43 protein-coding genes, 1 pseudogene and 1 CRISPR repeat array are annotated in these 57,671 nt (G+C 68.8%); of the genes and pseudogenes, 21 read left to right on the top strand and 23 right to left on the bottom strand.

The window, feature by feature from the left end; translation table 11 throughout:
• Window positions 1–87 precede the first annotated feature (87 nt).
• The gene (gene lptD / locus OXR08_RS07120) at window positions 88–2,334 is read right to left on the bottom strand and encodes an LPS assembly protein LptD (protein WP_267348993.1); all 2,247 of its coding nucleotides are present in this window, start codon (window positions 2,332–2,334) and stop codon (window positions 88–90) included.
• Window positions 2,335–2,497: 163 nt separating this feature from the next.
• Here lptD and OXR08_RS07115 point away from each other — a divergent pair, with 163 nt between their 5' ends.
• The 4 genes from OXR08_RS07115 to OXR08_RS07100 all read left to right on the top strand — a co-directional run bounded on the left by OXR08_RS07115 (window position 2,498) and on the right by OXR08_RS07100 (window position 5,456).
• Window positions 2,498–3,967, top strand: a complete 1,470-nt coding sequence (locus OXR08_RS07115) for a leucyl aminopeptidase (RefSeq protein WP_267348991.1) — start codon at window positions 2,498–2,500, stop codon at window positions 3,965–3,967.
• A gap of 17 nt (window positions 3,968–3,984) precedes the next feature.
• Window positions 3,985–4,425, top strand: a complete 441-nt coding sequence (locus tag OXR08_RS07110; protein WP_149683435.1) for a DNA polymerase III subunit chi — start codon at window positions 3,985–3,987, stop codon at window positions 4,423–4,425.
• A 90-nt stretch (window positions 4,426–4,515) separates the two neighbouring features.
• Window positions 4,516–4,938, top strand: coding sequence for a nucleoside-diphosphate kinase (gene ndk / locus OXR08_RS07105; RefSeq protein WP_112383601.1), 423 nt, complete (start codon window positions 4,516–4,518; stop codon window positions 4,936–4,938).
• Window positions 4,938–5,456: a GNAT family N-acetyltransferase gene (locus OXR08_RS07100; RefSeq protein WP_267348988.1), complete on the top strand. Its 519-nt coding sequence runs from the start codon at window positions 4,938–4,940 to the stop codon at window positions 5,454–5,456. The genes ndk and OXR08_RS07100 overlap by 1 nt, the downstream gene beginning before the upstream one ends.
• Before the next feature lie 26 nt (window positions 5,457–5,482).
• Here OXR08_RS07100 and OXR08_RS07095 read toward each other — a convergent pair whose 3' ends face one another.
• From OXR08_RS07095 to purM, 4 genes are read right to left on the bottom strand one after another with little or no spacing between them, the layout of a single operon-like run.
• Window positions 5,483–6,127: a hypothetical protein gene (locus OXR08_RS07095; RefSeq protein ID WP_267348986.1), complete on the bottom strand. Its 645-nt coding sequence runs from the start codon at window positions 6,125–6,127 to the stop codon at window positions 5,483–5,485.
• Window positions 6,075–6,332: a hypothetical protein gene (locus OXR08_RS07090; RefSeq protein ID WP_267348984.1), complete on the bottom strand. Its 258-nt coding sequence runs from the start codon at window positions 6,330–6,332 to the stop codon at window positions 6,075–6,077. Before OXR08_RS07090 ends, OXR08_RS07095 begins: the two co-directional genes overlap by 53 nt.
• Entirely contained in the window at window positions 6,329–6,895 is a 567-nt protein-coding gene (gene purN, locus OXR08_RS07085; RefSeq protein ID WP_267348982.1) for a phosphoribosylglycinamide formyltransferase, read from the bottom strand. The genes OXR08_RS07090 and purN overlap by 4 nt, the downstream gene beginning before the upstream one ends.
• Window positions 6,885–7,982 (bottom strand): phosphoribosylformylglycinamidine cyclo-ligase, encoded by a 1,098-nt coding sequence (purM, locus tag OXR08_RS07080; RefSeq protein ID WP_267348980.1) that lies wholly within the window; start codon window positions 7,980–7,982, stop codon window positions 6,885–6,887. Before purM ends, purN begins: the two co-directional genes overlap by 11 nt.
• 59 nt (window positions 7,983–8,041) lie before the next feature.
• Between purM and OXR08_RS07075 the strand changes: the two genes are divergently transcribed.
• Genes OXR08_RS07075 through OXR08_RS07060 form a run of 4 tightly spaced genes read left to right on the top strand, consistent with a single transcriptional unit; the run spans window position 8,042 to window position 13,573 of the window.
• The gene (locus OXR08_RS07075; RefSeq protein WP_267348978.1) at window positions 8,042–9,289 is read left to right on the top strand and encodes a heavy-metal-associated domain-containing protein; all 1,248 of its coding nucleotides are present in this window, start codon (window positions 8,042–8,044) and stop codon (window positions 9,287–9,289) included.
• Complete coding sequence (locus tag OXR08_RS07070) at window positions 9,286–9,894, top strand: chromosomal replication initiator DnaA (protein WP_112383607.1); 609 nt, start codon at window positions 9,286–9,288, stop codon at window positions 9,892–9,894. The genes OXR08_RS07075 and OXR08_RS07070 overlap by 4 nt, the downstream gene beginning before the upstream one ends.
• 18 nt (window positions 9,895–9,912) lie before the next feature.
• Window positions 9,913–12,078: an RNA degradosome polyphosphate kinase gene (locus tag OXR08_RS07065; RefSeq protein ID WP_112383608.1), complete on the top strand. Its 2,166-nt coding sequence runs from the start codon at window positions 9,913–9,915 to the stop codon at window positions 12,076–12,078.
• A gap of 4 nt (window positions 12,079–12,082) precedes the next feature.
• Complete coding sequence (locus tag OXR08_RS07060) at window positions 12,083–13,573, top strand: Ppx/GppA family phosphatase (protein ID WP_267348975.1); 1,491 nt, start codon at window positions 12,083–12,085, stop codon at window positions 13,571–13,573.
• Window positions 13,574–13,583: 10 nt separating this feature from the next.
• Here OXR08_RS07060 and OXR08_RS07055 read toward each other — a convergent pair whose 3' ends face one another.
• Together OXR08_RS07055 and rnd are read right to left on the bottom strand one after the other, a co-directional pair.
• A complete protein-coding gene (locus OXR08_RS07055; RefSeq protein ID WP_267348973.1) occupies window positions 13,584–13,850 on the bottom strand; it encodes an I78 family peptidase inhibitor in 267 nt (88 codons plus the stop codon).
• Window positions 13,847–15,025: a ribonuclease D gene (rnd, locus tag OXR08_RS07050; protein WP_149683426.1), complete on the bottom strand. Its 1,179-nt coding sequence runs from the start codon at window positions 15,023–15,025 to the stop codon at window positions 13,847–13,849. The genes OXR08_RS07055 and rnd overlap by 4 nt, the downstream gene beginning before the upstream one ends.
• A gap of 93 nt (window positions 15,026–15,118) precedes the next feature.
• Here rnd and aspS point away from each other — a divergent pair, with 93 nt between their 5' ends.
• Together aspS and OXR08_RS07040 are read left to right on the top strand one after the other, a co-directional pair.
• Window positions 15,119–16,930, top strand: a complete 1,812-nt coding sequence (gene aspS / locus OXR08_RS07045; protein WP_267348971.1) for an aspartate--tRNA ligase — start codon at window positions 15,119–15,121, stop codon at window positions 16,928–16,930.
• A gap of 16 nt (window positions 16,931–16,946) precedes the next feature.
• Window positions 16,947–18,338, top strand: coding sequence for an APC family permease (locus OXR08_RS07040; RefSeq protein ID WP_267348969.1), 1,392 nt, complete (start codon window positions 16,947–16,949; stop codon window positions 18,336–18,338).
• A gap of 4 nt (window positions 18,339–18,342) precedes the next feature.
• Here the strand turns inward: OXR08_RS07040 and OXR08_RS07035 are convergent, their stop codons facing one another.
• On the bottom strand, window positions 18,343–18,987 hold the full coding sequence (locus OXR08_RS07035) for a carbonic anhydrase (RefSeq protein WP_149683424.1): 645 nt from the start codon (window positions 18,985–18,987) through the stop codon (window positions 18,343–18,345).
• A gap of 118 nt (window positions 18,988–19,105) precedes the next feature.
• Between OXR08_RS07035 and lipA the strand changes: the two genes are divergently transcribed.
• Together lipA and OXR08_RS07025 are read left to right on the top strand one after the other, a co-directional pair.
• Complete coding sequence (gene lipA, locus OXR08_RS07030; RefSeq protein WP_267348965.1) at window positions 19,106–20,047, top strand: lipoyl synthase; 942 nt, start codon at window positions 19,106–19,108, stop codon at window positions 20,045–20,047.
• A 5-nt stretch (window positions 20,048–20,052) separates the two neighbouring features.
• Window positions 20,053–20,511: a type II toxin-antitoxin system RatA family toxin gene (locus OXR08_RS07025; protein ID WP_112383612.1), complete on the top strand. Its 459-nt coding sequence runs from the start codon at window positions 20,053–20,055 to the stop codon at window positions 20,509–20,511.
• Here the strand turns inward: OXR08_RS07025 and OXR08_RS07020 are convergent.
• From OXR08_RS07020 to OXR08_RS07010, 3 genes are read right to left on the bottom strand one after another with little or no spacing between them, the layout of a single operon-like run.
• Window positions 20,472–20,972 (bottom strand): CinA family protein, encoded by a 501-nt coding sequence (locus tag OXR08_RS07020; RefSeq protein WP_267348963.1) that lies wholly within the window; start codon window positions 20,970–20,972, stop codon window positions 20,472–20,474. The two genes, OXR08_RS07025 and OXR08_RS07020, sit on opposite strands and share 40 nt — an antisense overlap.
• Window positions 20,972–21,499 carry a hypothetical protein gene (locus OXR08_RS07015; protein ID WP_267348961.1) on the bottom strand — a complete coding sequence of 176 codons (528 nt, stop codon included), beginning with the start codon at window positions 21,497–21,499 and terminating at the stop codon, window positions 20,972–20,974. Before OXR08_RS07015 ends, OXR08_RS07020 begins: the two co-directional genes overlap by 1 nt.
• Entirely contained in the window at window positions 21,496–22,650 is a 1,155-nt protein-coding gene (locus OXR08_RS07010) for a bifunctional 2-C-methyl-D-erythritol 4-phosphate cytidylyltransferase/2-C-methyl-D-erythritol 2,4-cyclodiphosphate synthase (protein WP_267348959.1), read from the bottom strand. Before OXR08_RS07010 ends, OXR08_RS07015 begins: the two co-directional genes overlap by 4 nt.
• Window positions 22,651–22,741: 91 nt before the next feature.
• Here OXR08_RS07010 and dusB point away from each other — a divergent pair, with 91 nt between their 5' ends.
• From dusB to hflX, 7 genes are all read left to right on the top strand, one after another.
• The gene (gene dusB, locus OXR08_RS07005) at window positions 22,742–23,743 is read left to right on the top strand and encodes a tRNA dihydrouridine synthase DusB (RefSeq protein ID WP_149683422.1); all 1,002 of its coding nucleotides are present in this window, start codon (window positions 22,742–22,744) and stop codon (window positions 23,741–23,743) included.
• Complete coding sequence (locus tag OXR08_RS07000) at window positions 23,727–24,794, top strand: ATP-binding protein (RefSeq protein ID WP_112383616.1); 1,068 nt, start codon at window positions 23,727–23,729, stop codon at window positions 24,792–24,794. Before dusB ends, OXR08_RS07000 begins: the two co-directional genes overlap by 17 nt.
• Window positions 24,791–26,233, top strand: coding sequence for a nitrogen regulation protein NR(I) (gene ntrC / locus OXR08_RS06995; RefSeq protein ID WP_149683420.1), 1,443 nt, complete (start codon window positions 24,791–24,793; stop codon window positions 26,231–26,233). Before OXR08_RS07000 ends, ntrC begins: the two co-directional genes overlap by 4 nt.
• A gap of 84 nt (window positions 26,234–26,317) precedes the next feature.
• The gene (locus tag OXR08_RS06990) at window positions 26,318–28,531 is read left to right on the top strand and encodes an ATP-binding protein (RefSeq protein WP_112383649.1); all 2,214 of its coding nucleotides are present in this window, start codon (window positions 26,318–26,320) and stop codon (window positions 28,529–28,531) included.
• 3 nt (window positions 28,532–28,534) lie between these two features.
• Window positions 28,535–29,911 (top strand): sigma-54 dependent transcriptional regulator, encoded by a 1,377-nt coding sequence (locus tag OXR08_RS06985; protein WP_112383618.1) that lies wholly within the window; start codon window positions 28,535–28,537, stop codon window positions 29,909–29,911.
• 136 nt (window positions 29,912–30,047) lie between these two features.
• On the top strand, window positions 30,048–30,539 hold the full coding sequence (gene hfq / locus OXR08_RS06980; protein WP_267348951.1) for an RNA chaperone Hfq: 492 nt from the start codon (window positions 30,048–30,050) through the stop codon (window positions 30,537–30,539).
• On the top strand, window positions 30,536–31,828 hold the full coding sequence (gene hflX / locus OXR08_RS06975; RefSeq protein ID WP_112383620.1) for a GTPase HflX: 1,293 nt from the start codon (window positions 30,536–30,538) through the stop codon (window positions 31,826–31,828). The genes hfq and hflX overlap by 4 nt, the downstream gene beginning before the upstream one ends.
• Here the strand turns inward: hflX and mazG are convergent.
• Window positions 31,809–32,525: a nucleoside triphosphate pyrophosphohydrolase gene (gene mazG / locus OXR08_RS06970; RefSeq protein WP_267348948.1), complete on the bottom strand. Its 717-nt coding sequence runs from the start codon at window positions 32,523–32,525 to the stop codon at window positions 31,809–31,811. The genes hflX and mazG overlap by 20 nt on opposite strands.
• 280 nt (window positions 32,526–32,805) lie before the next feature.
• Here mazG and OXR08_RS06965 point away from each other — a divergent pair.
• Window positions 32,806–33,099, top strand: a pseudogene (locus OXR08_RS06965) (transposase); the annotation flags it as partial.
• A gap of 10 nt (window positions 33,100–33,109) precedes the next feature.
• A CRISPR array of direct repeats spans window positions 33,110–36,430; the repeat unit is 29 nt; unit sequence GGGTCGATCCCCGCGGGTGCGGGGGAGCC.
• 49 nt (window positions 36,431–36,479) lie between these two features.
• On the opposite strand, the gene cas2e reads toward OXR08_RS06965, so the two are convergent.
• From cas2e to drmD, 11 genes are all read right to left on the bottom strand, one after another.
• Window positions 36,480–36,806 carry a type I-E CRISPR-associated endoribonuclease Cas2e gene (gene cas2e, locus OXR08_RS06960; protein ID WP_267348946.1) on the bottom strand — a complete coding sequence of 109 codons (327 nt, stop codon included), beginning with the start codon at window positions 36,804–36,806 and terminating at the stop codon, window positions 36,480–36,482.
• The gene (gene cas1e / locus OXR08_RS06955) at window positions 36,806–37,741 is read right to left on the bottom strand and encodes a type I-E CRISPR-associated endonuclease Cas1e (RefSeq protein ID WP_267348944.1); all 936 of its coding nucleotides are present in this window, start codon (window positions 37,739–37,741) and stop codon (window positions 36,806–36,808) included. The genes cas2e and cas1e overlap by 1 nt, the downstream gene beginning before the upstream one ends.
• The gene (locus tag OXR08_RS06950; RefSeq protein ID WP_267348942.1) at window positions 37,742–38,512 is read right to left on the bottom strand and encodes a type I-E CRISPR-associated protein Cas6/Cse3/CasE; all 771 of its coding nucleotides are present in this window, start codon (window positions 38,510–38,512) and stop codon (window positions 37,742–37,744) included.
• 34 nt (window positions 38,513–38,546) lie between these two features.
• On the bottom strand, window positions 38,547–39,245 hold the full coding sequence (cas5e, locus tag OXR08_RS06945; protein ID WP_267348941.1) for a type I-E CRISPR-associated protein Cas5/CasD: 699 nt from the start codon (window positions 39,243–39,245) through the stop codon (window positions 38,547–38,549).
• A complete protein-coding gene (gene cas7e, locus OXR08_RS06940) occupies window positions 39,245–40,462 on the bottom strand; it encodes a type I-E CRISPR-associated protein Cas7/Cse4/CasC (RefSeq protein ID WP_267348939.1) in 1,218 nt (405 codons plus the stop codon). The genes cas5e and cas7e overlap by 1 nt, the downstream gene beginning before the upstream one ends.
• Window positions 40,452–41,012 (bottom strand): type I-E CRISPR-associated protein Cse2/CasB, encoded by a 561-nt coding sequence (casB, locus tag OXR08_RS06935; RefSeq protein ID WP_267348937.1) that lies wholly within the window; start codon window positions 41,010–41,012, stop codon window positions 40,452–40,454. Before casB ends, cas7e begins: the two co-directional genes overlap by 11 nt.
• Window positions 41,002–42,360 carry a hypothetical protein gene (locus tag OXR08_RS06930; protein ID WP_267348935.1) on the bottom strand — a complete coding sequence of 453 codons (1,359 nt, stop codon included), beginning with the start codon at window positions 42,358–42,360 and terminating at the stop codon, window positions 41,002–41,004. The genes casB and OXR08_RS06930 overlap by 11 nt, the downstream gene beginning before the upstream one ends.
• 369 nt (window positions 42,361–42,729) lie before the next feature.
• Window positions 42,730–44,595 carry a DUF1998 domain-containing protein gene (locus tag OXR08_RS06925; protein ID WP_267348933.1) on the bottom strand — a complete coding sequence of 622 codons (1,866 nt, stop codon included), beginning with the start codon at window positions 44,593–44,595 and terminating at the stop codon, window positions 42,730–42,732.
• A complete protein-coding gene (drmA, locus tag OXR08_RS06920) occupies window positions 44,592–48,083 on the bottom strand; it encodes a DISARM system helicase DrmA (protein WP_267348931.1) in 3,492 nt (1,163 codons plus the stop codon). Before drmA ends, OXR08_RS06925 begins: the two co-directional genes overlap by 4 nt.
• On the bottom strand, window positions 48,080–51,940 hold the full coding sequence (locus tag OXR08_RS06915; RefSeq protein ID WP_267348929.1) for a DNA methyltransferase: 3,861 nt from the start codon (window positions 51,938–51,940) through the stop codon (window positions 48,080–48,082). The genes drmA and OXR08_RS06915 overlap by 4 nt, the downstream gene beginning before the upstream one ends.
• Window positions 51,937–55,152, bottom strand: coding sequence for a DISARM system SNF2-like helicase DrmD (gene drmD, locus OXR08_RS06910; RefSeq protein WP_267348927.1), 3,216 nt, complete (start codon window positions 55,150–55,152; stop codon window positions 51,937–51,939). The genes OXR08_RS06915 and drmD overlap by 4 nt, the downstream gene beginning before the upstream one ends.
• Before the next feature lie 185 nt (window positions 55,153–55,337).
• On the opposite strand from drmD, the gene cas3 reads away from it, so the two are divergent.
• Window positions 55,338–57,671, top strand: a 2,334-nt coding sequence (cas3, locus tag OXR08_RS06905; RefSeq protein WP_267348925.1) for a CRISPR-associated helicase Cas3', incomplete at its 3' end; no start/stop codon positions are given.

Here is a 57,671-nt window from a genome sequence, read left to right as displayed (position 1 = left end):
ATCCTTATCGCACCCAGGCCGACGCCCTTACCCGCAAGGTACGTCGCAATTGTGGCGCGCTTTGCCTGCATCTTGCTGAATAGCGGCTTAGCGGCCGAGATTGGTGAACGCCAGCGTCAAGGAGTAGCTGTTGCCGCTGCGCGCGTCGCCGGTGTTGTTGTAGAAACGCTGCCACGCAAAGCCGAGCCGGACGCAGTCATCCTCATATTGGAAGCCGACGCGGTGGCGGACGGGATCGAAGCCGCTGGCGGTCGACAGGGGGTCCTCGCGCCGGTTGGTCAGATCGATCACCGCCGAGCCGAAGGCGGACCAGAAGCGGGCGAACTGGACCCGGCCGGCGACACGGGCTTCCTCGCGGTCCTGCAGATCCTCGATGGCGGGGAAGATGTTGCGGTCGAGCCGGAGATAGCCGATCTGGGCATAGGTCGCGCGCGAGCCGACGACCGCGTCGATCTCGTTGCGGCGAACGGCGAAATTGTCCTTGTCCAGCCGGTAGCGGTGGATGACCGAGACCAGATCGCGGAAACGCAGCTCGGTGCGCCCGACAAAGTCCGACCAGCGATCCGACAGGCCGGTGCCGTCGTAGAAGATCGTCGGGCGGCTGTTCAGGCGGTAGCTCTGGCCGATCACCGTGTTGATGGTGAAGCCAGGCAGGGTGAGCGCCCATTCGCCGCCATAGGTGACGCGGGTCGAATCCTCGAACCGGTCATAGCCGGGGAAGCGGTTGAGCGCGAAGAGGTTGGAATCCTCCAGATCGACGGCGCGGGCATCCTCGTTGGGGATTTCGATATTCTTCAGCTTGGGGCTGGCGACCACCTGCACGCGCGGGGTGAAACGCTGCGTGCCGCCGAACAGCTCGCCGATGAACGGCCACTTCACGTCCGCGGCCACCGCGCCGATCGCGCGGCCCTGGAACCCCTCCATGCCGCGATAGATGAGCGGGCTGCTGGCGATGTCCTGCGCATTGTACGCATCGGCGCGGCCATAGGCGGTCAGCGTCACCTCCTGCCCCCAGTTGGTCAGGCGGCGCAGGTCCCAGCGGGCGCTGGCAAAGGCGCGCTGCGTGTCCTGCCCGTCCGACCGGCTGATCGCGAGCGAGTTCAACTGGACCTGCACCTTGCCGCCGACCAGCCCGTCGTCGAAACGGTAGCGCCAGTCGATCTCGGGCAGCGCGATCGGTTGCAGCCCCTGCCGGTCGTTCACCCGCAGCGTCTGCACATACCAGCCGGTCAGCGCGAAATAGCTGTTGGTGCCGATCCGCTGGAGGCTGGCGGTGGTGCGCAGCCGGTCGTCGCGGGAAATGTCGTAGCGGCGCAGGAAGGTACGGTCGCTGGCCAGGCGCAGCGATCCGCTGAGGCTCCATTCCGGCGAGAACTGGTAGCGCCCGGTGCCGTCCAGATACCCGCGAAGTGCCATCGACGTGTCGGTCGGGTTGGCGGTGGTCAGGTCGTCGCTGCGCCGGCTGACGGTGGCGTAGCCGGTGACGCGGAACGCACCCTGCGTGTCGAGCGACTCGTAGGTCGCCTGCATCATCGGCAGCACGTCGCTGAACACGTGCGGCGCGACCATCAAGCCCTTGTTGGGGGCGAGGCGCCAGTAATAAGGGGTCACCACCTCCAGGCCGTTGACCCGGTCGAGGCGGATGTCGGGCGCCAGAAAGCCGCTGTCGCTGCCCTCGCCGATCGGAACCGACAGCTTGGGCAGGGGCACTGCGGGCAGGCCGAACAGGTTCATCCGCGCACCGCTGAAATAGACGCGCTGCCGTTCGGGGCGGTAGGTGACACGCACCGCGGTGATCTTCCACGACGGGTTCTTGGGGCAACCCTCCGAGGTCTGCACCGCGCAGGGCGTATAGGCGGCGCGGTCGAGGTTCAGCGTGCCGTCCTCCTGCCGGGTGCCGCGCACCGCGGCGAGGCGGCCGCCCTGTTCGAGGACGACCAGCATGTTGTCGACCACGCCGCCTTTCAGCGAGTCGGTCAGCTCGATCTGGTCGCCATAGGCGATGTCGCCTTCCGGATTGGTGATTGCGACATCGCCGTCCGCCACGACCTTGCCGGTCTTGCGGTTCCAGGTGACCGTGTCGGCGCGCAGCCGCTGCCCCTGGCGCGCCATGCGCACGTCGCCGGTGGCCGTGACGATGTCGGCCTCGGTGTCATATTCGAGCTGCGCCGCGCTGAACCGCACCTGATCCTCGGGCGTCGGCGCGCCGGGGGCTACCGTGCCCTCGGCCGGTGGGGGAACGGCACGATCCTGCAGATCCTGCCCCGCAGCCGGCACGGCCGCCAAAAGGACGAGTGGGAGGGAGCAGCCAGCCAGGAGGTCGATACGCAACACGATTCAGTCGGTTCCATCTCTTGGCAGCATCGAGACGGAGCCGCCCTGACCGGCCCCGTGGCAAGCGACGCCTATCGCAAACCCGGAGCGCTCCTGCAATCGTGCGCTTGCCGTTAGGCGCAGACGCCCTAGATGGAGGCGCATCTTCAACGAAAGGTCCCCCATGCAGATCGCATTCGCCTCTTCCGTACCGAACGAGGGTGTTCTCGTCCTTCCCGTGGCGAAGGACGGCGTCGCGCAGGTGCGTTCGGATGCGGCGGGCGAGGGGCTGGCGGCGCTGGCCGCGACCGCGGCCGAGGCCGGGCGCTTCAAGGGCGAGGCGGGCACGCTGGTCGAACTGTTCGTGCCGCGGGACGGCGCGGTGCGGCAGGTGATCCTGGCGGGCGTCGGCGCCGGCAGCGAGACGGAATGGGCCAAGGCGGGCAGTGCGCTGTCCGCGCGGCTGCTGACCTCCGGCACCACCGCCCTGACGGTCGATCTGGGCGGCGCGCAGGCGACCCCGGCGGCCGTGGCGGCGTTCGCGACGGGCGCGGTGCAGCGCGGCTGGCGCTACGACGTCTATCGCACTACCCAGAAGGAGACGGCGAAGCCGACGCTGGGCACGGTGACGCTGGTGAATGCGCCGGATGGCGCGGAGGCGGCATGGGAAGTCGGTCTTGCACTCAACGGCGGGCTGGCGCTGACCCGCACGCTCGTCACCGAGCCGCCGAACAAGCTGTACCCGGAAAGCTTCGTGGAGCGCGTGCTGCGCGAGGTGGAGGGGCTGGGCCTCGAAGTCACCGTGCTCGACGAGGACGCGATGCGCGACCTGGGCATGGGCGCGCTTTTGGGCGTGAGCCAGGGCTCGACGCGCGAGGCGCGGCTGCTGGCCCTGAAGTGGAACGGTGCGGGCGAGGGCGATCCGGCGCTGGCGCTGGTCGGCAAGGGCGTGACGTTCGACACCGGCGGCATCTCGATCAAGCCGGCCGCCGGCATGGAAGACATGAAGTGGGACATGGGCGGCGCGGGGGCCGTGGCCGGTGCGATGAAGGCGCTGGCCGGCCGCAAGGCGAAGGTCAACGTCATCGGCGTGATGGGCCTGGTGGAAAACATGCCCGACGGCAACGCCCAGCGCCCCGGTGACGTCGTGACGTCGATGTCCGGGCAGACGATCGAGGTCATCAATACCGACGCCGAAGGGCGTCTGGTGCTGTGCGACGCGCTGACCTGGGTGCAGAAGACGCACCGCCCCAGGACGATCATCGATCTCGCCACGCTGACCGGCGCGATGATCATCAGCCTGGGTCACGAACATGGCGGCCTGTTCTCCAACGACGATGCGCTGGCGGACAAGCTGCTGGCGGCGGGCAAGGCGAGCGGCGACACGCTGTGGCGCTTCCCGCTGGGCGATGCGTACGACAAGCTGATCGAAAGCCACATCGCGGACATGAAGAATGTCGGTCCGCGCGGCGCCGGATCGATCACCGCGGCACAGTTCCTGAAGCGCTATATCGACGAGGGTGTCGCCTGGGCGCATCTGGATATCGCCGGCATGGTGTGGGCCGACAAGCCCGGCACCTATCATGACAAGGGTGCGACCGGATACGGCGTGCGGCTGCTCGACCGGCTGGTCGCCGAGCATTTCGAAGGCTGAATGGGGGAGCGGCGTCGATGCAGGTGGACTTCTACCATCTGACCGCGGCGCCGCTCGATCGCGTGCTGCCGGCGGTCGCCGAAAAGGTGCTGGCCGGCGGCGGGCGATTGCTGGTGGTGTCCGGCGATGCCGAACAACGCGGGGCGCTCGACCGGGTGCTGTGGCTGCATCCGGCCGAAAGCTTCCTGCCGCACGCCCAGGCCGGCGACGGCGACGACCATGCGCAGCCGGTGCTGATCGCGGGTGACGTATCGCCGGCCAATGCCGCCCGGCACGTGGCGCTGGCGGACGGAATCTGGCGTGACGAGGCGCTGGCGTTCGACCGGGTGTTTCACTTTTTCGACGAGGATCGCATCCGCGACGCGCGGGGCGCATGGAAGGCGCTGGCCGAACGCGAGGGGGTGCAGCGCCGCTATTGGAAGCAGAACGAGGCGGGGCGCTGGGAACAGGCGGCCTGAGCCACCCTCAAGCGCGGTTGCCAAGCCGGCGCGGGACGATTAGGGCGGCGCCACTTTTTCCCCGACCATCACAGGAGCAGCGTGACCGCCATGGCCGCGAACCGTACTTTCTCGATCATCAAGCCCGACGCCACCCGCCGCAACCTGACCGGTGCGGTCACCAAGATGCTGGAGGAAGCCGGCCTGCGCGTCGTCGCCTCCAAGCGCATCCAGATGACCAAGGAGCAGGCCGAAGGCTTCTACGCGGTCCACAAGGAGCGTCCGTTCTTTGCCGATCTGGTCAGCTTCATGATCTCCGGCCCGGTCGTCGTGCAGGTGCTGGAAGGCGAGAATGCCGTGCAGCGCAACCGCGACATCATGGGCGCGACCAACCCCGAGAATGCCGAGCCGGGCACGATCCGCAAGGAACTGGCCGAGTCGATCGAGGCGAACTCGGTGCACGGCTCGGACTCGGACGAGAATGCGGCGATCGAGATCGCCTATTTCTTCAAGCCGGAAGAGCTGGTCGGCTGATGCACTGGCGGCTGCGACGGGCGGCGGCGGCGGATGCCGATGCGCTCGCGATGGTCGCAGCCGCCACCTTTCTTGAGACCTTTGCGGGCGTGCTCGCCGGACCGGACATCGTCCGGCATTGTGCGGTGAACAGCGCGCCCGCCAAGTTCGCCACCTGGGCGAACGACCCCGCCAGCGCCGTGACGCTGGCCGAGCATCCCGAGGGTGCCGCGCCCATGGGCTATTCGGTGCTGACCGTGCCCGATCTGCCGATCCCGCCGGAGCCGGGGGATATCGAGCTTCGCCGCATCTATGCCCTGTCGGTTACCCGTGGCACCGGGCTGGGGGCAGCGCTGATGGCATGCGCCATCGCCGATGCGCAGGCGTTGGGCATGAGCCGGATGCTGCTGGGGGTGCTGGGCCGTAACCGGCGCGCGCGGGACTTTTACGAGCGGCAGGGCTTCGCGCTGGTGGGCGAGCGGCGCTTTCTCGTCGGCGAAACCTGGTATGACGATGTCGTCTACGGGCGTGCGATCTAGCGCTTATTCCCTGTAGGGACGTGGCGTTACGGGGCCGGCTTTTCTCGCGCCCAGATCGCGTCGAGTGCCTTCTGGTCACCGCCCTTGCGATGCAGGCGCAGGTCCTCCAGCTTCAGCGTGCGGCCGCGCAGCATGCGACCTTCGGTGCGCCAGATGATGTCGTAGATGCCGGTCAGGCGGTGCGGCTCGTCGCCGGCGAAATATTCGACGGTCAGGAGGATGGGCAGGCGCCCGGTCTTGCGATCGTCGCCGCCATCCGTCGCCTTGAGCAGGGGATCGGCAAACCAGTCGGCCGCGATCGTCGCGCCGGAAATGGCGGTGCGACCCTCGACCCCAAGGTGGGAGGGAAAGGTCACGGCGATATCGCCCAGGCTGTGCGCGTCATCCTCGATCAGGGTCAGGGCGTTGCCGTTTGCTGTGGGTTTGGCCCGAACGACGAAATGCGCCTTGCCCGCCTTCTCGTCGGCCGCCGCCGCTGCGCGGGCGGCCCGATCGGCGCGCTTGTCGGACCAGTTGGTGTAGAGCGTCAGTCCGGCGATCAACAGGCCGATGACGGCAACCGCCTCCGCCAGCGTGATCCAGCGGCGGCGGGTGCGGGCCTGATCGGTGTCTCGCCGCTCACCGGCCGCCGGCCTCCAGCAGGCGGGCAGGGGCGGTGAGTTCCCAGCCACGCGCCACCCGGTCCTCGATCAACGTCGCATCGCCATTTTCCAGGCGGCGCCAGCCATCGTCGGCGCGCACCTCCACCCTCTCGCCATCGCACCGGACGAAGGGCGTGCCATCGACCAGGAAGGCGACCTGGCGGTCATCCGCACCTTCCTCGACCTCGGGCAGCAGCAGCGCGACGGCGCGGACTTTGGCGAGAATGTCGGTCATGAGCGGACGAACTCCGATAATATCCGGGGGTACAGGCGATGTTCCTCGATCAGCACGCGCGCGGCAAGGCTGTCGGCATCGTCGCCGGGATGGATCGGTACCTCGGCCTGCCCCAGCACCGCTCCCGCATCCAACTCCTCGGTCACCACATGCACCGAACAGCCCGCCACCGCATCCCCCGCCGCGATCGCCCGCGCATGCGTATCCAACCCCTTGTATTTGGGGAGGAGTGAGGGATGGATGTTGACGATCCGGCCGCGCCAGTCGCCGACGAAGCGATCGGACAGCAGGCGCATATAGCCGGCGAGCGCGACGACCTCGACCTCCGCATGGCGGAGCATCGCGGTCATCTCCGCTTCGAAGGCAGGTTTGCCGATGCCTTTCGGGGAAAGTGAAAAAGTCGTGATCCCCTGTTCGGCCGCCCAGGCGAGACCGGGCGCGTCGGGCTTGTCGGAGGCGACCAGCACGACCTCATAGGGGCAGTCGGCCCCTTGCGCCGCGCGGACCAGCGCCTGCATGTTCGAGCCGCGGCCCGACAGCAGGATGCCGACCTTAACCCGCATGCGTGCCCGTCCAGTCCGCCTTCGCGCTCCACGTGCCCGCCGATCCGCGCACCGTGCAGCCGCGGGCACCGTGTTCGACATGGCCGATCCGCTCGACCGTCTCGCCGGCAGCGGCCAGTGCCTCGGCCACCGCATCGGCCTGCTCCGCGGCCACCACCACGGCCATGCCGATGCCGCAATTGAAGGTCCGCGCCATCTCCTCCGGCTCGATCCCGCCCTGCGCCTGCAGGAACGCCATCAGGCGCGGCTGTACCCAAGCGTCTGCATCGATCACGGCATGCGCCTCGGCGGGCAGAACACGCGGAATATTTTCCAGCAGTCCACCGCCGGTGATATGCGCTAGACCCTTGATCCGGCGTTCGCGCAGCAGCGGGAGCAACGACTTCACGTAAATGCGCGTGGGCGCCATCAGCGTGTCGATCAGGAGGCGGTTCTGGTCGAAGATGGCGGGGCGGTCGAGCTTCCAGGCTTTGTCCGCGGCGAGTCGGCGCACGAGCGAGTAGCCGTTCGAGTGGACGCCGGAGGAGGCGAGTCCCAGAATGACGTCACCGCGCATAATATCGCGCCCGGTCAGCACATTATCCCGCTCCACCGCGCCGACGCAGAAGCCGGCGAGATCATAGTCGCCGCCCGCGTACATGCCGGGCATTTCCGCGGTTTCGCCGCCGATCAGCGCACAGCCCGCCTGCTTGCACCCTTCCGCGATCGAGGCGACGACACGCTCGGCAACCACATTGTCGAGCTTGCCGGTGGCGTAATAGTCGAGAAAGAACAGCGGCTCGGCACCCTGCACGATCAGGTCGTTGGCGCACATCGCGACCAGATCGATGCCCACGCCCTCGTGTCGGTCGTGTTCGATCGCCAGCTTCAGCTTGGTGCCGACGCCGTCATTGGCCGCGACCAGCAGCGGATCGGTGAAGCCCGCCGCCTTCAGGTCGAAAAAGCCGCCGAATCCGCCGAGATCGGCATCGGCGCCGGGGCGGCGCGTCGCCTTGGCAAGCGGGCCGATGGCGCGAACGAGCGCGTTGCCGGCGGCGATGGAAACGCCGGCATCGGCGTAGGTGTAGCTGGGCGTGCTGTCGGTCATCCGCGCCCGTTAGCCACATCGCGCTTGGATTTCCACGTCTGGTTCGCCAAAAGGCCGCGATGCGCCTGCGTGCCCCCGTTCTTCTCGCCTGCTGCGTGGCCGTCATGGGTCCGGCGGCCGTCCTCGCCCAGATGGAGGGGCAGGACCGCGGCGTCGCGCCCGTCGCCAACACCGGTGACTACGAGGTGAGCGGCGTCAGCGTCGACGTGGCGGGCAAGACCGCCGAGGCTGCGCGGCTGGGTGGCTGGCGCGTGGCGCAGCGCAAGGCGTGGGTCGTGTTGTCGCGCCGGCTGGGCGGCGGCGGTGCGATGGTGTCGGACGGAACGCTCGATTTGATCGTGTCCGGGATCGTCGTGGAGAACGAGCAGATCGGCCCGATGCGCTATGTGGCCAAGTTGGGCGTGACCTTTGACCGGACGCGGGCTGCCTCGATCCTGGGCATCTCCGCCTATGCCGACCGGTCGCTGCCCATGCTGGTGGTGCCGATGCAGATCTCGGGCGGCGTGTCGCAGGTGTTCGAGGGGCGTTCGCCCTGGCAACAGGCCTGGGCACGGTTCCGCACGGGCAACAGCACGATCGACTATGTGCGGCCGGCGGGCACCGGCCCCGACGCACTGCTGCTCAATGCCGGGCAGATCGGCCGTCCGGGTCGCGGCTGGTGGCGGACGATCATCGACCAATATGGCGCGTCGGACATCCTGATCCCCACGGTCCGCCTCTACCGGCAATGGCCGGGCGGGCCGGTGATCGGCGTGTTCCAGGCGCGGCACGGGCCCGACAACCATCTGCTCGGTACCTTTACCTTGCGCGTCGGCTCGTCCGCCGGGCTGGCACAGTTGCTGGATACCGGCGTGCAGCGGCTGGATGCGATGTATCAACGCGCGCTGTCGAGCGGGGCGCTGCACCCCGACGCCAGCCTGAGCCCGCCGCCGGCGCCCGAGCCAGTGATCGACGACGATGCGCTCGTCGACGAGCCGATCGAAGGGCTGGACGCCGCGATCGCCGCGACCACGGGAGCGGGCATCGCGGTGACCGTGCAGTTCGACACGCCGAGCGCCAGTGCGGTCGCCAATACCGAAAGCCTGGTGCGCTCGATCCCCGGCGTGCGGCAGGCGGCGACCTCCAGCCTGGCGCTGGGCGGCGTTTCGTTGATGCGCGTGACCTATGACGGCGACCCCGCCGCGTTGCGGACGGCGCTGGAAAGCCGCGGCTATCAGGTGATCGGCAGCGGCACGACGCTGCGCATCCGCCGGGCCGCACAGATACCGACGCCGGCGGTGCCGGCCGATAACGGAATTACCGGATGAGTCAGATGGCCCTTCCGCTGGCATGGCCGGCGGACCCGCGTTCGGACGCGTTTCTTATCACCCCCTCCAACGCGCATGCCGCGCAGATGCTCGACCGTTGGGAAGGCTGGCCGACGCGCACCGCCGTGCTGACCGGGCCGCGCAAATCGGGACGGTCGCTGCTGGCGCGCATCTTCGCGGCGCGCAGCGGCGGGACGATCATCGACGATGCCGAGCGTCTGCCCGAAGCGCAGATCTTTCACGCCTGGAACCGGGCGCAGGCGGAAGGACGGCCGCTGGTGATCGTCGCGGACGCCGCGCCACCGGTCTGGGCGGTCAAGCTGCCCGATCTCCGCTCGCGTCTCGCCAATTCGACGCTGGCGGAGATCGACGCGCCCGACGACGAACTGATCCCGCTGCTGCTGGACCAGTTGTTCACGCGCCGTGGCCTGTTCGCTGGCCCCGACCTGATCGAATGGCTGGCGACACGGATCGAGCGCAGTCATCTGGCTGTCATACGCACCGTCGATATGCTCGACCAGCAGGCCATGGAACGTCAGAAGCGTTTGTCCATTCCCCTTGCACGAGCCACCCTGACGGAGGCCGGCCTGATCGCCGACCCCTGACCCGACAAGCGAGACCCGATGACCCGCCCCGCGCATATCGCCAAGATGGCCGAACCGGACGACGATCCCTTCGTACCGGAGCCGAGCGGGCGGTACTTCAACCGGGAGCTGTCCTGGCTCGCCTTCAATCGCCGCGTGCTGGAGGAGGCCTGCAACAGCGCGCATCCGCTGCTCGAACGATTGCGCTTCCTGTCGATCTCCGGGTCCAATCTCGACGAGTTCTTCATGGTCCGCGTCGCAGGCCTGAAAGGCCAGCAGTCGCAGGATGTCGGCCAGCGTTCCGTCGACGGGTTGACGCCGGGCCAGCAGTTGAGCGGCATCGTCGCGGAGGCGGATGCCCTGCTCGCCAGCCAGCAGGCGGTGTGGGGCGACCTGCGCCATTTGCTGGATGATGCAGGCATCTTCGTGCTGCGCCGTGACGCGATCGACGGCGAGGCGCATGGCTGGCTGGAGACGCATTTCCGCGAGCAGATCTTTCCCATATTGACGCCACAGGCGCTCGACCCGGCGCATCCCTTTCCCTTCATCCCCAACAAGGGGCTGTCGATCATCTTCGACCTGACGCGCGTGTCGGACGAGGAACCGATCATGGAGCTGGTGATGCTGCCGGCCACCATGCCGCGCTTCGTGCGGTTGCCGGGCGAACCGTCGCGCTACATCTCGATCGAGGCGATCGTGCGGCGTTTCTCGGCGCAGCTTTTCCCCGGCTATGTGGTGAACGGGTCGGCCACCTTCCGGGTGCTGCGCGACAGCGATATCGAGATCGAGGAAGAGGCGGAGGATCTGGTCCGCTACTTCGCCAACGCCATCAAGCGTCGCCGCCGTGGCCGCGTGATCCGACTGGAGATGGAGACGGGCATCCCTGACAGCCTGTCCGCGGTGTTGCGCGACGAACTGGGCGGGTCCGACGCGATCATCACCGAGAGCGGCAATCTGCTGGGTATCGGCGACCTCGACATGCTGGTCGACGAGGATCGGCCTGATTTGAAATTCCCATCCTTCTCGCCGCGTTTTCCTGAGCGTATCCGGGAATTCGCCGGCGATTGTTTCGCCGCGATCCGCGCCAAGGACATTGTCGTCCATCACCCCTACGAGACGTTCGAGGTGGTGATAGCCTTTCTGAAACAGGCCGCGGCCGACCCGGACGTCGTCGCGATCAAGCAGACACTGTACCGGGCGGGCAAACAGTCTGCGATCATCAACGCGCTGATCGCCGCGGCCGAGGCGGGCAAGTCGGTGACCGCGATCGTCGAGTTGAAGGCGCGGTTCGACGAGGAGCAGAACCTGTATTGGGCGGCCGCGCTGGAGCGCGCCGGCGTGCAGGTCGTCTACGGCTTCATCGACTGGAAGACGCATGCCAAGGTGTCGATGGTGGTGCGGCGCGAAGGCAATGCGTTTCGTACCTACTGCCATTTCGGTACCGGCAATTATCATCCGGTGACCGCGCGCATCTATACCGATCTGAGCTTCTTCACCGCCGATCCGGCGCTGGGGCGCGATGCGGCGCGGATGTTCAACTACATCACCGGCTATGTCGAGCCGACGCATATGGAGCGCGTCAGCCTGTCGCCGCGCGACCTGCGCGCCAATCTGATGGCGATGATCGATGACGAGATCGCCAATGCACGCGCCGGCAAGCCGGCGGGCGTGTGGGCCAAGATGAACTCGCTGGTCGACCCGGCGATCATCGAGAAGCTGTACGAGGCGAGTGCGGCAGGCGTGGAGATCGACCTGATCGTGCGCGGCATCTGTTGCCTGAAGCCGGGTGTAGAGGGGCTGTCCGACCATATCCGTGTGAAGTCGGTCATCGGGCGCTTCCTAGAGCATAGCCGGATCTGGGCATTCGGCAACGGCAAGGCGCTGCCCAATGACGGGGCGAAGCTGTTCATCTCGTCGGCGGACTGGATGCCGCGCAACTTCGACCGGCGCGTCGAATATATGCTGCCGATCCTGAACCCCACGGTACACGACCAAATATTGGATCAGGTGATGGTCGCGAACCTGCTGGACAATGAGCAGAGTTGGGAATTGGAGCCGGATGGCCGCTACGTCCGTGACGAACCGGGGGACAGACCGTTCAACCTGCATCGCTATTTCATGACGAACCCCTCGCTTTCCGGGCGCGGCGCGGCACTGGAGTCGCGTGATGCCGTTCCAACGCTTTCGCTTCGCCGGCAGCGCTGAGCCGATGACCAAAGCAGCAAGCCACGCGGCGCCCGCACCGGCGCCGCGAACCGCCATTATCGACATCGGATCTAACTCGGTCCGCCTGGTCGTCTATCAGGGGCATGCGCGGTTGCCCGCGATCCTGTTCAACGAGAAGGTCATGGCGGGGCTGGGCCGGGGACTGGCCGCGACCGGCGCAATCGAGCCGGGGTCGCTCGCCAAGGCGCAGACGGCGCTGCGCCGCTTTGCCGCGCTGGCCCGCGAGATGAAGGTCGATACCGTCCGCACCGTCGCCACCGCGGCGGTGCGAGACGCCGCCAATGGCCAACAATTGATCGACTGTGCGCACGAACTTGGCCTGAAGGTCGAACTGTTGTCGGGCGAGCAGGAGGCCAAGGGGGCAGGCGAGGGCGTGCTGTCCGCCATTCCGGAGGCGGACGGGATCGTCGGCGATCTGGGCGGAGGCAGCCTGGAACTGGTGCGGGTGCGGGGCGGTCAGGTGGGCGACCGGGTATCGTTTCCGCTCGGTGTGCTGCGCATTCCGGCTCTGCGCGAAAAGGGGAGCAAGGCGTTCGAGCGGCATATCGCGCGGCTGGTGGACGAGGCCGGATGGGAGGGCGCGGGCAGGGGACTGCCCTTCTATCTGGTCGGTGGATCGTGGCGCGCACTGGCCCGGCTGGACATGGGGCTGGCGGAATATCCGTTGCCGATCATTCATCATTATGCGCTTACGCCAACCGATGTCGCGCGGCTGGGGCGGACGATCCCGCATCTGAGCAAGCCGCGGCTGCGCGGCGTGCCGGGGTTGTCGTCCGGGCGTGCGGCGACGCTGGCGGATGCGACGGCGCTGCTGGGCGTGTTGTTGCGGCATCTGGGGAGCAGTACGACGATCGTGTCGGCCTATGGTCTGCGCGAGGGGTTGTTGTTCGGTGCGTTGGACGCGGAGACGCGGGCGCTCGACCCGCTGATCGTGGGCGCGCGGGAGGAAGGGCGACTGCTCGGCCGTTTCCCCGAGCATGGCGACCTGCTGCAGGGCTGGATCGCGCCGCTGTTCCCCGCCGACGCGACCGCCGACGCCCGGTTGCGCCATGCGGCATGCTTGCTGGCCGATGTCGGCTGGCGTGCCAACCCCGAGTTCCGGGCGGAGCGCGGGGTGGAGATCGCGCTGCATGGCAATTGGGTGGGGATCGACGCGGTCGGCCGCGCAATGCTGGCGCAGGCGCTGCACACGAGCCTGGGCGGTGGGCTGGATGTGCCGCACCCGCTGGCGCAGTTGGCGAGTCCGGCGCAGTTGAAGGCGGCGACGCTCTGGGGGCTGGCGATCCGGCTGGGGCAGCGGCTGAGCGGCGGGCTGGCGGGGCCGCTGGAGCGGTCGTCGGTGACGCTGTCCGAAGAGGCGGTGACGCTGGCGCTGCCGGCGCAGGACACCGGCTTCTACGGCGAGGCCGTCGAGCGGCGCCACGGCGCGCTGGCCAGCGGCCTGGGGCGCCGGGCGGTGCTCGCCGAGGCCTGAGCGGCGTCCCTCAGCCGCAGCGCAGGCGGGTGACGATGCCGCCCGCGTCGGTCTCGACGTTCAGCCGATCGGGGCGATAGTCCATCGTCACCATCGTATCGGGGCCGATGACCCGTAGCGTGCGTGCCCCGGTCCGCTTCAGGACGGCGGCTTCGCCGGCCGGGGCCCAGGGCTTGCCGACAAGGTCCTGCGCACGATCGGCGCGGCATGCGCCGCCCTCGGGCGTCGTCGCGCAGCCGGCGAGCAGCAGCAGGGCGACCAGCGACCGGGCGATCATTCGGCCTCTCCCTCGGTGCGGACCATCTTCAGCTTGCCGTTCTTCACCACGAAGCCCAGCCGGCCCTCGACCAGATCGAGCGCGTCGCGGCCGAACTGGTCGAAGCGCCAGCCGGTGAGCATCGGCAGGTCCTCGCGCACGCCGGCGGCGAGCAGTTCCAGCTCCTCCGACCGGGCGAGCAGGCGCGAGGCGACGTCGATGTCACGCGCGCGGATCTTGAGCAGCAGCTTGAGCAGGTCGGCGACCAGCGAGCCCTCCTTGCCGAGGCCGGGCTTGCGATCGTCGCGCGGGGGCATCTCGTCGGCGGGAAGCGGTTCGGCCCCCTCGATCGCGGCCATCAGGCGGCCACCAATGTCGTTGCCGGCCCAGGTGGCGGACAGGCCGCGGACGCGGGCCAGATCGGCCTGCTTGCGCGGGGGGTGCCCGGCAAGGTCGCCCAGCGTCTCGTCCTTGACGATGCGGCCGCGCGGCAGATCCTTGGCCTGCGCCTCCAGCTCGCGCCAGCGGGCGAGCGCCTTCAGCCGGCCGAGCACGTCCGGCTTGCGCCCAGAAATGCGCACGCGCTTCCACGCCAGATCGGGATCATTGGCATAATGGGCGGGGTCGGCGAGCCGCTCCATCTCCTGATCCAGCCACGCGCCGCGACCAGTTTTCTTCAAACGCTCCAGCATCTTGGGAAAGATGCTCGACAGATGGGTGACATCGCCGATCGCATAATCGACCTGGCGCTGGTCGAGCGGGCGGCGCGACCAGTCGGTGAACCGTGCGCCCTTGTCGACCTGAATGCCCAGCCAGCTGTCGACCAGGTTGGAATAGCCGATCTGCTCGCCTTGCCCCAGCGCCATCGCCGCCACCTGCGTGTCGAACAGCGGGTGCGGGGTCTTGCCGGTCAGGTTGTAGATGATCTCGATGTCCTGGCCGCCGGCATGGAAGACCTTCAGCACATCCTCGTTATTGACCAGCAGGTCGAGCAGCGGGGTCATGTCGAGCCCCGGCGCCATCGGGTCGATCGCGGCGGCCTCGTTGGTGTCGGCGATCTGGATCAGGCAGAGTTCGGGCCAATAGGTGCTTTCGCGCATAAACTCGGTGTCGACGGTGACGAAGTCGGCATCGGCGAGGCGGGTGCAGAGATTGGCGAGCGTCGCGCTGTCGGTAATCAACGGGTGTACGTGCATCCGATTGCCCATAGACGGCTCGCGCGGGTTGACAAAGAGGGGCCGGACAGGAAAGCGGCCGGCTTTCCACTTTGCTTGTCAGAGATCGCGATCATGCACGCCTATAGAACCCATAATTGTGCCGCGCTGGCCGCTCCCCAGGTCGGCGAAACCGTTCGCCTGTCCGGATGGGTGCACCGCAAGCGCGATCATGGCGGCGTGCTGTTCATCGACCTGCGCGATCATTACGGCATCACGCAGATCGTGGCGGACAGCGACTCGGCGGCGCTGCCGGTGCTGGAGGCGGTACGCGTCGAATCGGTGGTGACGATCGACGGCGTGGTGAAGGCGCGATCGGGCGGCACGGTGAACGCGAACCTAGCGACCGGCGAGATCGAGGTGTTCGCGCGCGGCGCGACCGTACTGTCGGCGGCCGAGGAATTGCCGATGCCGGTGGCGGGCGAGCAGGAATATCCCGAGGATATCCGCCTGCGCTACCGCTTCCTGGATCTGCGCCGCGACACGCTGCACGCCAACATCGTGCGCCGCACCAGGGTGATTTCCGAGATGCGGCGCCGTATGGAAGCGGTGGGGTTCACCGAATATTCGACGCCGATCCTGACTGCGTCGTCTCCGGAGGGCGCGCGCGACTTCCTGGTGCCGAGCCGCATTCATCCGGGCAAGTTCTACGCGCTGCCGCAGGCGCCGCAGCAGTATAAGCAGTTGCTGATGGTCGCGGGCTTCGACCGCTATTTCCAGATCGCACCGTGCTTCCGCGACGAGGACCCGCGCGCCGACCGCCTGCCGGGTGAATTCTACCAGCTCGACCTGGAGATGAGCTTCGTCACGCAGGAAGAGGTGTGGGAGACGATGGAGCCGGTGATCGGCGGCATCTTCGAGTCGTTTGCCGATGGCCGCACCGTGACGCCGAGCGGCGAGTTTCCGCGGATCGCCTATGACGAGGCGATGCTGAAGTACGGCAGCGACAAGCCCGATTTGCGCAACCCGCTGATCATCACCGATGTGTCGGCGCATTTCACCACCTCGGGCTTTGGCCTGTTCGAGAAGATCGTGGGTTCGGGCGGCGTGGTACGCGCCATCCCGGCACCGGCGACCGCGGACAAGAGCCGCAAGTTCTTCGACGAGATGAACGAATGGGCGCGTGCCGAGGGGCATGCCGGCCTTGGCTACGTCACCCGCAAGGGTGGCGAGTTCGGCGGGCCGATCGCCAAGAACCACGGCACCGAAGGCATGGAGGCGATCTACGCCGCGCTGGGGCTCGGGCCCGATGACGGGCTGTTCTTTGCGGCGGGCAAGGTCGAGCAGGCGGCCAAACTGGCCGGCGCGGCACGCACCCGCGTCGCCGATCAGCTGGGACTGATCGAGAAGGACGCGTTCCGCCTGTGCTGGATCGTCGATTTCCCCTTCTACGAATGGGACGAGGACGCCAAGAAGGTCGAGTTCGCGCACAACCCCTTCTCGATGCCGCAGGGCGGGATGGACGCGCTGGAGGGTCAGGACCCGCTGACCATCAAGGCCTATCAATATGATCTGGTCTGCAACGGTTATGAGATCGCATCGGGTTCGATCCGCAACCAGAGCCCCGAGCTGATGGTCAAGGCGTTCGAGCTGGTCGGCCTGTCCAAGGCGGACGTGGAGGAGCGCTTCGGCGGCCTGTACCGCGCGTTCCAGTATGGCGCCCCGCCGCACGGCGGCATGGCGGCCGGCGTCGACCGGATCGTCATGCTGGTATGCGGCGCGCAGAATTTGCGCGAAATCTCGCTGTTCCCGATGAACCAGCGTGCCGAGGACCTGTTGATGGGGGCGCCCAGCCTGCCGTCGAACGCACAGATGCGCGAGCTGAGCCTGCGTACGACGGCGACCGGGCCCGAGGTCGACAAGACGGTGGCGCCCAAGGCGGGCTGACCCGTCAGGCGCGGCGATGCTGGACGATCAGTTGCAGCCGGCGGCGGCGCCCCGGCTGGTCCGCAGCCTGGGCGTCATGGGCGTGCTGTTCCTGACGCTGTCCGTGGCGACGCCGGCATCGTCGGTGTTCGTGATCGTGCCGGGGATGTTGCAGGTCGCCGGCACCGGCGCGGTGTGGGCGATGATCCTGGCCGCGATCGTGTGCGTCGCCACCGCGTTCATCTATGCGGAATTGTCATCGGCATGGCCGGTGGCGGGTGGCGAATATGTCGCGGTGGCGCGCACGTTGGGGCCGCTGGCCGGCTTCGTGATGCTGGGCGTCAACGTTTTCAACAACCTGCTGTTTCCTCCCGTCGCCGGACTGGGGATCAGTGCGGTGCTCGCCACCGTGATGCCGGGCCTGCCGGCGGTGCCGGTGGCGGCGGCGGTGGTCGCGGCCTCCACGCTGGTGGCGCTCCTCAACATCCGGGTCAACGCGCTGGTGACGGGGGCGTTTCTGGCCATCGAGGTGCTGGCGATCCTGGTCGTGGTGGGACTGGGGTTCGCCGACTGGGTGCAGGATGCCACACGCTTCCTGACCGCGCCGATGATGCCGGCGGCGAACGGGCTGGTGCCGGCCAGTCCGGCGAGTATCGGGCTGGCGGCATCGATCGCGATCTTTGCGCTCAACGGCTACGGCGCGGCGGTGTATTTCGGCGAAGAGATGCTGGATGCGCCCCAGCGTATAGCCAGGGCGATCCTTGCGGCACTGATACTGACGCTGGCGTTCGAGGTGGTGCCGGTGATCGCGCTGCTCGTCTCGGCACAGGATCTGGGCGGCGTGCTGCGCCACGACGATCCGTTCGGGCAGATGGTGACGGCGCGGGGCGGCAGCGGCCTTGGCGCGGCGATGGCGCTGGGCGTGGTGGTGGCGATCGTCAACGCGATCATCGCGTGCATCCTGGCCTGTGCGCGCTTCTTCTACGGCACCGCGCGGGATCGCAGCTGGGGCGCGCCGGTTGACCGCTGGATGGCGAGCATCCACCCGCGGCTGGGGTCGCCGGTCATCGGTACGCTGGTCGTCGGCGGGGTCGGGGTGCTGTGCTGTTTCCTGCCGCTGACGCTGCTCTTGGTGCTGAGCGGAACCGGGCTGGTGGCCATCTATGCAGGCATCGCACTGGCCGCGATCGTCGGGCGGCGGACGGGGGCCACGGCCCATGCTCCGTACCGCATGCCCCTCTATCCGCTGGCGCCGATCATCACGCTGGTGGCGCTGGGGTATATCGTCTGGACGAGCTGGCTGGACCTGGAGGAAGGGCGCCCCGGCCTGCTGATGACCGGGGCGCAGATCGTCGGCTCGGCAGCCTATTACTGGTTCGTGCTACGCCGCCGAGGGGGTTGGCCGTTCCAGGAGCCGGTGCAGGACTGAGATATCAGGCCGCCTCGGTCCAGGCGGGCTTGAACGCGCCATCGTCTTCCATGACGTGCAGGATGCCGTCGGCGATCGCGAAATAGGCGCCGCGCAACTTCAGCGTGCCGGCGTCCTCGCCCTTGGTCACGAAGGGGAAGGTGCGGAGATTCTCGATCGAGGTGCGCACCGCTTCCAGTTCCATCGCGCGGGTCGCCTCGGCACCCTCCAGATGCTCGGCCTGCACCTTTTCGCGCGCGCCGTCGAGCAGATGGACCCAGTCGGCGATGAAGCCGCCTTCACCGGGCTTGGCATCGGCAAAGCCCTGGGTCAGCGCCGCCTGGCACCCGCCGCACTTGCCATGGCCCATCACCACGACTTCCTCGACCTTGAGCTGGGTCACCGCGAATTCGAGCGCGGCCGACACGCCGTGGTGCCCGCCACCGGTCTCGAAGGGGGGAACGAGCGCGGCGACGTTGCGCACCACGAATATCTCGCCGGGCAGCGTGTCGAACACCTGTGCCGGATCGACCCGGCTGTCGGAGCAGGCGATCACCATCACCTTGGGGCTTTGGCCTTCCTTCAGCTCGGACCAGCGCTCGCGCTGACGACGCCAGTCGGCGGTGCGGAAGCGGCGATAGCCATCAACGAGGTCGGAAAAGTCGGTCATGATCACTCCCGGATTTGTAACGCATGATGGCGAACACGTTAGGACCGAAGCGGTTCCGAATCGATCCCGGGACGGGTCGCCATTGTGTCTCGCCGATCACATCGCTATTTCGCGATGCATGAACGAGATGACCCCGTTGGCCGCGCCGCCGCGCGCGCGCAAGCCCGATTGGATCCGTGTGAAGGCCCCGACCTCGGTCGGCTTTGCGGAAACCAAGCAGCTCATGCGCCGCCTGAACCTGGCGACGGTCTGCGAGGAGGCGGCCTGTCCGAACATCGGCGAGTGCTGGACCAAGAAGCACGCGACGGTGATGATCCTGGGCGATACTTGCACCCGCGCCTGCGCCTTTTGCAACGTGAAGACGGGGATGCCGCGCAAGGTCGATCCGCTAGAGCCCGAGCATGTCGCGGTGGCGGCGGCCGAGATGGGTCTGCAGCATATCGTCATCACCAGCGTGGACCGTGACGACCTGCCCGATGGCGGCGCGTCGCAGTTCGTGAAGGTCATCCAGGCGCTGCGTCGCAACACGCCCTCGACCACGATCGAGATCCTGACACCCGACTTCCGCAACAAGGCGCAGGCCGCGGTCGAGTCGATCGTCGAGGCGCGGCCAGACGTGTACAACCACAATCTGGAAACCGTCCCCAGGCTTTATCCGACGATCCGGCCGGGCGCGCGCTATTACGCGTCGCTGCGTCTGCTGGAGAGCGTGAAGCGGCATGATCCGTCGATCTTCACCAAGTCGGGCGTGATGCTGGGGCTGGGCGAGGAGCGGCTGGAGATCCATCAGGTGATGGACGACATGCGCTCTGCCGACATCGATTTCCTGACCATGGGCCAGTATCTGCAACCGACGCCGCGCCACGCCAAGGTCGCCGAGTTCGTGACGCCCAAGGCGTTCGATGCCTATGCCGCGATCGCGCGGGCCAAGGGGTTCCTGCTGGTCGCGTCCTCGCCGCTGACCCGGTCGAGCTATCATGCGGGCGACGATTTCGCGCGGCTGCGCGATGCGCGGACGGCCAAGCTGGCCGCGATCAGGCCCCAGGAGGTGAGGGCGTAACGCGCATGCCCAAGCACAGCGAGACGCGCCACCTTCCCTATACGCCGGAGCAGATGTTCGACATGGTGGCCGATATCGGCCGCTATCCGGAGTTCCTGCCCTGGGTATCGGCGATGCGGGTCCGGTCGGACAGCGACACGGAGACGGTGGCGGACATGATCGTCGGCTTCAAGGGGCTGCGCGAGACGTTCACCAGCCGCGTCGCCAAGCAGCGGCCGCACAGCATCAATGTCGATTATATCGACGGGCCGCTCAAATATCTGCGCAACGAATGGCGCTTTCGGGCGGAGGAGGGCGGCTGCGCGGTCGATTTCTCGGTGGACTTCGCGTTCAAGAACCGCGTGTTCGAGATGCTGGCCGGCCAGGTGTTCGGCACCGCGCTGCGCCGGATGATCGGCGCATTCGAGGACCGGGCCCGCAAGCTTTACGGCAGCAACAGCTCCAGCGCGCACAACGCCGCCTGAGCGCGGATACCGCCGCGACCGATATCGCCGAAGCTGCGGCGGACGGAATGAACATCGTCCGGATCGCCGCCACGCTCGGCACGGCCGAACAGGACGGTGCCCACCGGCTTCTTCTCGGTGCCGCCACCGGGCCCGGCGACGCCCGTGATCGACACGGTGACGTCGGCGGAGCTGTGCTTCAGCGCGCCCTGCGCCATCGCCCAGGCGGTGGCGACGGATACCGCACCAAAGGTTTCCAGCACGTCCGCGCTCACCTTCAGCAAGGTCATCTTGGCGTCGTTCGAATAGGTGACGAAGCCCAGATCGAACACGTCCGACGCGCCGGGCACCTCGGTCAGCGCGGCGGCCACCAGACCGCCGGTGCAGCTTTCCGCAACGGCGATGCGGCGGCCGGCGGTGCGGTTTTCCTCGATCACGCGGGTGGCGAGTGCGACGATCTCGGGGGGAAGCAGCGTGTCCATCAGCGATTCCCTTGCGTGCAGAGCGGTAGGTCGGGCACGGCGACCTGCCGGCCCTTGGCCTTTTCGCTTTTCAGATATTGCAGCGTGGCGACGACCACCCCTGCGCTGTTGCGCGCCGGCAGCGGCTCCAGCAGGGTGACCAGCCGGTCGATCGTGCCGCAATCCTTCAGCGCGATGCGCCCGACGATGACCGGCACCAGTAGCGAGGTGAGCAGCGGGCGCGCATAATCGGATTGCAGCAGCGCATCGACCGCAGGGTCGGACAGCTTGACGATCGCGCCGCGCGCCGCCGGCCAGGCCGCATCGGCCGCCGCCTTGTACTTGGCGACGAAGGGGCCGTCGCTGCGGCGGATCAGGCTGGTCGCGGGCAGGCGGGCGCCGCAGACCCGGCCGGTTTCGTGAATGATGTCCGGCATCGCGACCAGGGTCATCGCCTCCGCCTCCGGACCGGTGATGCAGCCGGTCTGCGCCTGCGCCGAGGTGCCGGCCGCCAGCGCGGCGAGCGCGAACAGTGCGGCGATCCTCACGCGGCGGCGCCCGGCAGGCGCACGGTCGCCACGGCTTGTGCCGCGATGCCCTCGCCACGGCCGGTGAAGCCCAGCCGCTCGGTCGTCGTCGCCTTCAGGCTGACCCGGTCGGGCGACAGCGCCAGCAGGTCGGCGATCCGCGCGACCATCGCGGCGCGGTGCGGGCCGATCTTGGGCGCCTCGCAGATGATGGTCAGGTCGACGAAATCGATCCGGCCGCCCTTTTCCGCGATCAGCTTTGCGGCATGTTGCAGGAACTGGCCCGACTCGGCGCCGCGCCATTGCGGGTCGCTTGGCGGGAAATGCGTGCCGATATCGCCCGCCGCGATCGTGCCGAGCAGCGCGTCGGTCAGCGCATGCAGCGCGACGTCCGCATCGCTATGGCCCGACAGGCCCTGATGATGCGGGATCAGCACGCCGCCCAGCCACAATTCCTCGCCATCCTCCAGCCGGTGGACGTCGAAGCCCATGGCGGTGCGGGTTTCCCAGGCGAGGCGGGCATCGGCCGCATCGAAGTCTTGCGCGTAGGTGACCTTGTCGAGCATCGTATCGCCCTGCACCAAGACGACGCGTCCGCCAAGCCGCCTGACCATCTGCGCGTCGTCGGTCGCTTCCTCCTGCGCCGGCCAAGCGGCATGCGCGGCGAGTAGGCGTTCCAGATGAAAGCCTTGCGGCGTCTGGATGCGGGCAAGGTCGGTGCGCGGCACGATATCGCCCAACAGGTCCGGCCCGCGCGCCAGCGTGTCGGCGACCGGCAGGACGGGGACTGCCCCATCCGCCTGATCCAGCGCCGCCAGGACGCGGTCGATTACCGCGGGCGGCAGGAAGGGACGTGCGGCATCATGGACCAGCACGCGGCCGACGCCGCGGTCGGCGAGATGGCGCAGCCCGTTGGCGACCGATTCGCGCCGGCTGCTGCCGCCTGCGACCAGTTCGGCGCCCGGCAGGATCGCCGCCGCCCGATCGCGTTCGTCGGCAGAGACGACGACCAGCACCATATCGATCCCGGCATGCGCCGCCACCGCGTCATAGGCGCGGCGCAACATCGGCGTGCCGGCGATCGGCCGATATTGCTTGGGCAGGGCGCCGCCGGCGCGCGTGCCGCTGCCGGCGGCGACGATCAGGGCGGCGGTGAGGGAGGAACCTGTCATGCCCGTCCCTCTAGGCGGGAATGATCGCGGTTTGAACCTTGCCCGCAAGCGTGAATTGGAGTAGGCGCTGCCCGTTTTTCAGGCACATCCCATGCGCACGCTCAACCCCATCCAGGTCGGTCCGGTGACGATCGACAGCCCCGTCGTTCTGGCGCCGATGACCGGCGTCACCGACATGCCGTTCCGCACGCTGGTGCGCCGCTACGGCTCGGGCCTCAACGTGACTGAAATGATCGCCAGCCAGGCGGCGATTCGCGAAACGCGGCAGTCGCTGCAGAAGGCGGCATGGCATCCGCTGGAGGAGCCGGTGTCGATGCAGCTTGTCGGCTGTACTCCCTACGAGATGGGCGAGGCGGCGAAGCTGAACGCGGATCGCGGTGCGGCGATCATCGACATCAACATGGGCTGCCCGGTGCGCAAGGTCGTGAACGGCGATGCGGGTTCGGCACTGATGCGCGACCTGAAGCTGGCCGCCGCGATCGTCGAGGCGTGCGTCAAGGCGGTGGACGTTCCGGTCACGCTCAAGATGCGGATGGGCTGGTGCCATGACAGCCTGAACGCGCCCGAACTGGCCCGCATCGCCGAGGATATCGGCTGCAAGATGATCACGGTGCATGGCCGCACCCGCAACCAGATGTACAAGGGCTCCGCCGACTGGCGCTTCATCGCCAAGGTGAAGGAGGCGGTGTCGATCCCGGTCGTGGCCAATGGCGACATCTGCTCGATCGAGGATGCGCAGGCGGCACTGGACCAGTCCGGCGCGGACGGGGTGATGATCGGTCGCGGTGCCTATGGCCGGCCCTGGCTGCTGGGGCAGGTGATGGAGTGGTTCCGCAGCGGAACGCGGGTGCCCGATCCTTCGCTGGATGAGCAATACCGCGCGGTTGCCGAACATTACGACGCGATGCTCGACCATTATGGCACCGAGACGGGCGTCAACATGGCACGCAAGCATATCGGCTGGTACACCCGCGGACTGCATGGATCGGCCGAGTTCCGCAACAAGGTGAACCAGGAGCCGAACGCCGCCACCGTCAAGGCGATGCTGGCGGATTTCTACCTGCCCCAGATCGAGCTTGCCGCCGCTGCCTGACCCTTCGCGACACGGCCGCCCCGGCTTTGCCGCGTTGTTCGCGGCGCTGCCGGTGGCGGTGATCGTGATCGATCCCGATGATCGTATCGCGCATGCCAATGCGTTGGCCGAACAATTGCTCAACCTGTCGGAGCGCCTGATGGTCGGGCAACCGCTGGACGCGATCCTGCCGCCGCCCGGCGAGGGCAGCGCGCGCGATGGCCATGGGTTCGCGATCTACGATACCGAGATCGCCACGGCGCGAGGCCACAAGATCCGCGTCGATTTCGTCGAGGCGCAGGTGCCCGACCATGCCGGGTGGCGGGCGATTACCCTGCACAGTTCGGCGACCTCGCGGCGGCTGGGGCATTCGGCGGACCGCGCCGCCGGGGCTCGCGCGGCGGTGGGGGCGGCGGCGATGCTGGCGCATGAGATCAAAAACCCCCTGTCGGGCATACGCGGTGCCGCGCAACTGATCGGTGCGGGCGAACTGACCACGCTGATCACCACCGAGGTGGACCGGATCGCGGCGCTGATCGACCGGATGCAGGATTTCAGCGACACCCGACCGCTGCCGAGCGCGCCCGAGAATATCTATCCGCTGCTCGCCCATGCGCGCCGGGTCGCGCTGGCCGGCTTTGCCCGCGGCGTGATGGTCGAGGAACGCTACGACCCGTCGCTGCCGCCGGCCAGCGTCAATCGCGATGCGCTGCTCCAGATCGTCATCAATCTGTTGAAGAACGCGCGCGAGGCCGTTCACGGCACGCGCAATCCGCGCATCGTGCTGACCACCGCCTATCGCCATGGCATGGCCGTCAGCGCCGCGCCCGGTCGTCCGCGCCTGCCGCTGCCGATCGAGATCTGCGTGATCGACAACGGCCCCGGTGCGCCCGCCGACATCGCCGATCACCTGTTCGATCCCTTCGTGTCCGGGCGACGCGAGGGGCAGGGGCTCGGCCTCGCGCTCGTCGACAAGCTGATGCGCGACATGGGGGGTATCGTTCAATATGCCCGGGAAGGATCGCCGGAGATGACCGTGCTTCGCCTGTTGCTGCCAAGGGCCGGGGCATGAGCCACGTCCTCGTCGTCGACGACGATGCAGCGATCCGCACCGTGGTGGGGCAGGCGCTCCGCCGCTGTGGCCATGACGTCACCAGCGTCGCCACGCTGGCGCAACTGGATCGTGCACTGGCCGGTGGCGCTCCCGACATACTGGTCACCGACGTCGTCCTGCCCGATGGCGACGGCATCGACCATATTCGCACCGTGGCCGAACGCTACCCTGCGCTGCCGATCATCGTGCTGTCCGCCCAGAACACGCTGACCACCGCGGTACGTGCCGCCGAAGTGGGTGCGTACGAATATCTGCCCAAGCCGTTCGACCTGGACGCGCTGACGCAGGCGGTGGCCGGCGCATTGGCGCGCGGCGGCGTCTTTGCCGATGACGGGCCGGGGGAGGAGGAGCAGGCGCTGCCCCTGATCGGGCGGTCCGCGGCGATGCAGACGGTGTACCGGGTGATCGCCCGCGTCGTCTCCAACGACCTGACCGTGCTGATTTCGGGCGAGTCCGGAACGGGCAAGGAACTGGTCGCGCGCGCGATCCACGATCTGGGTCCGCGTCGCGCCGCGCCCTTTGTCGCGATCAACATGGCGGCAATCCCGCGCGAATTGATCGAGGCGGAGCTGTTCGGGCATGAACGCGGCGCCTTTACCGGGGCGGCGCAGCGCAATGCCGGTCGATTCGAACAGGCGGCAGGCGGCACGCTGTTCCTGGACGAGATCGGCGACATGCCGATGGAGGCGCAGACCCGGCTGCTGCGCGTGCTGCAATCCGGCGAGTTCACCACGGTCGGCGGCGCGCGGACGATCCGCACCGATGTCCGCATCCTTGCCGCGACCAATCGGGAGCTGGCGCAACAGGTACAGTCCGGGCAGTTTCGCGAAGACCTGTTCTACCGCCTGAACGTCGTGCCCATCGCCCTGCCATCCTTGCGCGAGCGACGGCAGGACGTGCCGCTGCTTGCGCGTCACTTCCTCGATCTGGCCGCCGCGCAGGGCCTGCCGCGCCGGCGGATCGATGCCAGCGCGGTCGACCTGCTGGTCGCGCATGACTGGCCCGGCAATGTACGCGAACTGGAAAACCTCATGCGTCGCCTGGCGGTGCTCGCCCGCGACGAGGTGATCGACGCCGACGCCATTCGCGCGATGATCGGCCGTCCGCAGGCCAGCGCGGCCAGCGCCGTCGCCGACCCCGATCTCGCCGTCGCCATCCGCCAGCTGATCGATCGTATCGCGCGCGAGCGGCCCGAGGCGCTGGACGACGGTACGCTGTACGACCGCGTGATCGGCGAGGTGGAGCGCCCCCTGATCGAGGCGATGCTGGCACGGCATGGCCATAACCAGTTGCGCGCGGCACGGGCGATGGGGATCAACCGGAACACGCTGCGCAAGCGGCTCGATACGCTCGGCATCCCGGTGCGCGGAACGGATGGTACGGCGAGCGGCACGTAAACCTGCATTATGTGTCTTGCGTGCCACGGATGACGTTGTACGCTTGCAACGATGATCGCGCCTGCGACGCCTGTCGATGACGAAATGCTACCGCGCTCCCGCTTCTCGGTCACGCCCGTGGTCGAACTGCTGGTGGTTCTGGTCGCGATCGTGTTCGGCATCGTCACCTACCGCATTCTGGCGCAGCACCACGACTCGCGCGGGCTGATCTCGCCGCCGGTGATTGCCGGCCTGCTGGCGCTCAACCTGGCACCGGGTATCGCCCTGATGATGCTGATCGGCCGGCGGGTGGCGATGCGCCGCGCGGCCCGGTCGGCGGTGGGTGGCGGCGGGCGCCTGCACGTACGCCTGGTCGCGATCTTCTCGCTGACCGCCAGCGTGCCGATCGTGCTGACGGTTATCACGGCCTCGGTGATGTTTCAGTCCTCTGCCGAATTCTGGGTGTCCGACCGGGCGCGCAAGGCGTTCGGCGACGCGATGACGATCGTGCGCGAGTCGCAGCAGCAGATCATCACGCGGTGGATCAACGCGTCGTCAGCAATGGCCAAGGATATCGGCGCCGAGCTGCCGACGATCGAGCAGGATCGCGAGCGGTTCCACGATTATCTGAGCCGCCAGACCGTGTTTCGCGACCTGGAGGAAGCGGTGCTCTTCTCCTACGATCGCAAGAGCGGCTTTCGCTATTACGACTATTTCAACCAGCCTTCGGACGAGACGTTCCGCACGCTGGTGACCGAGGAGATGATCGCGCAGGCCCGGCGCAAGAACAGCCAGGAAGTCGGCATCAACGAGCAGCGGGTGTGGGTGGTGACCCCGGTCGTCGATCGCCCCGACATATTCCTGTATGTCGGAACGCATGTGAACGCCGCGTTCCTGAGCAACCAGCATTTCGCCGCCGAAGACGTGGTGAAGGATTATCAGGCGCTGCAGGGGCGGGCACGGTCCCTGCAACTGAAGTTCAATCTGGCGCTGTTCGCGGTCGCCTTGCTGATCGTCGGCATCGCCGTCTGGATCGCTTTGGCGGTGGCCGATCGACTGGTCCGGCCCGTCGGCGAACTAGTCGATGCGGCGCGCCGGGTCGCAGGGGGCGACATGAGCGCCCGCGTACCCGATCCGCGTACCCGCGACGAAGTCGGGACATTGGCCAACGCCTTCAACCAGATGACGAGCCAGCTGGAGCAGCAGAATACCGAACTCGTCACCGCCAATGCGCAACTGGACAACCGGCGCGCGCTGATCGAGGCGGTGATGGCGGGCGTGTCCGCCGGCATCGTCGCGACCGGCCGAGACCGGACGATCCGGATCGCGAACAGCTCGGCGGACGCGTTGCTCGGCGTCGATGGGGGCGGACTGATCGGGCGGCCGGTGGCGACGATCGCGCCCGAACTGGATGCCGCGATGGACGAGGGCCGCCGCGAGTCGATCGTCCAGATTTCACGTAAAGGCGAGATGCGCACGCTGGCGGTGCGCATCACGCGCACCGATGACGGCCCGATCCTGACCTTTGACGACATCACCCAGCAACTGCTCGATCAGCGGCGTGCGGCATGGTCCGACGTTGCCCGGCGGATCGCGCACGAGATCAAGAACCCGCTGACCCCGATCCAGCTTGCTGCCGAGCGTCTGCAACGGCGCTATGGCAAAACGGTCGAGCCCGACGACCAGACCTTTGGCCGCCTGACCGAGACGATCATCCGGCAGGTCGGCGACCTGCGGCGGATGGTGGATGAATTCTCGTCCTTCGCGCGCATGCCAAAGCCCGTCTTCCGCGAGGAGCCGCTGCTCGATACCGCGCGCCAGGCATTGTTCCTGCACGAGGTCGCCCATCCCGCGATCCGCTTCCAGTTGATCCACGAAGATCCCGCCCCGATGCTGGTCTGCGATCGTCGCCAGATCGGTCAGGCGTTGACCAACATCGTCAAGAACGCGGTGGAAGCCATTGAAGCAAAGCCGGAGTCTACCGGCGACAGCGTGACCATGACGCTTGCCGAAGATCCCGGCCGAACGGTCACGATCATCGTCGCCGACACCGGCATCGGCCTGCCCGCCGAGCGCGACCGCATCGTCGAGCCCTATATGACCACCCGTGCACGCGGCACCGGGCTCGGCCTCGCCATCGTCAACAAGATCATTGAGGAACATGCTGGAACGATGACCTTTTCGGACAATCCGGACGGCGGCACGATCGTCACCATGACCTTCGACGCGGGCGCCCTTGCCGCGCTCGACCAGGGGGGTACCGAACTCGAACCGGCGGGCGAAGGTCCGCTGACCGCTCTCACCCGCAGCCGGACCTGAACCATGGCCTTGGACATCCTCGTCGTCGACGACGAACTCGATATTCGCGAACTGGTCGCCGGTGTGCTGGAGGACGAGGGCTATGATGCCCGCGGCGCCGCCGACAGCGATTCCGCTCTTGAGGCGATCGCCGCGCGGCGCCCATCGCTCGTCCTGCTCGACGTCTGGTTACAGGGATCGCGGCTCGACGGACTGGAACTGCTTGACGAGATCAAGCGGCGGGACAGCTCCATTCCCGTGCTCGTGATTTCCGGCCACGGCAATATCGACACCGCGGTTGCCGCGATCCGTCGCGGCGCGGTCGATTTCATTGAAAAGCCGTTCGAGGCGGAGCGCCTGTTGCTGATGGTGGCGCGCGCGACGGAGACGGAGCGGCTGCGTCGCGAGGTCGCCTCGCTGCGCGCCAGTGCCGGCCGCGACACCGATCTGACCGGCAGCTCCAGCGCGATCAACGGCGTGCGCGCGACCCTGAAGCGGGTGGCTGCCACCGGAAGCCGGGTGCTGATCATGGGCCCCGCCGGGGTCGGCAAGGAGGTGGCCGCGCGCCTGCTCCACGGCTGGTCGAACCGCGTCCAGGCGCCCTTCGTCATCGTCAGCGCGGCGCGGATGACGCCCGAGCGGGTCGAGGACGAGCTGTTCGGGGTGGAGGAGGGCGGCGACCTCGTCCGCACCGGCCTTCTGGAACAGGCGCATGGCGGCACGCTGTTCCTCGACGAAATCGCCGACATGCCGATCACGACGCAGGCGCGGATCCTGCGCGTGCTGACCGACCAGAGCTTTACGCGGGTCGGGGGCACGCGGGTGGTGAAGGTCGATGTGCGCGTGGTATCCGCCACCGCCCGCGACCTGACGCACGAAATCGCCGAGGGGCGTTTCCGCGAGGATCTCTACTACCGGCTGAACGTCGTGCCGGTGACGCTGCCGTCCTTGTCGGAGCGGCGAGAGGATATCCCCGCGCTGGTCCACCATTTCATGGCGCATTATGCGGCCGAGCGCCGCGTACCGACGCCGGAAATCGCATCCGATGCGATGGTTGCGCTGCAATCCTATGACTGGCCCGGCAATGTCCGGCAGCTTCGCAACGTGGTGGAGCGGACGATCATTCTGGCGCCGGGCGACCGGATCGGGCGGATCGACCTCGATCTGCTGCCGGCCGAGGTGCTGGGCGGTGGCGGCGACATGGGCGCGGGCGGGGCGACCGCGATCATGGGATCGCCGCTGCGCGAGGCGCGGGAGAGTTTCGAGCGCGAATATCTGCGCGTCCAGATCCGCCGCTTCTCCGGCAATATCTCGCGCACCGCCAGCTTCATCGGCATGGAGCGCTCCGCCCTCCACAGGAAGTTGAAATTATTGGGGATCACCGACCAGCGCGACGAGTAATCCCGCGGCTGCACTGGACGAAGCCGGTGTCGATCCATAGATTGGCACCGGCACCCGATCCACGGGTGACGATCCCGACGCCGGGGAACGGCGCTCATGCGGGCACAGACCCGCCAAGAACAAAGGCTTGACCTACATGGCCGACAAGCAAGGGTCGTTGCAGGACCTGTTTCTGAATGCATTGCGCCGCTCGAAGGCGCCGGTGACCATGTTCCTCGTCAAGGGCGTGAAGCTTCAGGGCATCGTGACATGGTTCGACAATTTTTCGGTGCTGTTGCGCCGTGATGGCCAGTCGCAGCTGATCTACAAGCATGCCATTTCCACGATCATGCCGTCCGGTCCGCTGGATGTCGCCGCGATCGTCGACGGCATGGGCGATGGCCAGAAGAAACAGCCGCTGTTGCAGGAAATCTTCCTGAACGCGGTAAAGAAGTCGGAAGATCAGGTGACGATGTTCCTGATCAACGGCGTGATGCTCCAGGGCCAGATCGCAGGGTTCGACCTGTTCTGCATGCTGCTCCAGCGCGAAGGCATGGCGCAGCTCGTCTACAAGCATGCCGTATCCACCATCCAACCGGCGCGGCCCTTGAACCTCGCCGAAGAACAAGCGGGAACAAGCGAGGATTGAGCACCGGATTTGATCGGGATCGCGGGGAATTTTCCCGTGGGGCACGCACCATCGTGGTGCTGCCCGACCAGGGCGATGCCGTGCGCGACAATGACGCACGGCTGGACGAGACGGCCGGGCTCGCGCTTGCCATCGGCCTCGACGTGGTCGAGCGCATGGCCTTCCGGGTCCGCGCCGCAAAGCCCGCAACGCTGATCGGCAGCGGTCAGGTCGAGCAGATCGCGCAGGCGGTTCGCATGGAGGAGGCCGGGCTCGTCGTGTTCGACGCCAGCCTGACGCCCGTGCAGCAGCGCAATCTGGAAACCGCGCTCGAGGCCAAGGTAATCGACCGCACCGGCCTGATCCTGGAAATCTTCGGTGAGCGTGCGGCCACCGCCGAAGGACGGTTGCAGGTCGAACTGGCGCATCTGGATTATCAGGCGGGCCGGCTGGTGCGAAGCTGGACCCACCTTGAGCGTCAGCGCGGCGGCTTCGGCTTTCTCGGTGGCCCGGGTGAAACGCAGATCGAGGCCGACCGGCGCCTGATCCGCGATCGCATGGCCCGGCTTCGCAAGGAGTTGGAACAGGTCAGCCGCACCCGCGGCCTTCACCGTGATCGCCGTCAGCGTGCGCCGTGGCCGGTGATCGCGCTGGTCGGCTATACCAATGCCGGAAAGTCGACGCTGTTCAACCGGTTGACCGGCGCCGGCGTCATGGCGGAGGACCTGTTGTTCGCAACGCTGGATCCGACCCTGCGCCAGATCCAGCTACCGGGCATCGACAAGGCGATCCTGTCCGACACCGTGGGTTTCGTGTCCGACCTGCCGACCCAGCTCGTCGCGGCGTTCAAGGCGACGCTGGAAGAGGTGGTGTCGGCCGACATCCTGATCCATGTCCGTGACATCGCCCATCCCGATGCGGAGGCACAGCGCGACGATGTCGAGGCGGTGTTGAACGAGATCGGCGTCGATCCCGAAACGCCGCGCTTCGAGGCATGGAACAAGCTCGACCTGCTCGACGAGGATGCGCGCACCGAGGTGCTGGGCAAGGCGGAGCGGCTGGACCGCATCGTGGCGATTTCGGCGCAGACGGGCGAGGGCGTCGATACGCTGATCCAGACGGTGGCGGCGGCACTGACCGCGGGGCACCGGCGATATCAGATCACGCTCGACGCCGGCGACGGCGCGGGGGCGGCATGGCTGCATGCGCATGGCGAGGTGCTCGACCACCGGGTCGAGGGGATGCACGCCGATTACGACGTGCGCCTGTCCCCCGCCGATTATGATCGGTTCACCCGCCGCGACGCTTGACCGCCTGCCACAGCGCTTCCTTGCCCTCCAGATCCAGCGCGGCAAAGCTCTCCCCGGCTTCGCTCTCCATCGCGCGGAAGCGTCGTTCGAACTTGGCGTTGGCGCTGCGCAGCGCCGCTTCGGCATCGACGTTCAGGTGGCGTGCCCAATTCGTCACCGCGAACAGCAGGTCGCCGACTTCTTCCTCCAGCGTGTCGGGGGAGGCGTCGGCGATCTCCTGCAACTCCTCATCGATCTTCGCGCGCGGACCCTCCGCATCGGGCCAGTCGAAGCCGACGCGCGCCGCCCGCTTTTGCAGCTTTTCGGCGCGCATCAGGGCGGGGAGGCCCAGCGCGACGCCATCCAGCGTGCCCTGCGCCGCCTTGGCCTTGCGTTCCTCGGCCTTGATCTGTTCCCACAGGTGATGGCCACCCTCTGCGACATCGCCGAAGATGTGCGGGTGGCGCCGTTCCATCTTGTCGCTGATCGCGGCGACCACGTCGTCAAAGTCGAAGGCCCCGATATCCTTGGCGATTTGGGCATGGAACACCACCTGCAGCAACAGGTCGCCAAGCTCGTCCCTCAACTCGTCCATATCCCCGCGCACAATCGCATCGGCCACCTCATGCGCCTCCTCGATGGTGTACGGCGCGATGCTCGCAAACGTCTGCACCTTGTCCCACTCGCACCCCGCCTCTGGATCACGCAACCGAACCATGATCGAAAGGAGGCGCTGGATCGCTGACATGAATGGTCTCAAGTTCCTGGGTGAAGCGGTTGCGGTACAAGGGTATGGCGCCACAGATCAAGACGATCACGGTGTGGCGGCGCGAAGAGATGACGCTGGCCGTAATAGCGGTGGGAGGATCGTCAATCTATCTGGAAGTGCCGCTTGGTACCGACCGTTCGATCAGGTGTAGAGATCGTTCTAGGTGGTGTCTGCATTTGCGGGCTTCCAAAAGGGAGCTCTCATCCAAAGTTGGCGGAGGAACCGAGCCCTGAGCAGACGCACGCTGACGGACGGGCAATGGGACGAGATTGCGGGAATTTCCCGGGTCCAGATGGAACACGAGGACGCAGTAGTTTGGACAACCGGGTGTTCGTGGGCGCGGTCCTGTGGACCGCCGGCAACGCGGCGCTGGCGTGACCTGCTGGAGGTTTTCGGCGAGTGGACAGGAATCCTTGCTCGGCTTCGATGGTGGTCACATGCCGGTGTTTGGGAACGTCTTTTCCATAGTCTCGTCGATACGCCAGACTTCAGATACGTCCCGATCGACAGCACCATCGCGAAAGCTCGGTATGGGGTCGATCCCCGCGGGTGCGGCGGAGCCGTGGGCAAGTTCGACAAGTCCACCATGAACGGGGGGCGATCCCCGCGGGTGCGGGGGAGCCTGCACCGCCGCGCAACCGAACCGCTTCCAGATACGGCGATCCCCGCGGGTGCGGGGGAGCCTGCGAGACGATCGGCGAGAGGCATCCACCGAGGGTCGATCCCCGCGGGTGCGGGGGAGCCATGACCGGTGCGACTTGGGCGGCACCGCGTCAGGGTGGATCCCCGCGGGTGCGGGGGAGCCGGAAATTTCACGAACCCATGCAGCTGCGGCAGGGGTCGATCCCCGCGGGTGCGGGGGAGCCTGGCCCGCGTAACCGCGCCCGTCCACGAACAGGGGTCGATCCCGCGGGTGCGGGGGAGCCGGGGATTGACCGTTCTACGTCTCAGCCGAGCGGGGTCGATCCTCGCGGGTGCGGGGGAGCCGCACCGATGCCCTTGTCTGCGGCCTTGAGGAAGGGTCGATCCCCGCGGGTGCGGGGGAGCCCGAACGGTCGACTTCTGCCGGCGCCGACGGTGGGGTCGATCCCCGCGGGTGCGGGGGAGCCGTGGCGGGCCTCACCGCGGGTACCTCCCGCCGGGGTCGATCCCCGCGGGTGCGGGGGAGCCTCCTCGTTGGCCAGCGGGCCACGCGGATTGTAGGGTCGATCCCCGCGGGTGCGGGGGAGCCTTCCGGGGAGCCATAATTTAACGGAAAATTAGGGGTCGATCCCCGCGGGTGCGGGGGAGCCCGCGGCTTGGCGTTGTCCGGCTGCACGACCACGGGTCGATCCCCGCGGGTGCGGGGGAGCCACTTCCCCAACGCTTATTGCAACCGCAAATTGGGGTCGATCCCCGCGGGTGCGGGGGAGCCTTCACCGTGAACTCCAGCGACGGGAACACGGTGGGTCGATCCCCGCGGGTGCGGGGGAGCCATCGGGATCGCGCTTCAGCCGAACCCCGGTCAGGGTCGATCCCCGCGGGTGCGGGGGAGCCCGAGCGGCCGGAGGTGCTGCCGGCCTTGCGTCGGGTCGATCCCCGCGGGTGCGGGGGAGCCGCCAGACCCGACACTTCGTTCAGTGGACGCGCGGGTCGATCCCCGCGGGTGCGGGGGAGCCGTCAGGTTGGAAAAGCTGGCCGTGAGCGTCGTGGGTCGATCCCCGCGGGTGCGGGGGAGCCTTCTCGTCGAACCCGTCGCCGTCGATGATCTTGGGTCGATCCCCGCGGGTGCGGGGGAGCCGGCGCAGCATGGCGCGTTCTGGACGGCCGAGGGGGTCGATCCCCGCGGGTGCGGGGGAGCCGCAGACGAGTGGATGTTGACGAACGGCAGTGAGGGTCGATCCCCGCGGGTGCGGGGGAGCCGCGAGGCGGTGCGTCGCTGGTGCTACCGCACCGGGTCGATCCCCGCGGGTGCGGGGGAGCCCCCACCTTCAGCAGCTGGACCTGGCCCTTCTCGGGTCGATCCCCGCGGGTGCGGGGGAGCCGGTGATCGCCACCACGTCGTCAGCATCGGCCAGGGTCGATCCCCGCGGGTGCGGGGGAGCCTTTAACGGTCGCTTCGATGGCGCCCTTGACCGCGGTCGATCCCCGCGGGTGCGGGGGAGCCCGGCCATCCGCATCAGAGCCCGCCACGATCTGGGGTCGATCCCCGCGGGTGCGGGGGAGCCCGAACTGCTATGCCGAGATGCTTGCGGACACCGGGTCGATCCCCGCGGGTGCGGGGGAGCCACAACAAGCGGCTTTGCTGTTAGTGAATAACGGGGTCGATCCCCGCGGGTGCGGGGGAGCCGTTCCTACAAACAGCCGATACACCTTAGACGAGGGTCGATCCCCGCGGGTGCGGGGGAGCCGTAATTCTTGCCTGGGGGATCCTCGCCACAGAGGGTCGATCCCCGCGGGTGCGGGGGAGCCGTCCGAATACGAAATCGTTCTACCCGAATCCGAGGTCGATCCCCGCGGGTGCGGGGGAGCCGTCCGAATACGAAATCGTTCTACCCGAATCCGAGGTCGATCCCCGCGGGTGCGGGGGAGCCCAATACCTGGGCACGCATGTAGTCTAGGACGCGGGTCGATCCCCGCGGGTGCGGGAGAGCCACCGTCCGTCACGATGATCGCGAATATGCGCAGGGTCGATCCCCGCGGGTGCGGGGGAGCCTACGTCCCGTTGCTCGCTAGCTTGAACGATGCGGGTCGATCCCCGCGGGTGCGGGGGAGCCCGCAGGACTGCACCGCCCATTGCTGGCCATTGGGGTCGATCCCCGCGGGTGCGGGGGAGCCGCTGCCACCGTGCCCTGCACGATGCCCGGGTTGGGTCGATCCCCGCGGGTGCGGGGGAGCCCCCGCAGCCCATCTTGGTGCTGTCGCGCTTGAGGGTCGATCCCCGCGGGTGCGGGGGAGCCGATCGCACCGACGTCGACAGAGGGTACATCGTGGGTCGATCCCCGCGGGTGCGGGGGAGCCAACTCCCAAAAATCGGTCGCGGTGTCATCATAGGGTCGATCCCCGCGGGTGCGGGGGAGCCATCTTCCGCTGGCCCGACGGACTACCCGCCCAGGGTCGATCCCCGCGGGTGCGGGGGAGCCCTGCACGCCATGCATCAACTGACCGATATCGTGGGTCGATCCCCGCGGGTGCGGGGGAGCCCGTGGAAGCCAGCACTCGGTGCGCTTCTTCAAGGGTCGATCCCCGCGGGTGCGGGGGAGCCCACTGAAAGAACATGGTCAACTCGAACGGAGCGGGTCGATCCCCGCGGGTGCGGGGGAGCCAGCCTATGCCGTTCGTGCCCTATGAGGATTGGCGGTCGATCCCCGCGGGTGCGGGGGAGCCGCGGTGACGTGCGCCAGCCGGGGGCGGATTGCGGGTCGATCCCCGCGGGTGCGGGGGAGCCGTCGAACGCCGACTTGGGCGACGCGATGGACTGGGTCGATCCCCGCGGGTGCGGGGGAGCCATGGCGCAGTGGTGCCCGGCGTCCTGCAGGTAAGGTCGATCCCCGCGGGTGCGGGGGAGCCCAACGACGACCGGGTGACGATCAATGCGCAGGGGGTCGATCCCCGCGGGTGCGGGGGAGCCCGTCTTCCATGCTGAAGGTGCGGACAATCGGCGGGTCGATCCCCGCGGGTGCGGGGGAGCCACGTCCGTATCGCCAACATCGACGTAAACGCGGGGTCGATCCCCGCGGGTGCGGGGGAGCCGGCTGTTTCCCGGCGGCGTCGGTCTCAGTCATGGGTCGATCCCCGCGGGTGCGGGGGAGCCCACTAAAAGTCGGCGGTAAGCGAGTGTAATTGGGGTCGATCCCCGCGGGTGCGGGGGAGCCTCTGCCGGTCAGATCGCTGATATCGTTCACAATGTCAAAGAAACCCCGCTCAGCCCTCCCCTACAACCACTCCGCGTGAGGGTAGCGCCCGGCGTACCAGCAGGATGCCGTCATGCGCCACGACGTCCTTCGGCGGCTCGCCCAGCGTTGCCAGGCCGAGCCCGCCTGCCGCACTCGCTTCAGCCCAGCACATCACGATGCTGCCGCGGCGCAGGCGACCGTGCCATTCCTCCACCACGGTCCAGATGCGCCCGCGCACGCCCGCGCTCATCCGCGGTTGCGCGTAGACGCCGGGCGCCAGTTCGAGCATCGCCGAGCCCAGGAAGCCACGATAGCGATCCTCCACGTCGCGGGTGATGATCACGGTCAGCGGCATCACCCCGCCTCCCGGTCCAGCGTCACCGCCGCGCCGTCGCCGGCGCCCGGTGGTGCAGCCTCGGCCGGCACGCCGCCTGGCATCAGCAGCGTCTTGATCCGGTCGATCATGCCGGGGATCAGCGCGCGCTGGCGAAAGAGCAGCGCGGCGCGCTTGCGCACCAGCCGCTCGATCGGTGCGGCCCCGCGGGCGCGCGCCTCCCGCACCGCGCCGAACGCGATGTCGAGCAGCACGTCGTGCCGGTACAGGTCGGCGATATCCAGCACGAAGCTCTGCCCGGAATCCTCGTGCACGAAGCCCAGTTGCGGGATCGCCCCGGTCGCCGCGACCGCCACCGCCGCCGCCGCGGTCATCGCCGATCCGGCATGGTTGATCGCCTGGTTCGCCAGATCGCCCGCTTCCGGGTTCTCCCGGTCGTAGCGGCGACCGTGCCAGGGAATGCCGTGACGCTCGGCGGCGAGAACATAGGCGCGCTTGATGCGCGCACCTTCCTGACCGCGCAGCACCGTGATGTCGCGCGTCCGCACGATCTCGCCGAACCGCATCGCATACATGGCACGCGCGGTTTCCATGCGCAGCTTCGGATCGGCCCAGCGGCGGACCTGCGCGCGGGCCAGCGCCGAACTGTCGGGCATCAGCGGCGGCGCGGTGTAGAAGCGTACCGCCCCGTCCCCGATCGCCGCCAGCGCACAGCCATGCCGCGCCAGCAGCCGCAGCGCATCATGCGACACGCTGGAGCCCGGTCCCAGCAACACGATCGAAATGGCATGATAGGGGATCTGGTAATCCCCCGCGACCAGATCGCCGCCGCCCGCGGTTACGAAGCGCAGGCAGCCATTCTCCACCTCCAGCCGCCCGCGGTCCAGCCATACCAGCCCCTGGCGGTCGGCATGCGGGATGCGCGCCCGCTCCAGACCCAGGCGGCCGGACAGCATCTAGCCCGCCCGGCCCGGCGCCGAGAGGAGCAGCATGCCATAGCCGAACGCCGCATGCCGCCCGATGCCGCGGGCCAGCATCTGCGCAAAGGCATGGCGATCGACGACGGTCAGCGTGCCCGCCATCACCGCATCCGGCCCCTCCACCGCGCGGGTACGTGCACCGCCGGGGCGGTGCGTGCTGCGCCGGGCGCGCGACCGACGGAACTGGCGCAGCCCGGCCATGTCGAGCGTCGCCACGCCCTCCAGCCGGCGCGCCAGCCAGTCGAGATACACCGCCTCGCGGTCGACCTCGCGGGCATCGCCGCCGGCGGCGACGACGCGCTCGCCCGCCGCGACATACGCGTCGATCTCGCCGGCACTGCGCTGCCAGGCGCCTGCGCGTTCGGAGCGTGCCGCGCGGATGCTCTTGCCGAAGCGGACCACGGGCCGCACCCGCACCTCGAAGCCATAGCGCGCACCCTCGCGCCACGCCTCCGGCATGGCCTGCGCCTGCCACGACCCGTCGAACACGCGGGCGAGCAGATCGTCGGCGACGGGCAGCGCACCGGCGTCGTCCAGCGCCGGGCGGTCGGCGGTGTAGCCCAGCAGATGCGGCCCCGATCGATGATCCGGCAGAAAGCGGAACGGTTGCGGCCCGGCCGTACCGAAGCGGTCGCGCAGCGCCCGGTGCAGGGCATAGCCGCCATCATCGTCGTCGATGCCATGCGCCGCGGCAAAGCTGGCGAGCGCATGCAGGTCGAGCGGCATGCGAACGAGGTGCAGCGTCACGCCGTCGCCTCCGGCCAGTGCAGCCGCCCCTGCATCACCCGGCGCAGGCCGGCATGGACGCCGGACGGCCAATGCCGCTCGTCGGCCAATTCCTCTTCCTGCGCCCCCGAAACCAGCGCCGCGTCGGGCGCTTCCCCGACCGGCCACTGCGCGCGCAGGGTATGGCGGCGGGGTGGGGGGGCATCCAGCATCGCCAGCCCGGCCACCAGCGCCGCCGGGATCGTCTCCGCCTCGGCGATCCGCAACACAGCGGCCGCGACGGCACGAACGGCTTGCGCCCGATGAACAACGGCCGCTCGGGCCGCATCAGCGCCGCGGCCAGCGTATCCAGGTCCGGCGCCACCTCCGCCGGATTCAGCCGGAAGGCGATCAGCACCCGCGCATCCGCATCCATGTCGCGGTAGCGGATATGCGGCGACCGGTACGTCTCCGCGCCGCCCGCACGCCCCTCCACCCGGCCGCGCGTCGTCCAGCCGCGATCGTTCGCACCCAGTTGCGCGGTCTGGAACTCGCGCTGGCGCTGCCCCTCGCCGACACGCGCCGACCCCATCACGATTCGCGCCTGGAGTGCGGCATGCACGTCCGCGTCATGACGCTCCCAGCCCAGCGCATTGGCGAGCAGCCCGGCCAGCATCGACTTGGCCGGGAAATCCCGCACCACGCCGTAGGCATCGACCAGATCGCCCCCGAAGCTCATCAACGGCGCGTCGAGATCGAGGAGGAGATGCCGCATCAGATCGCCGCATCACGGACGAGCCCGCCGGCCCAGGCCGCCAGTTCGCGCAGCGATCCGCCGGCAACACCATCCAGCACGAGATCGGGCAGGGCGGCATGACGCCGTGCCTCGCCGGTCTCGTACATGTCGTCCAGTGCACCCAGATGCGCCAGCAGGGCCGTGGCAGTACGATTGCCGAGCGAGCCGTTGGAGGTGCGGCTGTCGACCGCCACCGCATCGCGAAACGCATTGGCCAGCGTGCGCGGCTGGCGGTCGCCGGCCTCGACGAGCACCAGTTCGGCCCGGCTGTACGGCGCGGTCGACCCCTTCTTGGCGCCGGGCGACACCTCGGCGACCAGATGCACCAGATGTTCCACCACCTGCGCGGCCAGCGCCCGGTCGTGATCGCCCGCCCAGTCGCCGCGCGCACATCCGGTCAGGTTCGACACTAGCAGCGGCACATCCACCACGACATAGCCGTAATAGAGCCCCGAGGTCAGCTCGGTGTCGAACACGCCGGCCGCACCGGCATCGTCGCCCTGGTCGCGCCGGCTGAGATCGTCCACCACGGTGAAATAATCCAGCTCCGCCTGTTCCGGATGAACGGTAAACGCATGCGCGACATGGATCGCCGCGTCGCGATTGGCGCGCGTGTCGCTCGTCACCATCCGCCCGAACAGCGCCGCCTCCAGCGAAGCGGCCAGCACATTCTGGTCGCGCAACTGGTTCAGATTGGCCTTCTCCTCCTTGATCCACGCCTCGGCCGCGCTCTTCGCCGCGGCGGCGTCGGGGTTCTCCGACAGGATGCGCTCCGCCTGTTCGCGCATCCATGCCAGTTCGGGCCGGCCGAACAGCAGCGCCTGGCGCTGCTGCGGGTCCTTGGCATTCTTGCCGTAGAATTTGGTCAGAAAGGCGAGCTCGACCGCATCCACCGCCTTGTCATCGAAGCGGGTGCGCAACGGCCCCGTCACCTCGCGCTCGATCGCCCGCTTGGTGCGCACGCCCTCCACCCCATGGCGCCGGGCGAGTTCGTGCAGCGCATGCCGGTCGTCCGCCATTCGCCAATGCCGCTTCAGGCACTGCGAGGAAATGCGGGTGCGCGTGGCGGTCCCGAACGGCAGGCGCTTGGCCAGCCCCGCATCGTCGCGATTGAGCAGCGCGCCTGGCCATGCCGCGAGGAAGTGGATCTGGATGAACTTCGGCAGCATCTCGGTTTCGGTCGTCTCAGGCGTCACTCGAAGTCCCCTCCTCGGACCGCGCGGCGGCGGCATAATAATCCTGTGCGATGCGGATGCGCGCGGCCTCCGCCTTGGCGGCATCGCTGCCGACCAGATGATAGAGCGTCCAAAGGTTGATCGGATGCTTGCCCTTTTGCGCCAGCACGCGGGCCACCCGCCGCACCTGATCGTCCAGCGCCTCGCCGCGCACCGCCAGCAGGCGCAGCAGCCGGTTCTCGGAATAATCCGCCTCGCGCAGCGCGGATCCCAGCCGCCGACCCTCCGCATGCGCCTGCGTCGCGCCGGTGCCGGAGAGAATGGCGGCAACATGGGTCACCAGCCGCCACCGGTCGAAGCCGGTGCCTTGCGCCTGTTGCGGCACCTTGGCCCGCGTCAGCAGCTTTATCACCGTCCCGTCGGCGGCGTGCGAGCGGGTCAGGTCCATCCGCCGCAATCCCGCCCGGTCGCCCGTCGACAGGAAGCGGATCTGCCCGGCGATCGACTGCATCCAGTCGGGCTCCTTCTTGGCGGATGCCTCTGCCGGTGCAGCGGCTGCGTCACTCGCCATGTTCGGCCTCCTTCATCCACTTGCCCATTTGCCCGTCCAGCACGGCGCGACCCCGCGCCTTGGCCCGCACCCGGCGCATCTCGGTGCGCGGCGCCGCGGCGGCGGCGATCTCGAACACCTCGCCCGCCATCGCGCGCAGGCGCCCGCGCCATTTCAGCCGGTGATTGCCGTCGTCGCTGGCCGCTTCCGACCAGAAATCCGCGTCGAAGAAATCATGGTCGACCATCCGGTTGAACTGGTCGAGCCAGCGCTCCGTCTTCTTCTTGGCGGCATCGTCGTCCAGCCGCGCCTGTTCGGGCCCACCCTGTACCAGGGAGATCAGCGCCCGGCGCAGCCGCCGCCCGGCCTCGCCCGCCTCGTCGGCACGCTTGCCCGCGACATGACCGATCCGGTCGAGCGGCGCCTGTTCCCAGGCGTCGATATCCTCCATCCGGCTGGTTCGCACCGCGCGGCGATGCAGTCCCTCGGTCTTGCCCTGACCACGCACCAGCGCGGCCGCGACGATCGACAGGTCGGTGCGATCGTCACCGTCATGCGGCGCGGCAAGCAAGGGCAGGGCGATCCTGCCCGTATCCAGCAGTTGCGCCATCTGGCGATAGCCGAAGCCCGCTCCCGTCGGGGTATGGCTGGACGATCCATCCGCCTTCATCGGCGCCCAGGGATCGCCGGTCTTGCCCTTCAACTCGGCCGCCGCGACCCGTGCGCATTTCGACCCCGCCGCCAGCGCCTCGATGCCGCCAGCTTCGCGACGGTGCAGCCGAACTCGCCGACACACCTCGACGTAAAGTTCGTCCAGATCACCGAACGCCAGCGACACGGTGCCGTCCCATGGCACGGTCCACAACAGCGGAATGCCGCCGCGCCGATCCGGCCGCGCCCGCGCATCCGCCACCAGTCTCTGCACATCGCGCCGGAACGCCGCCGCCGCACCGCCCGTGCCCGGCCGCACGCCCAGGCTCATCCGGCTGGCAAAGCCACCGTTCATCCGCGACACGCCGTAATTGCCGGCGCCCAGAAACCCCTCGGTCGTCTGCAAGGTGACGAGTGCGAACAGCCATTCCTCCTCGCTCGCCCCCGCCATGCGCGATTGCTTCAGGTCATGGTTCTTGGCGGTGACCAGCATGTCGAGCGCATCGGGCGTCGCCAGCCGGCTCTTGTAATCCGCGCGGTTGCCGCCCGCGACGACCGGCGGCTGCAGCAGTGCCGGCTTGGACCAGTCCTCCACCACCAGCGTCCAGGCCTCGCCGTCGGGAAAGTCCGGCGTCAACGCGATCAACAGATCGCGCCAGGCATCCTCGCTCTCGGGCAGCGCATCGATCCCCGCCCGGATCAGCGCGAGTGCGGCCACCTGCACGGTAAAGGCATGCCAGGGCTCACGCTGATGCGGGCGCAGGGCAGGGAAGCTCCAGGCTTCACCACGCGACAATGCAGCAAATACACTGAACAGTGATCCGCAAGACGCTGCGTCATCCCCATCACGCCACGCGATCATAATATCTCCCTCCCTTCATAAAAGGAGAAGCCGATCAGGGTGTCAACCACATCTTGCGCTACGCGATGCAGAAATATCGCCGAACTCTTTAACGCTGCCTTCATCGATACGGAAACCTTCATCTGCATGCCCCGCACCATCCATGGCGAAGTTGCCGATCATGGAGATGAAAGGCGAGCGCACCCACTCATGCCCGCCCGGTCGAGCGAGGAAGTATCGATCCCGCTACCCCCCGAACAACGCCGCCCGCTCCGTCAGCACCGTCGGCGCGGTCAGCGCCCGGTCCAGATACAGGTTGCGCGCCTCGCAACTCGTCTCGGCCACCAGCAGGCAGCTATGGCAGGCCGCGCCGCTCAGCGCGCGTTCGTCGCCATGGGCGTCCGGATCATGCTCGGCGCAGATCGGGTCGCCGCTGCACAGGGCCAGCCGGTCCAGCGCCCGCTCGGCGATCGCACCCAGCCGGGGCAGCACCGCGGTCAGCCCGCCCAGCGTGCCCTGCGCCCCCGTCGTCGCGGTGTAGAGCAGCAGCCCGAACCGCTCCCCCTCGTCATCGACGATCGCGTACAGCCGCTCCTTCAGCGCGGTCGCCGGATATCCGCAATCCAGCGCGATCTCGTTCATCAGCGCGTGGGAAAAGCCGTGCATCGCGTAATAGGCGAGGGTGGGAAAGCGCAGCTTGTCGCCGTAAGCCTGGTTTGCCCGCCACCGGTCATGTCCGCGCAGCAGCATGTCGCCGCGGGCCGCCACCGCCGGCCGCGCCAGCCAGGCCCGGATGGCGTGCGGGTCGAAGCGAAGGAAGATGCCTTCGCCCAGTTGCTCCACGGCGGGCAGCCATTCCAGCTCCGTCGCCAGCGCGGCGCCCTCCACCGCCAGGTACAGTTCCTCCAGATCGCCATCGATCGCGGTCGGCGCCGCCTCGAACCGGGTAAAGCCGTACAGGCACGCCACCTCGCGCAGCCGGTGCACCGCCACCGCCGATGCGATCGGCGCCAGCCGTGGCCGCTCCCCGTCCCACTGATCGCGGGTCAGCGTGCGCGCGTGCAGCCGGGCATCGGGCGTGTCCGAGCCGATTTCGCCCGCGCCGCTGGCCAGCAGGTCGAACTCCGCCACCTTGGGCGCCTTTTCCAGATTCTGGTGTCCCCGCGCGCGCAGTTGCGCGACGCGCGCGACGATCTCCGCATCGCTCCATCCCGCCAGCGCGGCGCGCAAGGCCGGGTTGGCGCGCCGCGCCATCGCCAGTTCGGCCGGCATCGTCACCCAGTCGATCGCATCCATATGTGCCTCGACCAGCCGGGTCAGTTCGTCCTCCGCGGCGGGCAGCGAGATGACGGTCAGCACCTGCGGGAAATAGGCGTTGGTCGCGGTCCGCGTCAGGAAGCGGAGATGTTCGTCGCATTCCCCCGGCTCGTCCGTGCGCAGCCAGGGGCGCCGCCCGCGGCACTTGCCGAAACGTCCGTCCGCCTGCGCATCGCGCAGCGACAGCGCCGCACCGCATCCGCACACGATCCGCGTCGAGGCGGGATCGCCCGAGGTGCCGCGCTCTTCCAGCCAAAGCGGCTGGACGCAGCGTTCGCCGGGCATCCCGACATGCACGGCATAGCTCCAATCGATGTCCTGCAAATGCCCTTTCCGGCATCCCGCGACGAAGCGGATCGGGGTCACCCCCACGCGCCGCCCGTCATCGTCGATCAGGTCGGCCCGCCCGCGCGGGTTCAGGTCGCGCCAGCGCACCAGCCGCCGGCGGTGCACGTCGCCCGCCTCCTCCGCATCGCGCGCGACGAACCACGCCGGAAAGATCCGCGCCTCCACGCCCGGCGGCTCGCCCGCACCGGGGCGTCCCTCGTCATCGACCGGCGGCGTGCGCAAACTCAGCCGCACGCCCTCGGCCAGTCGCCCGTTGGCGCGCAGCAGCGCCTCCAGCACCGCCACCGCCCGCGGCTCGTGCACGGCGCGCCAGCTTCCCCGCTCGCGCATGTGCCACAGGTCCAGCCCGCCGACGATGACCGAGCGGGTGGGCAGGTCCACCATCGCGCCGGGCCCGAAGCCGAGCACCAGTTGCGATTGCCGCAGCGTCACGCGCTTGGCGCTCATGCCATATCTCCTGCACCCGATACCCGCTCGCCATCCGGCCCGCGCGGCCGGATCAGCACGCCGGGCTCCACGTCGCGCATGCTCCACCCCGCCTGAAAGCGCCGGTGTGCCGGCTCCAGATTGTCCAGCACCGGGTCGAGCGGCGGGTGGAGCAGCCGCTGCGGCCGATCCTCGTAGCTGAAGCGCCCGCCCGCCGCGGTCTGCGCCGCCGCCACCGCCGCCCAGTCATCCAGCAACCCCTCGATCGCCGCCGCCAGCCGGTCCTTGCCCCCCGCAATGTCGTCGGGCGCCCGGTCCACCAGATGCCGCACCACCGCCGCCCGCGTATCGGCTGCGTTGGCCAGCGCATCGACGGCGCCCGACGGTGTCAGCGCGGGGTCGAGATGCCGCGCGATCGCCACCACCACCGCCGCCAGCGACCGGTCGAGCGCCCGCGCGGACCACGGCGTCACGCTCGTCGCCTCCACCGCGCGGTAGAAGGTATCGTGGAAATGGCCGAACTGCTCGAAATGCATCCGGTCGCGCGGCCGGTGGACGTTCAGCACCACGACCACCAGACCGGGCCGCGCCGGATTGCGCCCGACCCGGCTCGTCGCCTGGATATATTCCGCCGCCGTCTTGGGCTGCCCCTGCACCAGCATCAGCCCCAGCCGGTCGATATCGAGCCCGACCGAGATCATGTTGGTGGCAAGGGCAACGTCCACGGGCTCCGCCCGGCCTGCGGCGAAGCCGTCCGACGGCGGCCGCTCCCCGTCACCGCCGAACCCCGCCTCCAGCCGCCGCTTGGCCGCCGCCACCTGATCGGTCGACACACGCGAGGTCAGCTCCACCGGCTCGCCGAGCAGCCGGTCCCCGAACGGCCGGTCGGCCGGCTCCAGCCGCCGCCGCTGCGCGCCGTAATGCGCCGCGCGCGCCGCCACCTCGTCCTCCACGATCCGCCGCGCCCCGCCTAGTTCGCGCAAGGCGTTGAAATAACAAAGGGCGGTCAGATAGGCATCCGCCTCACCGCCATCGTCCGCCAGCCCCTGCGCCCCGCCGAGCAGCGTGACCAGCGCCTGCAGGAACACCAGCTTGGGCCCGCGCCCGGCCGCGGCGATTCCGACATACCAGCGCGCGGGATCGTCCGCGCTCTCGCCCCGCGTCACCGCAAAGAAGCTGTCGCGCCGGTCGAGCCCAGGCGGCGGAAAGATATGCGTGTCCCCCCGGTCGAACAGCGCGGCGATCTGGTCGCGCGCGCGCCGGACCGTCGCGGTGGAGGCGACGATCTTGGGCCGTACCCGCACGCCCTCCACCATCCGCGTCGCCAGCCGGTCAATCGCCGCCTCGTACAGCCCCGCCACCGTGCCCAGCGGGCCGGAGATCAGGTGCAATTCGTCCTGGATCACCAGGTCGGGCGGGTCCAGCCGGTGCCCGCCGTCCAGCGCCCGGCCGCATCCCGGCTCCGCCGCCCCGAAGAAGCCGCTATCGTCCGCCCGGTCGACATGGCCGAAGAACGCACCCGCCTGACCGCTCCACGGCAGCGCCGCGAACTTGTCCACCGTGGCGATCAGGAAGGCGGGCAGGCGGCGATAGATCGCCTCGTCCACGCTCACCACCGGCAGCGCACGGTCGCCGGTGAACGGGCATGCCATGTTCACGCAGCGCAGCTCCAGATTGGTCGGCGCGTCGGCGCTCGGCACGCAGCGAAAGCTTTGCGGGGTAAAGGCGGTGCCGCACCATGGGCACGCCTTGATCGGTGCCGGCGCGCGCGCATCGCGCCCGCTGCTATAGGCGCGCACCCGCTTCACCGCAGTGCCCTCGCTCTTGTCGCCCTTGCGGCCCAGCCGGTTGGGACTGGCGTCGGAGCCGACCCACAGGCCGATCTCGATCGGCCAGTCGCCCAGCATCCGCCGGCCATCGCCGTCGCGGTAATCCGGCCCCTCGCGCAGCAACTCCAGCGCACAGACCAGCCCGGCCGCACGCCCCAGCTGGTCCAGCGTCAGCAGGCGGAGCGTATAGCGCATGATCACCGCCACGCCCGCGCCCAGCACGCCGCTCGCCCCCAGCCGCCGCAGCGCGATGGTAAAGGCGGCCAGTCCCAGATAGGCCTCGGTCTTGCCGCCGCCGGTGGGAAAGAACAACAGGTCGGCGGCGTCGCGATCCGGATGCCGCCGGTCCGCCATGCCCGCCAGATTGAGCAGGATGAAGGCCAGCTGGAACGGCCGCCACGCGGGCGCGCCGTCCCCCGGCCGCCGCGCTCGCGCCGCGTCCGCCACTGCACGATTGGCGATGGCAAAGGCGGTCCGCGCCCGTGCATCCCCGGCCAGCAGGGCGATGCCCGCCGCGATCCGCCCGCGCGCCACATCCTGCGCCGCGATCAACGTTTCGGCGGTCCGAAGCCGCTGCGCCGCGCCCGCAATATCGGGGGCATCCATCGCCCCACGCTGCGCCACCGACCAGTCGCCATAGGCCGCCGCCAGCGGCGCCAGTGCCGCGCGCAACGCCGCCCCGTCACCCGCTGCCAGTTCCGCCAACCGGTCCATGCCGAAGGTCACCCCCGGCACTGCCGCCGCCACCGTCCGCTCCACCGCCGCGCGCGGCATGTGCGTGGTGTGCACCCGCCGCACCCGCCCGTCGGCGTCCACGAGATGTCCGGCGGCGCACCCCAGGCCCGCCGCATAGGCCGCCGCATCCCGGTAATGCAGGTCCGCCAGCTGATCGTCCCAGTCATCGCGCGCGATCCGCGACAGGTCGGCCTGCGCGACGAAACCCGCGTCGCACGCCAGCGCCAGCCGCACCTGATAGGCATAGGCCAGATCGCGGTAGCGCGACGGCGGCTCCAGCCGCTTGTTGACCAGAAACACGGTCACCACCTGCACCGCGCGCGTCTCGCCGGTCGCCAGTCGCAGGCGGAAGGGGCGGGCACGCACCGCAAGCTCCAGCCCGCCGCCGGGCCGCGCCGTCGCCGCGGAGCCGGGCAGGGCGCGCCGCACCATGCCTGCGCCTTCGCCCGGCAGCGGCAGCGTGATGGTGCAATCGCGCGGCACCCGCCGCCACGTGATCGCCGTCCCGCGAAGCTCGCCGCCGCTTTCCAGCATCTCGGGCGGCAGCGGCGGCTCGGGCACGTAATCGCCCCATGTCACGCACACCTCCAATGCGCCGACGCCGGGATCGACCATGGTCGACAGCCCGATCGCGCTCGGCAGGAAACGGCGGCGGGCAGGGGGCGCATCGGGCTCGTCATGATCGCCCGCCGCGCCGCCGGCGCTGAACCCGTCCAGTTCGGGCAGGAAGCTGTCGATCTCCTCCAGTTCGGCATCCGCCGGCATGTCGGGCTCGGCCGCCAGTTCGCCCGATGGCGCGATGAAGCCCGACAGGTACCAGCGCGACGGGCTTTCCCCCGCCGGCAACCGTTCCTCGGCCAGATCGCCATCCGCCGCCTCGCTCGGCCCGATCAGGTTACGGCGCAGGCGTTCCACCAGCCCGGCGCGCACGCCTGCCGCGCTCACAGCATCCGCTCCATCGTCGCCCGTTCCTCGTTCAATGTCAGCAGCCGCGCCAGCACCGCATCGCGAAACGGCGCCGGCCAGAACAACCGTCCCTGATAGCGGTGATCGTCCTCGCTATCGGCATCCAGAAAGACAGGCGCGGCCTCCGCCGCCAGATCGTCCCAGCCGTAGGCAGCCAGCACCGCGCGATCCATGGCGTGGTGCAGCGCGCGCAAGCCCTCGATATCCGCGCCCGTATCGGCCTTGCGGTGGAAGCGGTTATAGGTCGGCGTCATCCCCTGACCGGTCGCGACCATCAGCGCGGCGCGGGTGTCGTGATAGGCTTGCCCGGCGGCTTCCAGTGCCGGCGCCTCATCATGGTCGGGGGGCAGGGGGAAGGTTTCGAAGCAATCGGTCGGCGTGTAGCGGAGGTCATCCTTCATCGAGGATGAGAAGAACCGCGTCCAAACCTCATGCACCCGCGATTGCAGTGTCGCGAACGTACCGAGATCGGAGAAGGCGAAGACCGCAAGCGTGTTTGCAAAGCATGTCGCCGACGACACCCGCGCAAACGCGACATGCGGCGTCGCGCCGCAACCATGGACCAAAACGTGATCCATCTGCCGTGTCACCGCGGCAATCGCCTTGCGGTCCGCGGCGAACTGCCACCACCGCGCGGCAACATCCCGGTTCCACGCATTCGTCGGGGGCAGTGCTTGTCTCTCTGGCCGCACCTTGGCCTCGGCAATGGCGATCAGATAGGGATAATGGTCGCGCGCATCCTGTTCCGACAGGTGGCTCAGGTTCATCACGAAACGGTGATGTTCATGCCGTGGCGAATTGTTGACTTCTTGCCCGCCGATATAAGGCTTGATGACCGCTGCATGGTCCGGCTTTTCGGCCAGGATCTGGCGCATCTCCACGAGCGATGACGTCTTGCCGCCATCGGCATTGGCATCGTCAAAGGTAAAGCCCGCACCAAGCAGAATAGATCCCTGAAACGCCTTGCCCGCATTCGCCCGCAACACTGCCGGCGACCCATCCAGATCGCCCTCCATCAGATAGGCCGAGATTCGCCGCACCGGCCGCCCGTCCAGCACCGCTCCGGTATCCTCGGCGACGGCGCCCCTGCGCACGAACACCTGCGCCACCACCACCGCCGCATCGCCTTCCCACTGATGCCGGCTGACCGCGCGATAGATCACGCCGCCCTCGTCCAATATCCGCCGCAGTCCCGTGTCGCGCGTGTCGCCCTGCCGGATGGTATTGGTCGCGATCAGCCCGAAGGCACCGCCGCGGCGCAACAGCCCGAACGCCCGGCGGAAGAAATGCGCCGCCAGATCGGCATTGCCATGCGCATGGGGGTGCAGCGTCTTCAGCCAGTCCGGATAGGCGGCGGCATGGCCCGCCGCGATCGTGTTCTTGCCGGCAAAGGGCGGGTTGCCGACGATCGCGTCGAAACCGGGATTGGGGCGCGTGAACACGTCCTCGAACTCCAGCTCCCAATGGAAACTGGTGATGCCGACCGGCGAGGCGTGCAGGCGTTCGCGCAAGGCTTCCAGCCGCGCCCAGCTTTGCGTGCTCGGGGCCAGAACCAGTTGCTGCACCTCCGCCAGCCGCGCCTCGCGGTCGCGCACGCCGCTGCCCTCGAAAAAGGACAGCAGAACGGCGTCCGCCACCAGATGCGCGCGGGTGAGCGCGGTCATCGCCGCGCGGTGGCGTCCCTCCTGCACCGCATAGGGCGCGATCTCGGCCTCGCTGCGCATCAGGCGGCGCAGGTCGGCGGCGGCGTTGATGCCGTCGCGCACGATCGCCTCGACGAAGCTGTGCTGCCCGGACACCTTGCCCCATGTCACCGCGACGATCTTGGGATTGGGCAGGCCGACCAGGCTGTCGCCACAGCGCAGCACATTGTCCAGAAAGGTGAACTCGTGCGCGCTCGCCAGCGTCTCCAGCCACAGCGACAGCTTGGCCAGGTCGATCGCCAGCGGATTGCGATCCACGCCGCGCAGGCAATGCTGCGCCACCAGCCGCTTGGCGTGCAGCAACTCGTCCTCGTCCGGCGGGATGGTCGGTCGCTGCGCCGGCCAGCGCGCCCATGCCGCCACCAGCCGCTCGCCCAGTTGCCGGCACGCCTCGACCAGAAACGCGCCCGATCCCGCGGCGGGGTCGCACACCTTCAGGTCCAGCACCTCCGCCGGCCCCGCATCCGCCCCGATCCGGGCGAAGGCGGGGGCCAGCGCATGCGCCACGATCGGCTTGGTCAGCGCCTTTGGCGTGTAATGGCTTCCCGTGCGCCGCCGCTCGTCGGTCGGTTGCAGGATCGGCGTGCCGGCGGCGACCGCGCTTCCCCGCGGGCATGCGCGCGCATCGACCACCGGTGCCAGGGCCGCGGCCAGCGCGCCCGCATCCTCCGCGCGGGCCAGCGCCCGCGACACCGCCGCCGGAAACGCGCCGCGCCCGGTCCATGCTTTCAACAGCTTCTCGCGCTCACCCGGCTTCGCGCCGGCCAGCGCATCCAGGTCCACCCACACCGGCACCCGGTTGCCCTTGCCCGCCCGGATCGCCAGCATCGGCCCCGCCGCGCGCTCCACGGTGAAGCCCATCACCGTCTCGTACACCGACCCGATCTGCTCGACGCTGAGCGACCGGTACGCCACCCGCTCACCCCCCAGCATCAGCAGCCCGTCCAGCACGCGCAGGATGCATCCGTCCCCCACCGGCAACACCCGGTCCGCATCCCCCGGCGCGTCGCGCCCCAGCAGGAAGGGAAACGCCGCCTCGCTGAACAGCTTGCCCCCGCGCGGCTGCATGAAGCCCGATGGATGCCCCCGGCTGACCAGCCGGAACAGCGCCAGCAGCCGCCCCCAGGCCCCGCGCCGCTCGTCCATCGTATCGGGGTAGAGCGCCGCGTCGTCGCGCAGCCGCATGTGCAGCCCGCCCAGCGCATAGCCCTGTTCGTAGAGCAGCTTGGCCGCGCCACCCCCTGCCGAGGGCATCAGCCCGCGATCCTCGGCATACAGGATGAAGATCAGGCGCAGCAGCACGGTCAGCACCGCCTCGTACAGATGCTGCGGATCGCTCGCCGCCAGCGCGCGCACCCGTGCCGGATCGGCCGCGTCCAGCCCGCGTAGCATCTCGTGCAAGCTCGCCAGCACCTGTCCGGCCAGCCGCGACGACACATCCGCCTGTGCCGCGCGGCTTTCGGCGAGCAGGGCGGGCAGGCGGTGCGACGGCGGCCCGGTGAACAGCGCATGCGCGTCGAGCAGCAGCTTCAGCCCCGCCAGCATCCCGCGCCCGGCGACATCCGTCAGCGCCGCCAGCGGCCAGGTCATGTGCCCCGCCATCTCGCCCTTGGGCACCACCACCAGCCGCAGCACGCGCTCGCCCGCCGCCCCCTCGCGCCGCCCGGTCTCGCGCGCGCCCAGGATCACCCCGGCCGGCACTCCCGTCTCGCGCAGCAACCGCTCGAACCGCTGCTGCGCGGTCGCCTCCCATCCCTCCAGCGTGCCCCGCCGGTCGAGCAGCAGGTCCTCCGCCTCGATCCGCACCAGCAACTGCACCGTGCCATCGGCTGCAAACACCGCCCAGTCCGGCTCCAGCAGCGTCTCGCCCCCGTCGAACGCCACCCGCAGCTCCTCGGGCAGCACCGGCCCGCCCGGCGCCCCCGCCACTCGCTCCGGCGCCCAGCCCAGCACGTCGCGAAACAGCGCCCAAGGTCCCTGCGCCAGCGCCTGTGTCACCGCCTCGCCGTCCGCCGCCGTCTGCGGCACCGGCCACACCCCGATCCGCGCCAGCGCCGCCGGCGCCACCACCAGCCCCTCCGGCTGCAAATACCCCAGCCAGTCGTGCCGCCCGCCCGAAATCGTCCCGCTCATGCCGCCGGCCACAGATAGACGAGGCCGATCGGCTCCAGCCGCGTCGCGCGCACCCGCGCGGCGGCGCGCAACCGTTCGGGTTCGCGCACCAGTTCGTCGTCCAGCCGCGTCGCCGCCCGCTCCCAGGAACGCCGGTCCGCGGCGCGCTGCCGCGCCTCGGCGGGGTCGAGCAGCAGTGCGAATTGCCGGTCGTCTTCACCCCGCTCGCGCCGGATGCGCGCGATCCGCTGGCCCAGCAGCGTCTCCAGCCCGGCCGCCTCGCTCGCCGCCCGCTTCGCCAGTTCCGCCGCTACCCTTTGCCCGCGCGCGGCGGCACGGCCCTCCAGCACGCTCCGCAGATCGCCCACATCCGCCAAAGCATGCGCCGTCGCCCGCCGCGCAACCGCCGCCCCGGCGGTCCGCGCGCCTGCCAGGGCGGCGATCAGTTCGTCCAGCACGCGGGCCTCCGCGTCACGCCCCTCGGCCAGCGGGCGAAGCGCCGCCCCGTCCCGCTCCCGATCCCGCCAGTCGGCCGCCACGCTGAGCACCTCCTCATGCAACCGCGCGGCCCGCTCCCCATACAGCGCCAATCGCCCGATCAGCACGACCCGCGGGGCAGGGGTGGCGGGCGTCTCGATCACGCAGGCCCGGTCCAGCCCCTGCTGGAACCCCGCCGACAGAAACCGTCCCAGCAAGCGCCGCACCAGCCGATGTTCCAGATGCAGTTGCACCACGTCGCCGGCGTCGCGCCCATCGGGCAGGATGGCGGGCGCAAAGCTCACCCGTCGCACGCTCGCATCCGCGCTCGCCCGCCATTCCCCCGGCCGCTCGCCCGGCTTCGGCCCACGCGCGCGCAGTTCGTCCAGCATCGGTTGCCAGCTCGGATCGCCGGCAAAGGCGGGTGCCGCCTGATCCAGTGCGAAGACCGGCGTATCGCCCACCGCACCGGTCGCGCCCCATCCGCCGCCCGCCCGCGCCAGCGCCAGCCCGACCACCGACTGCAACTCGCCCGGATCGACGCCGACCCGCGCCCGCGCCTTGTCCAGCATCGCCGCCAGATCCGCCTGTTCGCGCATCAGGCGCGCGCGCCGTGCCTCCTCGCCGTCATCCAGATCGCGCACTGCCGCCCGTACGCGCTCGTCCGCCTCCTCGTCGCGGATCCGCTCGGCCAGATCGTGCGCCGCCGCCCGGTCGATCCCCCGGCCCAGCCGATCGGCGATACGATCCCCCAGCACCTCGCCCGCCGACCCCAGTTGCCGCCGGATCGCCTCCGTCTTGCGCACCAGCGCGTCCAGCACGACATCCTCGGGCCGCTGCGCATAGACGAAGTAGCGGCACGTCACCGTGTCGCTGGGTTGCAGCTTGCGGTCGATCCGCCCGTTGCGTTGCTCCAGGCGGGACGGGTTCCACGGCAGGTCGACATGGATCAGGTCGTGGCACTGCGCCTGTAGATTGATCCCCTCGCGCGCCGCATCGGTGCAGAGCAGGATACGCAAGGGCGAGGCCGGATCGTTGAACGCACGCTTGATCGCCTCGCGCCGCTCGGTCGAGGTCACACCGGTGAAGCTGTCGATCCGCGCGACCTCGTCGGCGTCGGCCGGGTTGAGCAAGACCGACAATTGTCGCTGCAACCAGCGCCGCGTGTCCTCATATTCGGTGAACAGGATCAGCCTTCGGTCGCGCCAGCGCCCCTCCGCGTCCAGCAGGTTCGCCCGCGCCCAATCGATGATCCAGCGGACACGCGCATCGGGGGCGGTCTTTGCTGCGTCCGCCACCACCAGCATGGCCGCGGCATGGTCGCGCTCGGCCATCAACTGCGCCGCCGCCCCGCCGGCTGCCATCGCGGCCGCCTCGGTGCGGACGGCCTCGGCATGGTCCAGCCGTTCGAAAGCCGCGTCCTCTTCATCGGCGCGCTCGGGTGCGTCGGGGTCTTCGTCCGCGACCGCCGGCTGCGCGGTTTCGCCCGCGATCAACCGTTCCAATCCCGCCAGATGCACGCGCAGCGTCCGCGCGAAAGCCGGCACCGACGACAACAGCCGCTGCTGCAACCCGACAAAGGCCAGCCGTGCCCTGGCACCCTGCGCCGCCCCCAGCGTCCCGATCCGCCGTTCGCGAAGAGCGCGATAGTCCGCCAGCATCGCGGCCAGCCGCAATTCGGGGGCGTGCCGGTCGAGCCCGTCGATCACCACCGGTTCCACCACGCGTTCGGGAAAAGCCTCGCCCAGTGCCCGCAGGTCGCTTTTCAGTCGCCGCACCATCACCGGCTCCAGATCGGCGGGCCGCACCGGTACGCCGCGCGTGAACCGCTGCGGATCGAGCAGTTCCAGCAGCGTGGCAAAGCTGTTCGGATGCCCGTTATGCGGCGTCGCCGACAGGAACAGCCGGTGCTCGAAGCGGTCGGACAGGTCACGCAGGCTGCGGGTGAACTGGCTTTCCACCGCATAGCGGCCGCCACCCGCGGGGGCGGCATGATGCGCCTCGTCCAGGATCAGCAGCGATCTGGCGCGGAACTCCTCCAGCACGTCACGCAGGCCGGCCGCATAGGCCTCGTCCCCCAGCAACCGGTGCGACAGGATGAAACGCGATCCCGTCGCCCACGGGTTCGCGCCATAGCCGCGCCGCCGGCGCAGGCTTTCCAGATGCTGGCGATCGATGATCTCGAACGACAGGCCGAACTTGGTCTGCAACTCGTCGCGCCACTGGCCGGTCATCGCCGCGGGGGCCAGCACCACCATGTAATCCACCCGCCGCCTGAGCAGCATTTCGCGCAGCACCAGTCCGGCCTCGACCGTCTTGCCCAATCCCACATCGTCGGCGATCAACAGGTTCACGCGCGGCAGGCGCAGCGCCTTGCGCAGCGGCAGCAACTGATACGGGTCGAGCCGGATACCGGCCCGGAACGGCGCCTGGAACAGGTCGCGTTCGGCGGCGGTCGCGGTGCGCCAGCGTACCGTGCGGAGGTAGGCCGAGAATGTTTCGGCATCTCCGCCGCCGCTTGCCAGCGACGCCCAGGCTTCCTCGTCGCGCAACCGCGCGTCCACCTCCGCGCTCCACAACACCTGCGCGTCCTCGCCACTGGCATCGTCGTCCACGCACGCCAGCCGGTGACCGTCGAACGACGTTTCGGGTTGTTCCTCCACCAGCCACAACCGGCCACGCAACGATACGAACTGACCCATCGACGGCCCGCGCGCCGCGGCGGCGGCCGTGCGACCCCCATTCGCCTCAATCACCTGGCATCGTTCCTTCCATCCACCGTCCGGTGGCGGGGGGCCTGTTTGGGAACAACCGCGATTGGCTCCGTTTCTGCGGAGCCGGCCATGCTGCCGGGGGCAAATTCCTCCGATATGGAGCAGACGCGGACCGCCCCTTGCCACCGCAACCCCCGGTCGATGATATTCCGGATCGAACCGGGGGGATGATGACGGCGACAGGGGCGAACGGGCCATGGGCCAAGCTGACACGCAATGCCGACGGCACGGTCGCCGCGTTGCTGCCGCTGATCGATCATTGCCTGGACGTCGGCGCTGCGGCCCAGGCGTTGCTATCCGGCGGTGCATGGTCCCTCTGGCTCAGCACGGCCGCGGGGCGACCACTGACCGCGCAGGACCATGCCCGCCTGATTGTGCTGGCCGCGTTGCACGATCTCGGCAAGGCCAATCGCGGCTTTCAGGCGCGGATCGACCCGCATGCGACCCTGATCGGCCATACCGGGCAGGTTGCCGCACTGCTGTTCCATTCCAGGTTGAAGACCGGTGCTGCCGCCACGATGCTGCGCCACCTTCTCGCCTCATGGGGTGCGCATCACCATTTCGCGGCCGCACTTGCGCATCACGGCAGGCCGCTGCCCGAACTGCGTCGTGGCGCCAATCTCGATTCCGAATTGTGGATGAAGCACAGCGTTCACTGGATGCCGGTGGGCGACGACGACCCCGGTGCCCATGTGGTCGCGTTGATCGATGCCGTGCGGTCGCGTTGGCCGCTAGCCTGGGAAACGGGCGAGCCGCTGCCTGGTGCACCGCGCTTCGTCTCGCTCTTCGCCGGATTGGTCACGCTGGCGGACTGGCTCGGCTCCGACACGCGGCGGTTTCCCGTCGCAGGCCCTTATGGACGGACGCGGGAGGCACTGCGCGAGGAACAGGCGCGCGACATGGTGGCCACGCGTGGCCTCCTGCCGCTGCCGACGCCTGAAGGGGACTTTCACGCTGCGTTCGGACGGACACCCCATGGCTTCCAACAGGAGGCCGCCGCTGACGATCTCGGTCCCGTCGCGCTGATCGAGGCGGAAACCGGCTCCGGCAAGACCGAGGCCGCGTTATGGCGCTGGCTGGAACTGCGCCGTCGCGGCGAGGTGGACGGCCTGTATTTCGCGCTTCCCACGCGTGCAGCGGCCGTCCAGCTTCAGCGGCGCGTGAACGACGTGCTGAAACGCGCCTGGGGGGGCGGGGCGCCGGAGGCGGTTCTCGCCGTCCCCGGCTATCTCGTGGCCGGCGACACGCAGGGGCAGGAACTGCCCGGCTACGAGGTGCGCTGGGACGATGGCGAGCCCGGCGGCGCCGACGATCATCGCTGGGCGGCGGAGCGCGCCAAGAACTTCCTTGCCGCCCGCGTTGCGGTCGGCACGATCGATCAGGCGCTTCTCGGCGTTCTGCCCGTCAAGCATGCCCTGTTCCGTGCCGGTGCGCTGGCGCGCAGCCTGCTGGTGGTGGACGAGGTTCATGCCTCCGACACCTATATGTCGACGCTTCTCGAACGCCTGCTCGACAATCATCTCGCGGTCGGCGGTCAGGCACTGCTGCTCTCGGCAACGCTGGGTGCGGAGGCGAGGGCGCGCCTGCTCAAGACGCCGCTGCCGCCGCTGGCCGAGGCGCAGGCGCTACCCTATCCCGCGCTGTCCGGTCGCGGTGCACCCTTGCGCGCCGCCACCCCCGTCGCGCGTTCGGCCAAGCATGTCGCGATCGAGACGGCCGGGTTGATCGGCGACCCCGACGCCATCGCCACGCGTGCCGTCGCGGCGGCGCGAACGGGCGCCTCGGTGCTGGTGATACGCAACACCGTCGCCGGCGCGGTGCAGGTTGCGCAGGCGGTGGCGGCACTTGCACCCGATCTCGCCTTTCGCATCGGGGACGTTCCCACGGTCCACCACGGCCGCTTCGCGCCCGGCGACCGGCGGCTGCTCGACGCGGCCGTGGAAACCGCGTTCGGCAAGGGCAGGGCCGCGCGCGGGCAGGTGCTGGTCGGCACGCAGACGCTTGAACAGTCGCTCGACATCGACGCCGATTTCCTTATCACCGATCTGGCGCCGATGGACGTGCTGCTTCAACGGATCGGCCGCCTCCACCGCCACATGCGCGACGACCGCGGCGCCCATGCGCAGGCCCGCGCCCTGATCCTGCGCCCCGCCACGCGCGACCTCATGGCCGCCTCCGGCCCCCGCCACGGCCTTGGCGGCGTCTACCCGGATATCCTGCAACTGGAATCGACCCTGCGGCTGCTGGAAAGCCGCGCGCATGTCATCATACCGGACGATAATCGTCACCTTGTGGAGACGGCACTGCATCCCGGATCCATCGCGCCACTTGCGGCCACGCTGGGAACGGCGTGGACAAACCATGCGGCAAACCAGTCCGCCAGCTTCCACGCCGCACGCCACACTGCCGGGCAACTCGCCCTCGATCTTTCCATGGATTTCAATCTGCTGGATTTCACTTCGAACACCGAAGACGCCACCACCCGCCTCGGCGCTGCCGAC

It is taken from the genome of Sphingomonas sp. GM_Shp_2 (genome assembly GCF_026540875.1).
GTDB classification, from domain to species: domain Bacteria; phylum Pseudomonadota; class Alphaproteobacteria; order Sphingomonadales; family Sphingomonadaceae; genus Sphingomonas; species Sphingomonas carotinifaciens.
The sequence above is the reverse complement of the archived record's forward strand: the minus strand, read 5'-3'. Positions and strand labels throughout refer to the sequence as shown.

Excerpts from the sequence above, each read along its gene's own strand:
- OXR08_RS07075 (WP_267348978.1), top strand. The coding sequence starts at position 8,042 with ATGCGCCTGCGTGCCCCCGTTCTTCTCGCCTGCTGCGTGGCCGTCATG.
- OXR08_RS07055 (WP_267348973.1), bottom strand. The coding sequence starts at position 13,850 with ATGATCGCCCGGTCGCTGGTCGCCCTGCTGCTGCTCGCCGGCTGCGCG.
- dusB (WP_149683422.1), top strand. The coding sequence starts at position 22,742 with ATGCGCACGCTCAACCCCATCCAGGTCGGTCCGGTGACGATCGACAGC.
- OXR08_RS07035 (WP_149683424.1), bottom strand. The coding sequence starts at position 18,987 with ATGACCGACTTTTCCGACCTCGTTGATGGCTATCGCCGCTTCCGCACC.
- OXR08_RS07060 (WP_267348975.1), top strand. The coding sequence starts at position 12,083 with ATGACCAAAGCAGCAAGCCACGCGGCGCCCGCACCGGCGCCGCGAACC.
- aspS (WP_267348971.1), top strand. The coding sequence starts at position 15,119 with ATGCACGCCTATAGAACCCATAATTGTGCCGCGCTGGCCGCTCCCCAG.
- OXR08_RS07070 (WP_112383607.1), top strand. The coding sequence starts at position 9,286 with ATGAGTCAGATGGCCCTTCCGCTGGCATGGCCGGCGGACCCGCGTTCG.
- purM (WP_267348980.1), bottom strand. The coding sequence starts at position 7,982 with ATGACCGACAGCACGCCCAGCTACACCTACGCCGATGCCGGCGTTTCC.
- cas2e (WP_267348946.1), bottom strand. The coding sequence starts at position 36,806 with ATGCCGCTGACCGTGATCATCACCCGCGACGTGGAGGATCGCTATCGT.
- OXR08_RS07100 (WP_267348988.1), top strand. The coding sequence starts at position 4,938 with ATGCACTGGCGGCTGCGACGGGCGGCGGCGGCGGATGCCGATGCGCTC.
- lipA (WP_267348965.1), top strand. The coding sequence starts at position 19,106 with ATGAACGAGATGACCCCGTTGGCCGCGCCGCCGCGCGCGCGCAAGCCC.
- ntrC (WP_149683420.1), top strand. The coding sequence starts at position 24,791 with ATGAGCCACGTCCTCGTCGTCGACGACGATGCAGCGATCCGCACCGTG.
- mazG (WP_267348948.1), bottom strand. The coding sequence starts at position 32,525 with ATGGTTCGGTTGCGTGATCCAGAGGCGGGGTGCGAGTGGGACAAGGTG.
- OXR08_RS06925 (WP_267348933.1), bottom strand. The coding sequence starts at position 44,595 with ATGAGCGCCAAGCGCGTGACGCTGCGGCAATCGCAACTGGTGCTCGGC.
- OXR08_RS06990 (WP_112383649.1), top strand. The coding sequence starts at position 26,318 with ATGCTACCGCGCTCCCGCTTCTCGGTCACGCCCGTGGTCGAACTGCTG.
- OXR08_RS07065 (WP_112383608.1), top strand. The coding sequence starts at position 9,913 with ATGACCCGCCCCGCGCATATCGCCAAGATGGCCGAACCGGACGACGAT.
- OXR08_RS07090 (WP_267348984.1), bottom strand. The coding sequence starts at position 6,332 with ATGACCGACATTCTCGCCAAAGTCCGCGCCGTCGCGCTGCTGCTGCCC.
- OXR08_RS07110 (WP_149683435.1), top strand. The coding sequence starts at position 3,985 with ATGCAGGTGGACTTCTACCATCTGACCGCGGCGCCGCTCGATCGCGTG.
- OXR08_RS07025 (WP_112383612.1), top strand. The coding sequence starts at position 20,053 with ATGCCCAAGCACAGCGAGACGCGCCACCTTCCCTATACGCCGGAGCAG.
- purN (WP_267348982.1), bottom strand. The coding sequence starts at position 6,895 with ATGCGGGTTAAGGTCGGCATCCTGCTGTCGGGCCGCGGCTCGAACATG.
- ndk (WP_112383601.1), top strand. The coding sequence starts at position 4,516 with ATGGCCGCGAACCGTACTTTCTCGATCATCAAGCCCGACGCCACCCGC.
- OXR08_RS07115 (WP_267348991.1), top strand. The coding sequence starts at position 2,498 with ATGCAGATCGCATTCGCCTCTTCCGTACCGAACGAGGGTGTTCTCGTC.
- OXR08_RS06985 (WP_112383618.1), top strand. The coding sequence starts at position 28,535 with ATGGCCTTGGACATCCTCGTCGTCGACGACGAACTCGATATTCGCGAA.
- hfq (WP_267348951.1), top strand. The coding sequence starts at position 30,048 with ATGGCCGACAAGCAAGGGTCGTTGCAGGACCTGTTTCTGAATGCATTG.
- cas1e (WP_267348944.1), bottom strand. The coding sequence starts at position 37,741 with ATGCTGTCCGGCCGCCTGGGTCTGGAGCGGGCGCGCATCCCGCATGCC.
- OXR08_RS07020 (WP_267348963.1), bottom strand. The coding sequence starts at position 20,972 with ATGGACACGCTGCTTCCCCCCGAGATCGTCGCACTCGCCACCCGCGTG.
- OXR08_RS07040 (WP_267348969.1), top strand. The coding sequence starts at position 16,947 with ATGCTGGACGATCAGTTGCAGCCGGCGGCGGCGCCCCGGCTGGTCCGC.
- cas5e (WP_267348941.1), bottom strand. The coding sequence starts at position 39,245 with ATGCGGCATCTCCTCCTCGATCTCGACGCGCCGTTGATGAGCTTCGGG.
- rnd (WP_149683426.1), bottom strand. The coding sequence starts at position 15,025 with ATGCACGTACACCCGTTGATTACCGACAGCGCGACGCTCGCCAATCTC.
- OXR08_RS06915 (WP_267348929.1), bottom strand. The coding sequence starts at position 51,940 with ATGAGCGGGACGATTTCGGGCGGGCGGCACGACTGGCTGGGGTATTTG.
- casB (WP_267348937.1), bottom strand. The coding sequence starts at position 41,012 with ATGGCGAGTGACGCAGCCGCTGCACCGGCAGAGGCATCCGCCAAGAAG.
- OXR08_RS07010 (WP_267348959.1), bottom strand. The coding sequence starts at position 22,650 with ATGACAGGTTCCTCCCTCACCGCCGCCCTGATCGTCGCCGCCGGCAGC.